Genomic DNA, 56595 nt, shown 5'->3' with positions numbered 1-56595 from the left:
CTGAGGCCGGCCGGCGATGCTGATCGGGCTGTTCCATTCGGTGCGCGCGGCAGGCGTGCCGGTGAGCCTGCGCGAACTGCTCGATCTGCACGCCGCGCTCGACGCACGGCTGGCCTACGCCGACCACGCCGCCTTCTACGAACTGGCGCGCCTGGCCTGGGTCAAGGACGAGCGCCATTACGACCGCTTCGACCAGGCCTTCGCGCAGTGGTGGCGCGGCATGGCCACGACGTCGATCGCACCGGACAAGGCGATCCCGGAAGACTGGCTGCGCCGCGAGTTCATGCGCATGCTCACCGACGAGGAAAAGGCCAACATCGACCGGCTCGGCGGACTGGACGCGCTGATGAAGGCCTTCCGCGAGCGGCTGGCCGAGCAGGACGAACGCCACGCCGGCGGCAACCGCTGGATCGGCACCGGCGGCACCAGTCCGTTCGGCAGCGGCGGCTACCATCCGGAAGGAATGCGCGTGGGCCCGCAGGGCGGCGGACGCAGCGCCGGCAAGGTGTGGGAACGGCGCCGCTTCCGCGAGCTGGCCGACGACGCCGAGCTGGGCGTGCGCAACCTGCAGCTGGCGCTGCGCCGGCTGCGCCGCTTCGCGCGCCAGGGGGCGGCCGAGGAATTCGACCTGGACGGCACCATCGACGCCACCGCGCGCGATGCGGGCCTGCTCAACATCCGCATGCGCCCGGAGCGCCACAACGCGGTCAAGGTGCTGCTGCTGCTCGACATCGGCGGCTCGATGGACGACCACGTGCACCTGTGCGAGCAGCTGTTCACCGCCGCGCGCGGCGAGTTCAAGCGCCTGACCCACTACTACTTCCACAACTGCGTCTACGAGCGCCTGTGGCACAACAGCCGCTATTACGACAGCGACGGCATCGGCACGCTGGAGGTGCTGCGCACCCATCCGCCGGACACCAAGCTGATCTTCGTCGGCGATGCGGCGATGGCGCCGCACGAGGTGCTGCAGCCCGGCGGCAGCATCGAGCACCACAACGAGGAGGCCGGCGCGGTCTGGCTGCAGCGCCTGGCGGCGAAATTCCCCAAGCTGGCCTGGCTCAACCCGATGCCGGCGCGCACCTGGCACTACACCGCGTCCAACCGCGTGATCGCGGGACTGCTCGACCAGCGCATGTACGAACTGACGCCGCAGGGCATCGACCAGGCCGTACGCGCACTGCTGCGCTGATTCCGCCAGTCAGGCCCGCCGAGCGCGGCGGGCCTTGCTCAGATCGCCGCCACGCCGATCATCGCGCCCGCGATCGCCAGCAGTCCGGCGACGGCGAAGACCGTCGCGGCCTTGAGGCAGAACACTTCGAAACGGGACATCGGGGGGCTCCGGCGCCGCGGCCCTGCGCCGCGACAGAAGTCTGTGGCGCGCCCGCGTAAAGGCGCCATGCCCTTGCGGGCATTGGCGCGCAAATTCACCGTCAATCCGCGCGAGGCAGACGGCACCGGGCCAGCCGTTCCACGAAAAACGGCCCGGTTTCCCGGGCCGTTGCGTTTTCCTCGTCGATGTCGCTCGCCTCAGGCGGCGAACAGCGCCTTCATCTTCTTCAGCGCGTTGGCCTCGACCTGGCGGATGCGCTCGGCGGAGACGCCGTACTCGTCGGCCAGTTCCTGCAAGGTGACCTTGCTGTCCTGGTCCAGCCAGCGGCGCTTGACGATGTCGCGCGAGCGGGCGTCCAGGCGCTTGAGGCCTTCGCGCAGCAGGTCGAGCTGGTGGTCTTCGCTGTCGGCGCGCTCGTAGGCCTGCGAGGGATCCTCGTTATCGGCCATCAGGTAAGCGGCCGGCGACGGAGGGGCGTGCTCGTCGTCCTCGTCGGCGGGCGCGTCGAAGCCGATGTCGCGTCCGGACAGGCGCGACTCCATCTCCAGCACTTCGCGCTCGGACACGTTCAGGTCGCGCGCCACCGTGCGCACTTCCTCGGCATTCATCCAGCCCAGGCGCGTCTTGCTCTTGCGCAGGTTGAAGAACAGCTTGCGCTGCGCCTTGGTGGTGGCGACCTTGACGATGCGCCAGTTCTTGAGGATGAACTCGTGCATCTCGGCACGGATCCAATGCACGGCGAAGCTGACCAGCCGCACGCCGATCTCGGGATCGAAGCGCTTGACGGCCTTCATCAGGCCGATGTTGCCTTCCTGGATCAGGTCGCCCAGCTGCAGGCCGTAGCCGTTGTAGCCGCGGGCCACGTGCACGACGAAGCGCAGGTGCGAATGCACCAGCTCGCGGGCGGCGTCGAGGTCGCTCTCGTCGCGGAAGCGGTGCGCAAGCTCCTGCTCTTCCTCGACGGAAAGGACGGGGATCTGGTGCACCGCGCCGATGTAGGCGTCCAGCGAGCCGAGCGCGCTCGGCACCGGCAGGTTGTTGGCGACCAGGGGATAGCGGATCGTGGTCTCGGTCATGGCAGGCATTTTAGCAGTGAGCACCTATGACTGCTAAGGCGAGGGAAAGTTCCCCAGCGTTCTGTTCATGGAACAAAAAGCCAGGACCTGGGCAGAGTCCTCCTTCTATGGCGTCAACGGCGCCGAAAACAATGGCTGCCCGCCAGGCTTTCCCGATGCCCATCGATGCGTAGGTCCAGGATCAATAAAATCAATAGTTTATCTGCACAGATCACTCCCTGATCCAGGTAGCCCGCAGCAGGCGCCCCGCCAGCTCGGGCCCCCGGATCCGCCAAACGGCTTCCTCGACGCCCGGGCGCCCGGCTCGCGTCGCGACCGGGCGCCGGCGCGCGGCGGCTACCTGACCTCGAATTCGTAGATGCGCGCCGCCGGGTCGCCGTTCTGGCTCGGGGTGGCGATGTTGAGCCTGACATAGCGGGCCGACTGCGCCGTCACCGCATGGGTGCTGACGTTGGCGGTATTGGCGGCGACGCTGGCGACGGTGGTCCAGCTGCTGCCGTTGGCCGAGAGCTGGATGTCGAAGGCCCTGGTGTTCCAGGACGCCGACTCGCCGCCCGCGCCGGCATGCTTGACCGTGAAGCTGCTGACCGTCTGCGCCGAGCCGAGATCGACCTGCAGCCACTTGCTCGCCGCCAGCGTGCAGAACTTGTCGGCATTGCCGCCGCTCACGGTGCCGTTGACGGCCTTGGCGGGGGATTCGTTGCCGTTGCAGGCCGCCGAGCCGGTAGCCGCCTTGTTGAGGGCGAGGTTGGGGCTGCCGAGCGACACCGTCTGCGTGCTGGTGGCGGTGGCGCCGCCGTTGTCGGTGACCGTCAGCGAGACGGTGTAGCTGCCGGCCGCGGCGTAGGTGTGGCTGGGATTGGCGGTGGCGGCCGTGCCGCCGTCGCCGAAGTTCCAGCTGCGCGAGGCGATGCTGCCGTCGCTGTCGCTGGAAGCGTCGGTGAAGCTGGCGGTCAGGCCCGAGACGCTGGAGGAGAAATGCGCGACGGGCGAGGCGTTGCCGCCGACGGCGTTGTTGATGGCCGCCGCGTACTGGGCGCTGGTGCCTTGCGACCAGCATTTCTGGATGTCGTCGTAGAGCCAGAGGAAGCCGCCGACGATGCCCACCGCGTTCTTCCACGCCGTCATCCGCGTCTGCACGCTGGAAGGGCTGTCGCCGCTGCCGCAGCCGCTGCCGTGGCGGGTCCACAGGCCCGGATCGACGGTCATGCCCATCGCCGTCGACCAGGCCCCGGGGTCGTTGCCGGCGCCGCCGTCGTAGACCTGCAGGTAGATGCCGTCGACGCTGCTGCCCAGGTTGTTCTTGAGGTTCTTCCAGAAGGTCTGCTGGGTATACGGCGCGAAGGTGATCTTGTAGCCCAGGCCGGCGAGCATCTGCCCGAACTGCGTGGTCGGCGAGAGGTCGTAGGCGCTCTCGTCGTCGAAGTTCACCGCGTCGGCGCCGGTGGCAGCCTTCAGCGCCTGGAAGTTGCGGTAGAGGATGCCGTTGCTGCCGGTGCCGCACACGATCGTGGTGCCGCAGCCGGCCGCGGTGCCGTTGACCAGCTTGGCCATGCGCTCGAAATCCGGAACGCTCCAGGCGCCGATCGACACCTCGATGCGATTGACCGAGGTCGGCGCGGTCTTGAGCGTGGCCAACCGTGCCGGCCAGCCGGCATCGCCCATGTAGGCGCCGTTCCTGACCACGGGAATGTCGTTGTAGACCAGGTCGCCGTTGTCCTCGATGTGGAAGCTCCACAGGATCACCGTGGTGAAGCCCGAGCCGCGCAGGTCGTCCATGACGGCCTGGCCGCCGCTGTAGAACGGGCCGCCGCCGTAGATCGCCGATTCCGCGGCGGCCTGGCCGCAGGCCAGGGCCAGTCCCGTGAACAGCAGGGCGTGGGGGAGCACGGATCGTCGGTTGCGGGCACTGCGGATCTTCATGGACGCCTCCATCAGTACTGCGATCTGTCGCATTGCAGGAATCCGGGACGGCGACATCGCCGTCCCCGGGGTGGACTGCCCGCCGGCGCTCGCGCCGGTCGCGGCCGCTACTTGTTCCCGGCGCCCGGCGCCGGGCGCAGCGGATGCGCCTCGGTGTTGAAGGTGACGGCGTCGAAGTCGAGCGCGCCCTTGGGCGAGAACAGCAGGTAGAAATACTTGAAGGTCTCGGCGAAGACGAAGCTCTCCATCGAGTCCTTCTTCTCCTTGCTGCGCACGTCGCTCAGCGCGGCGAAGCCGCTGCGGGTGCGGGTATGGCGCACGAAGTCCTCGAAGAACTCGCGGCCCATCGCGCGATAGCGCGCATCGCCCGTGTAGTGGTGCAGGTAGTAGGCCGACTCGACGATTTCCGGGCGCAGCGCGTAGCCGGGCGAGAGCACCTCCATCTTCGCGTAATCCAGCGACTCGGGCTCGATGCCGTGCAGGCGCCACATCTTCAGGCCGGAATCCTGCAGGCGGCGCGCGCGCTCGAGGTCGCCGCCGAGCGCCAGCAGGGCCGGCATGAAGGCGTCGAGCGCGCCGTAGCGCGTGCGCGTGCGCCGGCCGTCGCGCATGTCGGCGTGCCCGTACCACAGCTCGCCCTGGCGGACTTCGTCGGCCAGGTAGCGGTTGACGCCGCCGATGCTGCCCTCCCACATGCGCTTGCAGTCGGCGTCGCCGAACAGGCGCCAGCACTTGTAGAGGTATTCGTAGTAGGAATCGATGCCGCCGCCGATGTGCGCGTCGGTGTCGGTCCATTGCCCGGTTTCGACGTCGATGGCGGCGCCCACCAGCCCGGTGTCCCTGGCGCGGCGCTCATAGGTCTCGACCAGGGCGCGCTTGGCCTTGTCGTAGAACTCCGGCTTGCCGGTGAGCTTGCCCAGCATGCCGAACTCGAGCAGCAGCGTGCCGGTCTCGGCCGGATTGCTGACCTTGCCGCTGGTCTTGCCGGTGCGCAGGTTGACGTGGGTGTAGGGCAGGCCGGTCGGCGAATCGAACACCGGCAGCAGGCGCCGGCCGAGGTCCTCGGCCAGCTCGAGCAGGCGGGCGTCGCCGCTGAGCTGGTAGCCCGAGAGCAGGCCGCCGAGCAGACGGATGGTGATCTCGAAGTTCTGCACGTCGAGATCGCGATCGAAGGACAGCCGGCTGACGATCAGCTCGCGCGCCTGCGCCGCCTCCTTGTCCAGCCCCATCAGCAGCAGCGTGTCGAGCGCGTCGACCGGGGTCATCAGCAGCGATTGCGCGTACCAGTCGCGGCCGGCGTTGCTGAGCGGCTTTAGGTCGTCGTGGCCGCGCGCGTAGCGCCAGTAGCCGCGCCAGGCGTGGCGGGTCTCGGCCTTCACGCGGGCGGCGAGCCTGGCCGCCTCGGCATCGGTGACCGGGGCGGCTTCGTTCTTCGCCGGCGGGGATGCCGATGTGGCGGTCGCGGCCGTCGCGGCATGCGGCGCCAGCCACAGCGAGAACGCCAGGCACAGCGCGGCCAGCGGCTTCATGGTCATGGTCAAGGCGTCCCCTCGCCGCGTGCGGGCATGGTGTCGGAAGGCGTGGCGGCGGAGACGGCGGCTTGCGCCGAGGCGTCCCAGCCGGGTTCGGGCGAACCGGACAGCGAGCGCAGGCGCAGCGCGCGCTGCACGGCCTGCTGCGTTTCCGCCGTGCGCAGGTGCAGGTACACCGGCTCGCCGGGCAACAGCGTCAGCGCGTTGTCGGACGGGACGACGTCGCGGTCGCCGAAGTCGAGCCACACCCCGCGCATCAGGCTGCGCGCGCGCAGTTCGAGCGCCAGGCCCTCGCCATCCGGGCGCAGCGTGGCGCGCACGTTCGGCGCCGGCCAGCGCAGCTCCTTGGCGGGACGGAAGTACACCGTGCCGCGCGAGACCGCGCGGCCCTGCACCCACAGTTCGAACACGGCGGCGGTGCGCCGCGGATCGGCGCCGCGCAGCAGGCTCTTGTCGCCAAGCACCGCCTCCTCCTGCGCGCCGAGCGGCCGCAAGGTCACCGTCTTGCGCTCCTCGCGCAGGAGCCGGCCGCCGAAGTCCAGGACCCGCAGCCGCCACTCGGCCTCGGTCGGCACGGTCAGGTCGGAGATCAGCGAGACCCGCGTCTTGCCGTCCTTGCGCAGCGGCGCGATCGCCAGCGGCGCGAAGAAGCGGCGGGCATGGAAGTGCAGCGGCTTCCAGCGGCCGAAGTAATCCAGGCTCGACCAGGACGCGCCCGGCCAGACGTCGTTGAGCTGCCAGTACAGCGAGCCCATCGTGCGCGGCCTCGAGGCGCGGTGGTGCAGGGCGGCCAGCTCGATGCCTTCGGCCTGCACCTGCTGGCTGAGGTAGACGAAATCGGGGAAGTCGCGCGGCTCGCCGTATTCGCGGCGGATGTACAGCAGCAGGCGCTGGTTGCCGTCGCCGGCGAGGAACTTCTGGTGCGCGCGGATCACCGGCGCGTCGATGCCCTGCTCGCCCGGTTCGGCGAAGGCGTCCACCGTGCGCAGCGACGGCCAGGCCTGCAGGCCGTACTCGGACATGAAGCGCGGCGTCACGTCCAGGTAGGCGGTCGGCGGTTTGGCCGGATTGCCCCAGACTTCCCAGTAGTGCTTGTCGCCGCGGTCGCTGTCGTTGGCCTTCTCGTCCAGGTCGTTGCTGGGCGAGCTCGACCAGTACGGGATGCCGCCGCCCTCCTCGGCCACCACCTGGCGCAGGTCGCGGCCGAACAGCTGCACGTAGCCCTCCCACACGGTCTTGGCGAAGGCCGGATCGGCCTCGGTCAGGGTCTTGCCGTGGCCCCAATCCTTCCAGGCGGTCTCCTCCTCGTTGTTGCCGCACCACAGCACCACGCTCGGGTGGTGGCGGATGCGGCGCACGTTGTCGCGCGCCTCGGCCACGACGTTGGCGCGGAACTCGGCGTCGAAGGCGGGCGGCATGCCGCCGCCGAACATGAAGTCCTGCCAGACCAGCAGGCCGAGCTCGTCGGCGATGTCGAAGAACGCGTCGCTTTCGTAATAGCCGCCGCCCCAGTTGCGCAGCATGTTCATGTTGGCATCGCGCGCCGCGGTCAGGTCGCGGCGCAAACGCTCGTCGGTGACGCGCGCGGGAAAGGCGTCGAAGGGAATGGCGTTGGCGCCCTTGGCGAAGATCGGCACGCCGTTGATGACGAAGGCGAAGCCCTGGCCGCCCTGCGCGTCCTGCTCGCGGCGCAGCTCCACGGTGCGCAGGCCGGTGCGCTTGCGCGCTGCGCCCTGCACGCCCCTGCGGTCGACCAGCTGCGCCTGGACGGTGTACAGCGCCTGCTCGCCGTAGCCCGCCGGCCACCAGCGCCGCGGCTGCGGTATCTGCACGGCCACGTCCACGCGGTTCTCGCCGCGCTGCAACGCCACCTCCTGGCGGATCGGCGCCAGGGCGGCGCCGTCGGGACCGGTCACCGCGATCTCCAGCGTGGCCTTCTGCGCCTTGTCGCTGTCCACCTGCACGCGCGCCTGCAGATCGGCGCGCTGCGCGTCCAGGTGCTGCTGCACGAGTTGCAGGTCGACCAGGCGCAGCGCATCCCAGGCTTCCAGGCGCACCGGGCGCCACACGCCGGCAGTGACGTAGCGCGGCCCCCAGTCCCAGCCGTAGTGGTAGCCCGGCTTGCGCGCGAAGTTGCCGGTCATCGCGTCCTTCGGCTCGTCGCCGTAGGGCGAGGGATAGTTGCCGGCGATCTTGTGCGGCATCGCCTGCACCCTGGGCAGCAGGCGCCGGATCGGCGAATCGAAGACCACGGTCAGTTCGTTGCCGCGCGCGCGCAGCTTGCCCTCGACCGGGATGCGCCAGGTGCGGAAGCTATTGTCGGTGCTGGCCAGGCGTTCGCCGTTGAGGAAGACCTCGGCGAAGGTGTCCAGCCCCTCGAACACCAGGGCCGCGTGCGCGCGCTTGCGCAGCTCCGCGCCCGCGTCGAAGCGGGTGCGGTATTCCCAGCGCGACAAGCCGATCCATTGCAGCTCGGCTTCCGCCGCGCCGACGTAGGGATCGCGGATCAGTCCGGCCGCGAGCAGGTCGATGTGCACGTTGCCTGGCACGCGCGCGGCATGCCAGCGGGCGGCCTGCGGCTGTTTCGCGACCGCCGCATCGTCGGTCGCCAGGCGGAACTCCCAGCCGTCGCGCAGCGGCACCGACGCGGGCGGCGCCGCCTGCGCCCAGGCCATCCACGCCGCCGACACCAGCAGCACCACCGTCGCGGACCATCCGCGTCGCCGTCCACCCGCCTGCCGCATCCGCCTTCTCCCCGCCCGTGCCGGCGCGATCAGCCCCCATCCCATCGGCAACAGTCCGACCGGCATCAATCGAACTTGTAGACCAGTTCCGCGGACACCTCGCGGCCCACCCGCGAGAACACCCGCTCGTTGGCGTAGATGAAGAACATCTTGTAGGGGTCCTTGTACTCGGCCTCGTCGAACAGATTGTCGATGTACAGGTTGACCCGCGCCTTGTCGGTCATCTGGTATCCGGCGGTCAGGTTGAAATAAATCGGGGCCTTGAGCTTGTCCACGTGCCCGCACACGCTCGGGTCCTCGCCCGGCAGGCGCGGCGCGCATCTGCCGTAGGAGTCGCCGTTGACGTGGCCGATGCGGTTGGCGAACAGGGTAGCCGTCCACGGGCCGCGTTCCCAGCTGGCGCTGGCGCGGATGAAGCTGCGGATCTCGTCGTCGCGCTGCTCCAGCAGCGGCGAGCCCTTGTCGCGGCGCGTATTGGTCTTGAGCTGGTTGGTGTAGTTGAAGGCGAAGCTGAAATCGCCCCAGGACGTGGTCGGAATCCGATAGCGCGCGGACACGTCGACGCCGGCGACCTCACGGTAGGAGAGGTTGATCGGTCCGCTGAACACGGAGCGCACCTGCCCCAGGGGATAGTTGGCATCGGGCAGGCCGGAGGCGTTCGTGCCCGGCGCGCTTCGCGACACGCGCGAGACGATGCTGTCGCATTCGGCCGAACCCGGCGTCACGCGCAGCGGATTGCCGGCCTCCTTGGGCACGCCGTTGATGCACTCGCTTTCCAGGTCGAGGATGTCGGTGATGCTGAAGTCCTGGACCTGGTTGTCGATGTTCATGCGCCAGTAGTCCGCGCTCAGCGACAGGTTGTCGGTCGCGTCCCAGACGAAGCCGGCGCTCCACGACTTGCCGGTCTCGCTCTCCAGCTTCAGGTTGCCCGTGCGGCTGATGTCATGGCGGTAGTACAGGTCCTGGGAGCCGCAGCTGGGCTGCAGGTCGCGGCGCACGCAGTTGGCGATGTCCGAATCCTCCTGCGTGCCGGTGCCGCTGGTGGCGAACAGGTAATGCATGTCGGGCGCGCGGAAGGTGGTGTTGTAGGACGCGCGCAGCAGCAGCCTGTCGACCGGACGCCATTCCAGGCCGGTGTTCCAGGTGAAGTTGCCCTCCTTGCGGCTGTCGTCCTTGTAGCGGTCGTAGCGGCCGGCCGCGGTCAGGTTCAGCGATTCCAGCAGCGGCACCTTGAACTCGACGCCGGCCGCGTAGCGCTTGCGGTCGCCGCCGCCCTGGTTGACGCCGCCGGGCTGGTCGTACTGCTTGCCCGGGCCGAAGGTCAGCGGATCGGGGTGCAGGCGATAGCCCTGCGAGCCGGCCTCCAGCACGGCGGCGAACCCCACCGGGCCCGCCGGCAGATGGAACAGCTCGCCGTTGACCGCGAACTGCGCCTGGTTCATCCACGACTCGGCGCTGCTGTGGCCGCGCGTGGTCATGGAGCGGAAGGCATCGCCCGACATCGGATTCCAGAAGCGGTTCTGGTCCAGCGTATAGATCGGCGTGCCGTCGTCGGTCACGCCCTGCTGCGGCCCCAGGAAGTAGTCGTCGATCGCCGACTGCAGAATGGCCGGGAAGCTGAACTTGACCTCGTACTCGGTGCGGCCGACGGTGGCGTCCCAGTCGAACTTCTCGCCGAAGTGCCCGCGCAGGCCGCCGGCCACGTCCCAGGAACGCTCGTTGGTGCGGAACAGGAAGGGCTTGCGCTGGCCGGCCTCGGCCACGGTGAAGGCGCGGCGCCCCTGTATGCGCTGGCCCAGCTGCGGGTCGTACCAGCTGCCGCCGCGGCCGTCGAGCAGGGTGAAGCGCAAGGCCTCGTCCTGGCGCGACTCGCCTTCGCTGTCCCACAGCGAGGCGCTGATCCAGGCCTGCATGCCGTTGTCGAACTCGTACTGGAAGTTGCCGAACGCCGACTTGTTGTCCGAACCGTTGCGCAGGCTCCACAGCGCGTTGCCCTTGCCCTGGGTGCAGCTGTAGCCGGGGAACTCGGGCGGGTTGCCCTCGTTGCCGATGAAGTCGTGCAGCGGCAGGTCCTGGAAGCGCTCGCAGGCGCCGTCGGGCGGCGTCACGCGTCGCTTGTTGCCCAGGTCGATCAGCTCCACGCCCCAGATCCACGGCCAGGCGTCGTTGACCAACGGCTTGACCCGCGAGCCGGGCTCGTAGTCGGAATCGACGAACGGCCGGTCACCCGCGAACAGCGTCTCGCGGCCGCTCCACTGCAGGCCGTAGGTGGCGCTCCACTTCTCGCCGGTGCGTCCGCCGACCCAGGACAGGTCGAAGGAATCGCCGCCGCCGCGCGTGGTGGTGCCGCCCTTGATGCGCACTTCGTCGCCGTTGTAGTTCTTCTTCAGAATCACGTTGATCACGCCAGCCATCGCGTCGGAGCCATAGATGGCCGAACCGCCGCTGGCCAGCACCTCGATCCGCTCCACCATCGCCATCGGGATGTTGTTGAAGTTGGCGAAGTTGCCGCGGCCCTCGTAGGGCAAGGGGTAGTCCGCGACGCGGCGGCCGTCGATCAGCAGCAGCGTGCGGCCCGGGCCCAGGTTGCGCAGGTTCAGGGGGCTGGCGTTGGGCGTGGGGCCCTTGTTGACGTCGGCCTGCACCGTGCCGGTGACCTCGGTCAGCGTGGACAGCGCCTCGTAGACGTTGGCGAAGCCTTCGCGCTTGATCTGCTCGGCGCCGATGATCGTCACCGGCGCCGGACCCTCGACCTGGGCGCGCTTGATGCGCGAACCGGTCACCGCGACCTTCTCCAGGTCGGTGGCGGCCGGCGCGGCGGCGGGCTGCGGCTGCGACGACTGCGCATGGGCCGCGTGCGGCAGCGACAGGGCCGTCAGCAGCGCGGCGGCCAGCGTGGATGTCTGGATATTCCCCTTCATGCCGCTCCTCCCGAAGAGCCAAATGCGGAAATAGGTTTGATGACGTGATCCATCGATTTTGAACGATCTAAATCAAGAGCCGGAAGCACCCGCCATGGCCGCAGAACGGCTCAGGCGACTGGACGCCGTTCGGCTCCCTTTTGCCCGGAACCGGCGCGCCGGCGCGTTGCCGCCCGGCTCACGATCCCGCCCCCTTGGGTTTGCAACTGCTGCCGCGCACCACCAGGCGCACCGGCGCGGTGGTCTGCTGCTCCTGCCCGCCGCGCGTGCGGATGCGCTGCAGCAGCAGCTCGGCGGCCTGGCGGCCGCGCTCGCGCGGATCGACCGCCAATGTGGTCAGCGGCGGCGCGGCGAAGGCGGCTTCGGGAACGTCGTCGAAGCCGGTCACCGCGAAATCCTCGCCGGGCTTGCGGCCGTGGCGCACCAGGCCGAGCATCAGGCCGAGCGCGACCGCGTCGTTGTAGCAGACCGCGGCGGTCGGCGCCTCGGCGGCGCCCACGCCGGCGAACAGCGCATCGACGCCGGTGGCCGCGTCCAGGCGCGTAGGCGCGGTCTCGACGAACCATTGCGGCCGCGGCTCGATGCCCGCCGCGCGCAGCGCGTCGGCGTAGCCGGCCCGGCGCTCGCGGCAGGAGCTGGAGTCGGCGTGGCCGCCGAAGAAGGCGATGCGCCGATGGCCGAGCTCGAGCAGGTGCTCGGTGGCCATGCGCGCGCCGTTGCGGTTGTCCAGCACCAGGAAATCCCAGTGCGCGCCGGCCAGCTCGCGGTTGAACACCACCACCGGCGAGCGCTGCCCGAGCACGCGCTCCAGCCGCTCGCCGTCGCTGTGCTCGGCCGGCGAGAGGATCACGCCCGCGGGCTGGTGCTCCATCAGCGACGCCAGCACCGCTTCCTCGCGATGCGGGGACTCGCTGGTGTTGCCGAGCAGGGTGACGTAGCCCTGGGCGGCGACCGCCTCGTCCACGCCGGTGGCGAACTCGGCGAAGAACGGGTTGCTCAGGTCGTTGACCACCAGGGCGATGGAGGAGGACGTGCGCCGGCGCAGGTTGGCGGCGCTGCGGTTGTAGATGTAGCCCTGGCGCTTGAGCTCGGCCTCCACGCGCGCGCGCGTGTCGGCGTGCACCAGCGGGCTCTCGCGCAGCACCAGCGACACGGTCGCGCGCGAGACGCCGGCGGCCTTGGCGATGTCGTTGACGGTGATGGCCTGGTGCCGCGGCGCGCGCTTGCCCGCCGCCGTCCCTGCCTTCTGCTTCGTTCCCTGCTTGCCTGTCACCGCATCGCTCCTCGCGTCGAACATGGCGAAGCCGGCAGCGCCTCCGGTTGCGTTCCCCAGCCTTGCGTGGGGGGCGCCCGGGTCAGGTCGAAGCGGAGCGTGCCGCCCTGCTGCAGGCGCGCCCAGTCGATCCAGACCTTGTGCTGCGGCTGATCGTCGAAGCGGACATTCTCCACATACTGCACCTGGCCCGCATCCGTGCCCGGGGCCTGGATGCGCAGGGTCTTGCCGTTGCCCAGGTCGATGGCCACCTCTTCGAAGCGCGGCGGGTGCAGCAGGAACTGCCCGGTCCCCGGCACCGCCGGATACAGGCCGACGGCGCTGAACAGGTACCAGGCCGACATCGTGCCCAGGTCGTCGTTGCCGGTGACGCCGTTGGGCGCGTTGGTAAACAGGTGCTGCGCCGCGCGCAGCACCGTGGCGGTCTTCCACGGCGCGCCGATCAGGGTGTACATCCAGGGCGAATGCAGATCGGGCTCGTTGTTGGGGTTGTAGCGGTACTGGTTGTAGTAGCTGTACGGCCCCACCACCCAGTGCTTGCGCGCGCCCTGCTGCGGATCGGCCAGCAGGTCGTCGTAGGCGAAGAACAGGTCCAGCCGCTGCAGCGCCTTGTCCTTGCCCTGCATGGCCTCGACCAGGCCGTCGACGTCCTGCTGCGCCAGCCACTGGTATTGCCAGGCGGTGCCTTCGTGGAAGCCGTGCTGCGAGCGCGGGCTGTAGTCGCCCCGCGGCGGGCTGTACCAGGCGCCGCCGTCCACGCGCGGGCGCGGGAAGCCGACGAAGCCGCTCTCGTCGCGCGCCTGCGCATCCCAGACGCGGTGCCAGTTGCCGCCGCGCGTCTTGAGCAGCGCGGCATCCTCGCCGTGGCCGAGCGCGCCGGCCATCTGCGAGAGCGAGCAGTCGGCCAACGCGTATTCCAGCGTGGCCGAGCCGCCGTGGTGCGGATCCACGTCCATACCCTTGGAAGGGAAGGCGCGGTCGTACTGCACGAAGCCGTCCTTCAGGTAGCTGGCGTTGCCGGAGCGGCCGGCATGGCGCGAGGACAGCGGCGGCATGCCGAAGGCGTTGCGGCGCAGCGCAGCGTAAGCGTCCTGTTCGCGCCCCTGCAACGCGCCGAAGCGCCACAGGTCGACCAGGAACGGCGTCACCGGATCGCCGGTCATGATATTGGTGTCGTAGTTGGCGTAGCCCCAGCGCGGCAGCCAGCCGCCCTGGGCGTCGATGGCCAGCAGCGAGCGGGCGATGTCGCGCGCGCGCTGCGGACGGATCAGCGCCAGCCACTGGTTCTGCGAGCGGTAGGTGTCCCAGAGCGAGAAGTACTCGTAGTAGGTCCAGCCCTCGGCGCGATGGATCTGCTCGTCGTAGCCGCGGTAGCGGCCGTCGGCGTCGCTGCCGGTCAAGGGCTGCAGCAGCGCGTGGTAGAGCGCGGTGTAGAACACGGTGCGGTCGTCGGCGCCGCCGCCGCGTACCTGCACGGAGGCGAGTTCCTGGCGCCACGCCGCCTGCGCCTGCGCGCGCATGGCGTCGAAGCCGAGCAGCTTGCCGCCGCGCATACCCTGGCTGCGCAGGTTGTTGCGCGCGCCCTCGGCGTCGACGTGGGAAATGGCGCTGACCGCGGTGACCGCGCGGCTCCTGCCCAGGTCGAAGCTGAGCCAAGCGCCGCTGGGCTTGGCCTCGCCCTCCATGCCGTGGCGCGCGCCGGGGTTGGCGCCGTCGCCGTCCCAGGTGCCGAAGGCCTGGAAGGGCCGGTCGAACTCGATGCGGTACCAGGTGGTGTATTGCTGCCCGCCGCAGAAGCTCTTGCTGACCAGCTTGCCTTCAACCGCGCGATCGCCGACCACGGCGATGGTGTTGCCGATGATGGCGTGGCGCTCGTCGGCCTGGCCGACGTTGACCAGCACGTGGCCGACGCCGGCCTTGCCGTCGAAGGTATAGCGCTCGGCGGCCGCATGGGTGAGCGCGGTGGCCTCGGCGGTGATGCCGCCGTAGTCGGTCAGGCGCACCTTGTAGTAGCCGGCCTGGCCGACCTCGCCCTCGTGCGCGTAGGCGCTGCCGTAGCGCTTGTGATCGAAGGTCTTGGTGTCGCCGGTGTCGAAATCCCCGCCCGCGGCGATCGTGCCGGTGACCGGCAGCACCGAGACCAGGCCGCCCTGCTCCCAGCAGCCGGCGCCGGAGAGGAAGGAGTGGCCGAAGCCGCGGATCTTGGGATCGTCGTACCGCCAGCCCGAATAGTGCGCGCCGATCGGGCTGACCTGGATCTGGCCGAACGGCGCCGATGCGCCGGGGAAGGTATTGCCGTCGTCCTTGGTGCCGATGAAGGTATTGACCGCCGCGGCGAGATCCTCGCCCGGCGCAGCCACCACAGGCAGGGCCAGCGCGGCCAAGGCCAGCAGCGTCAACGCCCCGCGACGCACGGACGACGGTTGCGGACGGGCGACGGCGGCCGCGCAAGGAAGGTGGGGCTTGACATGCATCGCTTAGATCGATCCAAACGGTCGGAAAATTTTTTTGGAACGATTCAATGTGCAATGTTCCGCGAGGCAATGCATCTTGCACTGCATCAAAACCCGCACCGGCCCTGCGGCCCGGCCCGCCATGCGGCCTAGGATGCGCCCTGCGCGGTGCCGCAGCCGTTCTTCGCTGCGCCGATCGCCCGGCGCGCCCATTGCCAGTCCCGGTCGCCGATCTCCAGACGTTCCACCTGCGGCGCGGCCTTGTCGAGCAGGGCCTGGGCGCGATGCGCCTGGTTGCGGCGCATCGCGATCTCCGCGGCCAGCACCTGCACCCGCGCCAGTTCCACGGCATTGATCACCGGATCGCGCCCGCCGAGGCGCAGCGCCTCCTCCGCCCGCGCCTGGGCCGCGTCGAGATCGCCGCGCGCCCGCGCGAGCATCGCGCCGCTGCAGGCGACCCACATCCGCAACGCGACGCCGGCGTCGGCCGGGTGCGCGTCCAGGATCGCGCGCACCCGGTCCAGCGTGCGTTCGGCCTCGGCGTAGCGCCCGCGATCGACCAGCAGCAGGACATAGGCATTGAGCGCTTCGGCGTAGGCGGGCGAATCGCCGCCATGCTCGCCCGCGATCATCCGCATCGCGGTGCGGTAGTCGCGTTCGGATTCGGCATAGCGCTGCAGTTGGCGCAGCGAGGACGCGCGCCGCAGATAGGCCCGGCGCAGGACCGCCCGGTCGATGTCGCGCGGGCCGTCGGGCAGGTGCGGAATGGCCGCATCCAGCAGCGCCACGATGCGCGGATGGTCGCGCAGCACGTCGTAGGCGGCCGCAGTGGCGCTGTCGAGGCGGGCAAGGTGGACCGCGCCCAGCCCCAGCCGCGTCGAGATCGCCCGCGACTGCCGGTAATGCGCGATCGCCTCCGGCAGGCGGCCGACGTCGCGCAGCAGCGCGGCCAGCAGGTTCTCGGCATCGGCGGTGGTCTTGCTGTCCTGGCCGTACAGCCGGTAGGACAGCGCCAGCGCGCGTTCGGCATAGGCCAGCCCCTGCCGCGAACCGGGTCCGCCGGTGCGGCGCGAGCGCGCCGCGTCCATCAGCAGCGCGACCCAGAGCGGGTCCTCCGGCGGCAGCGCGGCCGCGCGCGCCGCGTCCTCGGCGCGTCCGGCATCGCGCAGCGCGAGCGCCTTGTCCTGCTTCCAGGACGACAGGCTCGAGCGGCCGGACAGCAGCGACGCGCGCTCCGGCGAATCGCCGATCCCGGCGCGGTCGAGCACGCGCAGTCCGCGGCGCACGGCGCGGTCCGCCTCGGCCTCGTCCCCCGCGGCGGCGGCCACCATCGCGTAGTCCTGGTAGGACCGCGCCATGCCGGCCGGATCGTCGGGGCCGCGTGCGCGCAGGTCGAGCATCTTGCGCATCGCCGACCGCGCCTGGCCATGACGATTGAGCTGGCCGAGCAGCAGGCCGCGCACGCGCAAGGCGCGGATGCGCAGTTCGTCCTCGCGCGCGCCCTGCCGCGCATCGAGCAGGGCCATCGCCGCATCGGCGGCGCGCAGGCCCGGTTGCGGATCGTTGAGGCTGGCGTAGACCTCGGCCACCGTCAGCCAGGCGATGACGCGCATGGCGCGATCGGGCGGCGGATGGCGGGCCAGCCTCTGCGTGGCGGCGGCCAGCAGCGAGGCCGTGGTGAGCGGGCTGCCGCGCGCTACCGCCGGATCGCTGGAGGCCAGCACGGAGGCGAGGAAATTGCGCGAGGCGCGCGCGTACTCGGCCTCGCGCTCGGCGGCCGCCTCGGCGGCGCGGGCGCGCTGGCGTTCCACGTCCAGGCGCCAGACGAAGGCGCCGGCCGCCACGAACGCCGCGCATGCGGCCAGGCATGCCCAGCGATGGCGCAACACGAACCTGCGCGCCCGGTGGAGCGTTCCCGACGCGGCCGCGAGCGGGCGACCCGCCAGATGCGCGGCGACGTCGTCGGCCAGCGCGAGCACGGTGGCGTAGCGGTCCTCGGGTGCCTCGGCGCAGGCCTTGAGCACGATCCGGTCCAGGTCGCCGGAGAGCAGGCGCCGCCGTCCCGGCGCGTGCGCGCCGGGCGCGGGCACCGGCGCGGCGCCCTTTCTCACCGCCGACAGCTTGGTGTCGGCGAGCAGGTCGAACAGCACCGCGCCCAGCCCGAACACGTCGGTTGCGGTGGTGGCCGCGTCGCCGCGCCGCTGTTCGGGCGCGCCGTAGCCGGGCGTGAAGGCGATGGTCACGGTCGCGCCGTTGTCGGCTTCCTCGATCAGCTTGCCGACGCCGAAATCCAGCAGTACCGGCGTGCCGTCCTCGCGCACGATCACGTTGGACGGCTTGATGTCGCGGTGCAGGATCAGGCGCTGGTGCGCGTGCTGCACCGCCGCGCACAGCGCCAGGAACAGTTCCAGGCGCTGGCGCCGCGACGGCGCCCGCGCGGCCACGTATTCCGGCAGCGGCAGCCCCTCGACGTAGTCCATCACCAGGAACGGCTGTCCCTGTTCGGTATCGCCGCCGTCCAGGTGCTTGGCGATCTGCGGATGGTTCAGCCCGGCGAGCAAGGCGCGCTCGCGCGCCATGCGGCGCTTGCCGGCTTCCGTCGCGATGCCGTGCAGCAGCTTGAGCGCGACGCGCTGCGGCATGCCGTCGACGTCGCGCTCGGCCAGGAACACGCTGCCCATGCCGCCGGCGCCGATCTCGCGCAGCAGGCGATAGCGTCCGATGCGCCGCGCCGGCGCTTCCTGCGCCAGCAGCCGCTGCAGGCGTCGCGCGAGCGGGTCTTCCGGCATCGCATCCTCGCCCGTCTCGTCGTCGGCGCAGCGCAGCAGCCTCGCCGCCTCGGTGCGGACCTCGGCGTCCGCCTCCATGGCGGCCAGGAACGCGGCGCGGCGCTCGGGCGGCTGCCGCACGGCGGCATGGAAGCAGGCCTCGACGCGTTCGAGCTGCCCGGGCGTCATGCGCTGAGCCGTCCGCGCAGCCAGGCCTTGGCGAAGCGCAGGTCGCGCTCGACGGTGCGCAGCGTGACGCCGGTCGCCTCGGCGATCTCGTGCTGCTTCATCCCGACCAGGAACGCCAGCTCCAGCGCCCGGCATTGGCGCGGGTAGGCCTGCTCGAACACGCGCAGGGCCTGCTCGACCTCGGACCATTGCTCGGCGGGCGTCGGCGCCGGCAGCGTCTGCGACAAGGCCGCGTCGAAGGTCACCGCGAGCATGCCGCCGCCGCGCTTTTCCGCCTGCTGCCGGCGCACGATGTCGATCAGGGTATAGCGGATCGCCGCCGCCGCGATGCCGAAGAAATGCTGCCGGTTCTGCGCGCCCATCGACTCGCCCAGCAGCCGCAGCGAGGCCTCGTGCACCAGCTCGGTCGGATCGATCGACGGCCGCCGCAGGTTCGCCAGCCGCCGAGTGGCGATCGCCTTCAGCTCGCCGTAGACGCGATCGAACAGCGCCCGGTGCGCGTCGGCCGATCCGGCGCGGCAGGCCTCCAGCAGGAGGGTCACCTCCCCTTTGGGTTCGCCGTGCGCGGCCGCTTCCATGTTGTCCCCCGTGGCGTGTCCGATGGATCGTCTATCGATCCCCGTCGGCCGACGCAGTTCCCCGCATCTCGCCATTGGTCGCCGTCCGGGGCCTTTCGGATCGCCCCGCGGCAGGCGTGGCGGCTCCTGGCGCGATCTTACGAATTGCTGCTTAAGGATTTGTCTTCACGGAATTCCTCGCCCTGCGGCGGGCGGCGGCGCTTCGCGTTCGCGTCGCATGTCGGGATCGCGCGCCCATTCGCGAATGGGAAAGACGGCAGGCCCGCGGCGACACGCGCCCGGAGGTTCCGGCCCGCCGGCCGCGGCCGCCCGCTCGCCGCCGCGCGCGGCGCCCTTCCCGTTGCCGCACCCATGGAGAGAACGATGTCCAAGACACTGCTCGCGCTGGCACTTTCGCTGCTCGCCGCCTCGGCCCAGGCCACGCCGGCCATGCCCGCCTGCCTTCCGGGCCAGACCGCGATCCCGATCTACGCCAACGGCCCGGACGGCCCGATCCTGGTGGGCTGGCGCTGCGTCGGCACGCCCGATCCGCAATGGCGGCCGTAGCCGCGCCACGCCGCGCGGGCCGCGAAAAAAAACGGGGCGCCGATGGCGCCCCGTCTGTCCTGCCGGGAAGCGGAAACGCTTAGAAGCGGTACTGCGCGGACAGGCCGAGCACCTGCGCCTTGCCCTTGTACTCGCCCTGCAGCAGCGAGCCGCTGGAGGACACCGCGCTGATCTTCGGATCGTCGATCTTCACGTACATGTAGGACGCGTCCAGGCTCAGGTTCTCCGAGGCGTTCCAGGTGAAGCCGAGCGCGTACAGCATGCGGTTGTCGTCGGGAAGACGCGGCGTGCGGGTGTCGTTGTGGGTCGGCGTCTCGTCGCGCGCGACGCCGGCGCGCAGCGTGAAGCTGTCGTTCAAGTCGTACTCGCCGCCCAGCGAGTACATCATGGTGTTGTCCCACTTGAACGCTTCGCTGGTCACCAGCGTGCCGTTGGCGCGCTTGATGTCGATCGACTCCAGCGAACTCCAGCCGGTGGCCTGGATGTCGGCCATCAGGCGGAACTGCTCGGTGAAGTCGTACTGCAGGCTCAGCGTGTCCACGCTCGGCGTGGTCAGCACCGCGCCGCCCGGGCCGCTGTTGTACTGGGTGATGCCGGCGCCCTGGAACAGCGCGTCGACGTTGCCCGGCTTGGTGAACTTCACCGTGCCCTCGAGCTCGTGCTTGATTTCCGAGCGGTGCGAGTAGCCGACCCAGAACTGGTCGGTCGGACGCCACTGGAAGCCGAGCACCCAGCCGATCCCGTAGTCGTCGCCCTCGACCTTGGCGAAGCCGTCGTTCTTCTGCGGGCCGAAGGGGGCCGCCGCCGGGCTCGGGGTGACGCACAGCGCGACGTTGACGCGGCAGATCGCCGAGCCGAAGTCGACCGCGTTCGACAGCGTGGCGTCGGCACGCTCGTAGATCAGGCCGGCGCCGACCGAGAAGCGGTCGCTCAGCTCGATGGCCGCCGACAGGGTCAGGTCGATGGTGCGCAGCTTGGACTCGACGGCGTTGTAGCGGCCGATCCAGTTGCGGTCGTACTTGGTGGTCAGGCCGAAGGGCGCGCTGAGGCTGGCGCCGAGGGTGACGTAGTCGAAGGAGCCCGACAGCGGGACCACGACGGCGAAGGCCGGGACGGCCTCGACGTCGCCCGGGTCCCCGCCGTCGCCGCCGCGCAGCGGGCTGGCGAGCGGGCTACCGGCGGCGGCCTGGCCGCCTCCGCGGAAATCGGCGGTCAGGTCGATCGCGTGCAGGTCGCCCTGGAGGGTGGTCTGCTTCAGGTTGACCATGGCGGCGGGGTTGTTGGACACCACCGAGGCATCGTTCTGGGCAACGGCGCTGCCGGCGAGGGCGCGGCCAAGGTTCTTGGCGCTGTTCTCTCGGATCTGGAAGCCCGAGGCGCTGGCCTGGCCGAAGGCCAGAACGCCGGCGATGCCCAGCGCGAGGGCGGACATCTGGGTAAGGCGGGAGTGCATTTGCATTACGGTTCTCTCCGTGGGACAGGGTCTCGTTTGCGATCACGCCGTGCGTCGCGGGCGATGTCTCCCGCCCTGCGTCGGTCCTGCCGGAAACCCTCCCGACATACGGCGCCGCACGCACTATACCTTGATATGTGAAATTTTCGCTCATGCCGGAGGTTGGGTTCCGGCCCGAAGCGGGTATCTTGACCGTCCCCCTGCGACCCGCCCGCATGTTCGTCCCGATCCCCACCCGCCGCCATTCCTCCTTGCGCTGGGCCACCCCGATGCTGGTGGCCCTGCTGTGGATGGCGTTCCTGTGGGCGAGCACCCGGCCGGACGCGGCCCAGCGCGCGCTGCTGCTGGACTGGGGGGCGCTGAGCGGCGGCCAGCTGCCGGCCGACATGCTGCGCTCCTGGTCGGACGGCGGGCACTGGCTGCGGCTGATCTCGGCGCTGTTCCTGCACGCCGACTGGGCGCATCTGCTCGGCAACCTGGTGTTCCTGCTGATTTTCGGCCTGCCGGCCGAGCGCATGATGGGATCGTGGCGGTTCCTGCTGCTGTTCCTGCTCGGCGGCGCCTTCGCCAACCTGGTGGCGGTGCTGGTGATCGGCGTGCCGGACCGGCTCATCATCGGCGCCAGCGGCGCGGTCTCGGCGGTGATCGGCGCCTATCTGGCGCTGTTCCCCGGCGCGCGGCTGGGCGTGGTGCTGCCGCTGGGCGTGTTCCTGGAGTTCGTGCGCGCCCCCGCCTCGCTGCTGATCGGCATCTGGGCCCTGCTGCAGGTGGTGTTCGCCTACATCGGCCCGGCCTTCGGCGCCGTGGCCTGGGCCGCGCACGTGGCCGGCTTCCTGTTCGGCGTCGGTTTCGCGCTGCTGGCGCGCGCCGGCATCGCGCGGCGCCTGCGCAAGCAGCGCGGCTACTAGCGGCCCGCACCCACCGTCCTCTGCCTTGCCGATCGCGCGTCTACAATGCCGCGCATGACCCGAGCCAAGACCGTCCTCTACAAGATCGTCTTCCACAACCACGGCAAGGTGTACGAGCTGTACGCGCGCCGGGTGGCGGCCAGCGACATCTGGGGCTTCACCCAGATCGGCGAGCTGGTGTTCGACGTGCACGAGGGCGTGGTGGTCGATCCGACCGAGGAGCGGCTGCGCGAGGAGTTCGGCCATACCCGCGTCCTGCACGTGCCGATGCACAGCATCGTGCGCATCGAGGAAGTGGAGAAGAAGGGCCAGTCGGCGATCCGCGACCCGGAATCCGGCGAGAAGGTGGTCACGCCGTTCTTGCCGAAGCAGGGCCCGTTGCCGGCCAAGCCGCGATAGGCCGATGCCCGCGCCGTCAACGGCGCGGGCATCGCCGGATCCCTTGCGGCCCGATCGCGGAGAAGCCGCGGCTACTTGCGCGCCGGCGGCGCCGCCGGCGTGGCCTTGGCCGTCGCCGAGGGGTTCTTCAGCTCGGCCAGCGCGGCGGTGATCGGCCCGTCGCCCTCGAGCACCGCGCCGGCGTTGCTGCCGGCGATCTCCTCGTCGCCGCGCAGGTGCCCGGGCAGCATCGACTCGGAATAGTCCACGGGCTTGGCGTCGGCCTTGTCGGGCTTGAGCACCACGTCCGGATCGATGCCGCGCGCCTGGATCGACTTGCCGCTGGGCGTGTAGTAGCGCGCGGTGGTGAGCTTCACCGAGTCGCCGTTGTCCAGCGGCAGCAGGGTCTGCACCGAGCCCTTGCCGAAGGTGCGGCTGCCGATCACGCGGGCGCGCTTGTTGTCGTGCAGCGCGCCGGCCAGCACCTCGGCGGCGCTGGCCGAGCCGGCATCGACGATCACCACCACCGGCGCGCCGTTCATCAGGTCGCCGGGCACGGCGGCGAATTCCGCGTCGCTGATCGGGATGCGCCCGCGGGTGCTGACGATCTTGCCGCGCTCGAGCAGGTCGTCGGCGATCTGTACCGCCGAGGTGAGCAGGCCGCCGGGGTTGCTGCGCAGGTCCAGCACCAGCCCGCGCAGGCCGCGCCTGGGCGCGGCGGCGCCCCCGGCCGCCTCCTGCAGCTTGCGCAGCTGGCGTTCGAATTCGGCGGCGGTGTCGGCCTGGAAGGCGCTGACGCGCACGTAGGCATAGCCGGGCTCGAGCATGCGCGAGCGCACGCTGACCACGCGGATGGTCTCGCGCTTGACGGTGATCTCCACCGGCTTGGCCACGCCTTCGCGCGCGATGGTCAGCTTGACGCTGGTGCCGGGCGCGCCGCGCAGCGGTCCCTGCCCGTCCTCGTCGCTGGTCGGGGTCAGCGCCTTGCCGTCGACGGCGGTGATCAGGTCGCCGGCCTTGATGCCGGCACGCGCGGCCGGCGTGTCGTCGATCGGCGCGATCACGCGCACGGTGCCGTCGGGCTGCTGCTGCACCTCCACGCCGATGCCGTCGTAGGCGCCGCTGGTGTCCTCGTCGAACTCCTTGGCGTCGCGCTTCTCCAGGTAGGCGCTGTGCGGATCCAGGTCCAGCAGCAGGCCGCGGATCGCCGAGGACATCAGCTTCTTGTCGTCGACCGGATCCACGTAGGCCTGCTTCACGGCGTTGTAGACGCCGACGTAGCGGCGGATCTCGTCCAGCGGCACCTTGCTGGCGGCGCTTTCGGCCGCGTCGGGATTGTCTCCGGCGAGCGCCGCGTCGTCGGGCGATGCCGGATCTTCCTGCGCCGGGCTCGGCTGCGGCTGCGGTTGCGGCGGCTGCGGTTGCGACGGCTGCGGTTGCGGCGGCTGCGGTTGCGGCGGCTGCGGTTGCGGGGACTGCGTCTGCGCGGGCCGATCCGCATCCACGGGCGCTTCCTGCGCGAGCGCCGGCCCCAGCGCCAGCGCGAGAACGAGGATCGAAAGCGGTCGACGCATGGAATGGCTCCGGAAAGACGGGGATTCGACCGCGACGCGGCGGCCGGGTTCAGCCGATTATGCGGGGCGATGCGCGGGTAACGTTAAACGATGCTGACGCGCGGCGGCGCCGGCGTGATCGCCGGCACGGCCTAGCGGCGCTGCAGCCAGGTCCCCGGATCGACCGGCTGGCCGTTGCGGCGCAGCTCGAAATACAGCGCCGGACGGCCCTGGCCGCCGGAGCTGCCGACGCTGGCGACCGCATCGCCGCGCTTGACCTGGACGCCGGCGTCCTTGAGCAGGGCGTCGTTGTGCGCGTACAGGCTCATGTAGCCGTTGCCGTGATCGATGATCAGGATCATGCCGTAGCCGGTCATCCATTCGGAAAACACCACGGTACCGTCGGCGACGGCCTTCACCGCCGTGCCGGCGGGTGCGGCGATCAGCACGCCCGCGCTGCGCCGCCCGTCCGGCATGGTGCCGCCGTAGCCGGCCAGCAGCGCGCCCGACAGCGGCCATCCCAGGCCGCCGACCTGGATCGGCGCGGTCTTGGCCACCGCCACCGGCGGCTTCAGCGGCTTGTGCGGGCGGCCCTCGGCGCGCTCGCGCTCGCGTTCGCGTTCGCGCGCGGCGGCCGCGGCGGCGGCGCGGCGTTCGGCCTCGGCCCGCGCGGCGGCGGCGCGCAACTGCGCCAGCAGCTTCTGCAGCGCCTTGGCGTCCTGGCCCAGCGCCTTCTCGCGCGAGCTGCGGTCCTGGTAGCGCTTGTCGAGCTCGGCCACGGTGCGGGCGCGCTCGCGGCGATCGCTCTCCAGCGCGGAGAGCTGGGTTTTCTGCTGCTTGCGCGCAACGTTCAACGCCGTCTGCTTCTGCGCGATCTCGCGCTCCACGCGCTCCAAGTCGGCCAGCTCGGCGGTCAGCACGCCGATGCGCCTGGCGCGATCGCGCTGCAGATAGCCGTGATAGGCCAGGGTGCGGTTGGCGTCGGCGGCGGTGTCCTGCGACAGCATCAGCTTCAGCGGCGCCTCGCCGCCGACGGTGTAGGCCGCGCGCAGCAGCCGCTCCAGTTCGGCGCGCTGCGCGCCCAGGCGCGTGCGCATGGCATCGCGCTTGCCGCGCAGCGCGGACAGCGAGGCCTGCTGCCGCTCCAGCTGCGTCTCGGTATCGTGCAGCGCGCGCGTGGAGGTGCCGACCTTTTCGTCGACGGTGCGCAGCTGGCGGCTGGCGTCGCCGCGCTGGCCTTCCAGCTTGCGCCGTTCGCTGGCGACGTCCTTGAGCTCGCGATTGATCTTGTCGAGCTTGCGCTGGGCCTCGCGCGTGCTCTTCTGCGCCAGCGCGTCGCCCGCGGCCAGCATCGCCAGCAAGGCCGCGGCCAGCAGCAAGCCGCGGCGCATCGGGCCGAGCGCCCGCCGCCCGGAGCATGCCGGCAGGGCGAGGAGCTTGCAGCGCTGCCGATCTCGGGGCACGACGTTGGGGCCAGTGACTTAGGACAGATGCGATTGTAGCGAAGCAGGTGCAGGCTCACGCACCTGGACGGGCCGATGCCCTATCCTCAAGACGCAGCCCGCTGGAGTCCATGCCATGCCCGCCCCCGCCCCCGCCCCGATCCGCCGCCGCTTTTCCCCTTTCGCGCTCGCCCTCGCGCTGGCCCTGGCCGGCCCGGCCGCCTTCGCACAGGACGGCGGCGACATCGACAAGGTGAACGGCGGCATCACGGCGGAGGCCGGCAAGGCCTATGGCAGCCTGAACACCGTCAACGGCGGCATCACCCTCGAGGACGGCGCCCGCGCCGACGATGCCGAAACGGTCAACGGCAGCATCCACGCCGGCAACGACATCACCGCCGGCAGCCTGAGCACGGTCAACGGCAACATCCGCGTCGGCACCGGCGCGCGCGTGGACGGCGGCATCGAGACCGTCAACGGCAGCATCTTCGTCGACCGCCGCGGCCACATCGCCAAGGGCGTGGAAACGGTCAACGGCGCGATCGGCCTGGTCGCCACGGAACTGGGCGGAAGCGTCGAGACCTCCAACGGCGACATCACCGTCGGCGTCGGTTCGCACGTGCGCGGCGACGTCCGCGTCAAGAAGCCCAGCTCCAACTGGCTGCCGATCAATCTCGGCAGCAAGCACAAGCCGCGCATCATCATCGGCCCGAACGCCGTGGTCGAGGGCGCGCTGGTGTTCGAGCGCGAGGTGACGCTCTACGTGCACAAGAGCGCGCGCATCGGCCAGGTGACCGGGGCCACGCCCGTGCCTTACGACACTGCCCGGGCGCCGCAGAGCGAGTAACCGCGCCTAGCCGATGCCCTATCGGCATCGGCTGCGGTTGCGAGCGCGCGGCCATGGAAGGCCGGGCCGGACGTTCCGAAGCCCGCCAAGCCGCGCCACGGACGGCAACATCCGACACACCGAAAGAAGAATCGATGCCCTATCGGCATCGGCCGCAATCCCCGGCGCCATGGCCAGGCCGGGCGCACCGCCGCGAACAAGGCCGCCATGACCTTCCGCATGGATGCCCGCGCCGTTCTCCCACTAGAATCCGGAGTTTCCCGCCCGACGGAGTCTCCCGGATGCGCCATCGTCCCCTGTTGCTGTGCCTGGCCATCGCGGCCGCCCTGACCGCCTGCCAGCGCGAGCAGGCCGCCGCTCCCGACGCCGCACCGCCGCCTGCCGTCGCGCCGGAAGCGGGCGCCGCGCACGCCTTCGCCGACGACATCAACGCCGGCGATTTCGCCGAGCTGGTGAAGACGCTGGCCTCCGACGCCTTCGAGGGCCGCGGCCCCGGCACGACCGGCGAGGAGAAGTCGGTGGAGTACATCAAGGCGCAGTTCGAGCGCGCCGGCCTCAAGCCGGGCCTGGACGGCGGCTGGTTCCAGAACGTGCCGATGGTGGAAACCACCGCCGACGAGTCCACCGATCTCAAGCTCGAGGTCAACGGCAAGCCGGAGACGCTGAAGTTCGGCGCCGACATGGTGATCGGCACGCGCAGCGGCGAACCCGAGGTGAAGATCGACGGCAGCGAACTGGTGTTCGTCGGCTACGGCGTGGACGCGCCCGAGCGCAAGTGGAACGACTACGCCGGCATCGACGTGAAGGGCAAGACGGTGGTGATGTTCGTCAACGACCCGGGCTTCCACAGCGGCGACGCCTCGCTGTTCGAAGGCAAGCGCATGACCTACTACGGGCGCTGGACCTACAAGTTCGAGGAAGCCGCGCGCAAGGGCGCGGCCGCCGCGCTGATCGTGCACGACACGCCCGGCGCCTCCTACGGCTGGGACGTGGTGAAGAACTCCTGGTCCGGCGCGCAGTACGACCTGCGCGCCTCCGACGATCCGGCGCCGCGCCTGCCGGCGCAGGGCTGGCTCACCGCCGAAGCCGCCAAGAAGCTGTTCGCCGAGTCCGGCCTCGACCTGGGCGAGCTGTACAAGAGCGCCAACAAGCCCGGCTTCAAGGCGATCCCGCTCAAGGCCAAGCTGTCGCTGGACCTGAAGAGCAAGATCGCCGAGAAGCAGTCGCGCAACGTGATCGGCATCCTGCCCGGCAGCGAGAAACCCGACGAGGCGGTGGTGTACATGGCGCACTGGGACCACCTGGGCAAGCACGAGGGCGAGCCGGACGACAACATCTACAACGGCGCGGTCGACAACGCCACCGGCGTGGCCGGCATCATCGAGATCGCCGAGAAGTTCGCCAAGACCCAGCCCGCGCCCAAGCGCTCGCTGGTGTTCGCGGCGGTGACGCTGGAGGAATCGGGCCTGCTCGGCTCCAAGTACTACGTCGCCCACCCCGCGATCCCGCTGGAGAAGACGGTCGGGGTGATCAACATCGACGCGATGGGCGTGGCCGGACGCTCGCGCGACTTCGTGGTGGTGGGCAAGGGCAATTCGGAGCTGGAGGACATCCTCAAGCCGATCGCCCAGCAGCAGGGCCGCACGCTGGTGGAGGAGAGCGCGCCGCAGAGCGGCTCCTACTTCCGCTCCGACCACTTCAACTTCGCCAAGGCCGGCGTGCCGGCGCTGTACGCCGAGGGCGGCGACGACCTGGTCGAGGGCGGCAAGGCCGCCGGCAAGGCCGCGGCCGAGGACTACAACCGGCAGCGCTACCACAAGCCGGCCGACCAGTTCGACGGCACCTGGAAGCTCGACGGCGCCATCGAGGACCTGCAGGCGCTGTACGGCGTCGGCCGCGTGCTGGTCGACGGCAACCAGTGGCCGAACTGGTATCCGGGCAACGCCTTCCGCGCCGCCCGCGACAAGATGCTGTCCGCCAAGCCGGCGGCCGAGGCGCCGGCGCACTGAGCCGGCGAATGCGGCGCACGGTCCGCCCGCGGCAGGGGCGGGCCGGCGTCGGTCCGCCATTCTCCCGGGCGCGCCGCGGCGCGCCTCGCGGCATGGCTGTTCAAGCCCCTGGGGTTCCGGCAAGCTGCGCGCTACCGCCCTAGCGAGGACTCCGCCGATGGCCACCGCCTACTGGTGCATCGTGATCGCCGCCGTGCTGCCCTACCTATGGGTCTTCGTCGCCAAGTCCGGCGGACCGCGCTACGACAACCGCGATCCGCGCGGCTGGATCAGCAAGCAGGAGAACCCGCGCGTCAAGCGCGCCGACGCCGCACACCTGAACAGCTTCGAGGCCTTCGCCCCGTTCGCCGCGGGCGTGCTGATGGCGCAGTTCAGCGGACTCGACCCGCAGCGCATCAACGTGATCGCGGTGGTCTTCGTCGTCGCGCGGCTGCTGCACGGCGTGCTCTACCTGACCAACAAGCCGCCGCTGCGCAGCCTGGCCTGGCTGGTCGGCTACGTCTGCATCCTGGCCCTGATGGTGCAGTCGGCGATCGCGATCGCCGACTGATCGCGTCGATCGCGGCGCGGGCGCGAAGCGCTCGCGCCCGCCCTCACCCCGCGACGAGCTTCACCCGCGCGAAGTTGCGCTTGCCCACCTGCAGCATGCCCTCGAAGCCGGGCGCGAACGTCGTCGCGCCGTCCTCCACCACCGCGCCGTCCACGCGCACCGCGCCTTCCTTGAGCTTGCGCGCGGCCTCGGAATTGCTCGGCGTGATGCCCGCCGCGGTGAGCAGGGCGCCGATGCGGATGCCCTCGGCGGGGATCGCCACTTCCTGCAGCGGCAGCAAGGCGATGTCGCCCTCGCCGCGCACGGCGGCATGCCAGCCGGCGACGGCGGTGTCGGCGGCGGCGGCATCGTGGAAGCGCGCGGCCAGCTCGCGCGCCAGGCGCAGCTTGACGTCGCGCGGATTGCGCTGTCCGGCCGCCACCTCGGCGCGCAGGCGCTGCGCCTCCTCCACGCCGATCTCGAAGCTCAGCAGCTCGATCCAGCGCCACATCAATTCGTCGCCGATCTTCATGGTCTTGTTGACGATGTCGATCGCCGGCTCGGAGATGCCGATGTAGTTGCCCAGCGACTTGCTCATCTTCTGCACGCCGTCCAGGCCTTCCAGCAGCGGCATGGTCAGCACGATCTGCGGCGGCTGGCCGAAGTGCTCCTGCAGGCCGCGCCCCATCAGCAGGTTGAACTTCTGGTCGGTGCCGCCGAGCTCGACGTCGCACTGCAGCGCCACCGAGTCGTAGCCCTGCACCAGCGGATAGAGGAACTCGTGGATGGCGATCGGCTGCTGGCCGGCGTAGCGCTTGGCGAAGTCGTCGCGCTCGAGCATGCGCGCCACGGTGTGCTGGGCCGCGAGCTTGATCATGTCGGCCGCGCCCATCTTGCCGAACCATTCGGAATTGAAGCGCACCTCGGTGCGGGCCTTGTCGAGCACCTTGAACACCTGCTCGGCGTAGGTCTCGGCGTTGGCCAGCACATCCTCGCGGCTGAGCGGCTTGCGGGTGACGTTCTTGCCGGTCGGATCGCCGATCATCCCGGTGAAGTCGCCGATCAGGAAGATCACCTGGTGGCCGAGGTCCTGGAACTGGCGCATCTTGTTCAGCAGCACGGTATGACCCAGGTGCAGGTCCGGCGCGGTCGGGTCGAAGCCGGCCTTGATCCGCAGCGGCCGGCCGCTCTTGAGGGACGCGGCCAGGCGCGCCTCCAGCTCCTCCCGCTTGAGGATTTCGTCGGCGCCGCGGGCGATGGTGTTCATGATTTCTGGGGCGAGGGCTGGGGGGAGGTCGGTCGTTTCAGGCACTTGGGGCAATCCGGATGATGAAAATCGCAAAGAAAATGTGAAGGACATTGTAAAGGACGGGTTAAAGTGGCGTTAAGGCCATTTGCTGAAAACCCCCTGTTACATCAATGACTTGACGCACCCTTTTAGCGTGTCTATGGTACCCCCCTTACGCGCCCTTCACGTCAGGGCCGGGACACCGAGATGACCGAGCCGCCCCCGTCGCGCGACGCCGCCCACCGCCGCGTCCTGAACAACAATTTGCGCGACGCGGCCCGTAACAGTCCCGAACTCGGCTCCAGCAACCTCCGGCAGCACCTGGCCCGCGGCTTCAGCGGCCGCTGGACGCGCCGCGACTGGGCCCACGTCAGCCTGTTCGCCACGCTCGGCGCCCTGGTGGCGGCGATCGTGCCCGGTTTTTCCAACACTCTACAGTCCCCGGCGCACCCGCAGCGCACCACCATGTCGCTGAGCCTGCCGCCGCTGTCGCTGACCAAGCAGCAGGGGCAGTCGGGCGACAGCTGGCAGATCGTCAGCGTCAACCGTGGCGAGACCTTCAGCCACCTGCTCGACCGCCTGGACGTGCCCGAGGACGACCAGCAGCGCCTGCTCGAGCATCCGGGCCTGAAGAAATCGCTGGCCAAGCTCAAGCCTGGCGCCGAGATGGCCTTCGACATGCCGGTCGGCAGCGACGGCAAGCCGGCCGCGCTGCGCAACTTCCGCTACGACCGCGACGACAGCCACCGCGTGGAACTGTCGCTGGCCGGGGACAAGGTCGCCGAGAAGGTGATCACCCGCCCCACCGAGTCGCGCACCGTGGTGATCAGCGGCAAGGTCGGCAACTCGCTGTACCGCTCCGCGCGCAAGCTCGGGCTGTCGGGCGGCGCCATCGACACGCTCACCGACGACATCTTCAAGTACGACATCGACTTCAACTCCGACGTCGGCGCCAACGACCGCTTCAGCGTGGTGGTCGAGCAGCTCTGGCGCGAGGGCGAGCTGATCAAGACCGGCCCGGTGCTGGCGGCGACCTTCACCTCCGGCGGCAAGCTCTACTCCGGCTTCCGCGCCATCCGCGACGGCAAGGCCGAGTACTTCACCGCCGACGGCCGCCCGCTCAAGCGCAGCTTCATCCGCATGCCGATCCCGTACGCGCGCATCAGCTCCGGCTTCGGCATGCGCCGTCATCCGGTGCTCGGCCGCATGCGCGGGCACATGGGCGTGGACTACGCCGCCTCCAGCGGCACGCCGATCATGGCCGCGGGCGACGCCCGCGTCTCCTTCGTCGGCTGGAAGGGCGGCTACGGCCGCACCGTGATCCTCGACCACGGCCGCGGCTATTCCACGCTCTACGGCCACATGTCCGCCTTCGGCGGCATCCGCGCCGGCCAGCGCATCGCCCAGGGCACGGTGATCGGCCGCGTCGGCAGCACCGGCCTGGCCACCGGCCCGCACCTGCACTACGAATTCCGCATCAACGGCGTGCACCGCAATCCGCTCTCGATCACCATGCCGCCGCCCGAGCCCCTGTCGGGGGTGCAGCTGGCCGCGTTCCGCGCGCAAGTGGGCCCGGCGCTGGCGCGCATCGCCAAGGTCGAGCACATCATCTACGCCGGCGACGACGGCACGCGCGTGGCCTCCGTGCCGACCAAGCGCCGCAACAAGAAAGGCTGAGGGCGGGCGCGCGCGGCGCGCCTGCTCGCGGCACGGCCGACGGTGGCGCTCGCGCCGAAGGCAACGACCGAACCCCGATCCGTCTTCCAGCGCGCCCGCGCGCCGCGCGGAAAGCGGCTACGCTTCGCGTTTCCGTTCCCGGGCGTGTCCATGCTCTATCTGGGTCTGATCTCCGGCACCAGCGCCGACGGCATCGACGCCGCCCTGGCCCGCTTCGATAGCGAAGCCGCGGGCAAGCCCGAGCTCGTATTCGGACGCACCTACGCCTGGGACACGGCGCTGCGCGAACGCCTGGTCGCGCTCGGCCAGCAATCGGCCACGCTGACGCTGGACGAGATCGCCGAACTGGACGTGCGCATTGGCCACGCCTTCGCCGAGGCGGCGCTGCGCGCGCTGGCCGACAGCGGCACGCCGGCGGCCGAGGTGGCGGCGATCGGCTCGCACGGGCAGACCCTGCGCCATCGGCCGCAAGGCCGGCCACAGGACGGCCTGCCGCAAGAGAGCCGGCCACAAGAAGGCATGGTCCCCTACACCCTGCAGCTCGGCGATCCGAACACCATTGCCGAGCGCACCGGCGTGCGCGTCGTGGCCGACTTCCGCCGCCGCGACGTCGCCGCAGGCGGGCACGGCGCTCCCCTGCTGCCGGCGCTGCACGCGGCATTGCTGAGCGCGCCCGGGGAGGATCGCGCGGTCCTCAACCTCGGCGGCATCGCCAACTTCACCCTGCTGCCGAAACAGGCCGCCGGCGACCGCGGCCAGGTGCGCGGCTTCGACACCGGCCCGGCCAACGGCCTGATGGACGCCTGGTGCCTGCGCCACACCGGGCACGGCTTCGATCGCGACGGCGCCTTCGCCGCCGCCGGCCGCGTCGACGACGCGCTGCTGGCGCGCCTGCTCGACGAGCCGTGGTTCGCGCTGCCGCCGCCCAAGTCGACCGGGCGCGACCAGTTCCATCTCGGCTGGGTCGAATCCAGGCTCGGCGGGCACGAGGCGCCGCAGGACGTGCAGGCGACCCTGCTTGCGCTCAGCGCGCGCAGCATCGCCGACGCCTTGCGCGCGGCGCAGCCCGGCACCGCGCGCGTGATCGCCTGCGGCGGCGGCGTGCACAACGGCGCGCTGATGCAGGCGCTGGCCCGGGCGCTGCCCGGCTGCATCGTCGAATCCAGCGCCGCCCACGGCATCGACCCGGACTTCGTCGAGGCGATGGGGTTCGCCTGGCTGGCGCACGCCACCGTGCACGGGCTGCCGGGCAACCTGCCCAGCGTCAGCGGCGCGCGCGGGCCGCGCATCCTGGGCGGCGTCTACGCCGCCTGATCCCGCGCCGCGGCGCCGGACTCGCGGATCCTCGGCCAAAGCCAGGCGAGCAGCGCCAGCGCCGGGATCACCGTCGCTGCGCTGAGGATGAAGAAGGTGCTGTACGAGGTCGCTTCCACGATGTAGCCGGAGGCGCCGCCGACGAACTTGCCCGGCAGGTTGGCCAGCGACACCAGCAGCGCGAACTGCGTGGCGGTGAAGTTGCGGTCGGTCAGCGAGGACATGAAGGCGATCGACACCGTGCCGGCGAACCCCTGGCAGAGGTTGTCGGCCAGCAGCGCCGCGTAGAAGGCCCAGATCTGCGAGGGATAGTGCGCCATCAGCAGGAAGGCGAGGTTCGACAGCGCCACGCCGAGCACGGCCACCAGCAGCATGCGCCGGAAGCCGAACGCCGCCACCGCCAGGCCGCCGGCAAAGGCGCCGAGGATGCCCACCCACACGCCGAACAGTTTCGACACCGTGGCGATGTCCGCCTTGGTGTAGCCCGAGTCGAGGTAGAACGGCCCGGCCATCACGCCAATCACCTGGTCGGGGAACTTGTACATGCCCACGAACAGCAGCAGCGCGATGCCGAACGCCAGGCCGTGGCGGGAGAAGAAGCTGGTGAAGGGCTGCCAGAACGCGCCGGCCAGATCGATGCGGCGCGCCACCGCCGCCTCCGGTGCCGCCGAGGGTTCGCGCGAGAGCAGCGTGGCCAGCAGCGGCAGCAGCATCAGCGAGGACATCGCGACATAGGCCATGGTCCAGCTGCCGTACTCGGCGATGTACAGCGCGCCGGCGCCGCCGACGATCAGGCCGACCCGGTAGCCCAGGGTGTAGGTCGCCGCCAGCGCGGCCTGCGCGTTGGCCGGCGCGATCTCGATGCGATAGGCATCCACCACCGAGTCCTGGGTGGCGCCGGCGAAGGACGCGATCAGCACCCAGACCACCAGCCCGGTCACGCTCAGCTCCGGGCGCATGTAGGCCAGCCCGAACAGGCTGACGGCCACTACCGCCTGCGCGACCAGCAGCCAGGAACGCCGGCGCCCCAGGAAGGCGGTCAGCGGGAACGCATAGCGGTCCAGCAGCGGCGCCCACAGGAACTTCAGCAGGTAGAAAAAGCTCGCCAGGCTGATCAGGCCGATGCTGCCGAGGTCCAGGCCGACGTCGCGCAGGCGCGTGGACAGCGTCTGCGAGGCGATCAGCAGGAACGGCAGGCCGCTGCCGAAGCCGAACAGGGCCATCGTCAGCGCCGACGGCGTGCCGAAGGCGCGCCGGATCCCGGTCCAGCCCTTGTACGAGGCGGGCGCCGCCTCGGCCGCCTCGCTCACAGCGCGTAGTCCACGACGTAGGGCGCGTGGTCGGAGAAGCGCGGCTCGGCGTGGATCGCGCAGCTCTTCACCTTCTTGGCCAGCGATGGGGTGATCAGCTGGTAGTCGATGCGCCAACCAACGTTGTTGGCGCGCGCCGCGCCGCGCTGGCTCCACCAGGTGTATTCGACCGCGTCGGGCTTGGCCACGCGGAAGCTGTCGCGCCATCCGGTCTTCGGCGGCGGCGTGTCGTCGCCGCAGGCGTCGGCGATCATGCCGTTGAGCCAGGCGCGCTCGACCGGCAGGCAGCCGGAGTTCTTCTGGTTGGAGGCCCAGTTCTTGATGTCGTTCCTGGCGCGCACGATGTTCCAGTCGCCGCACAGCACGTAGTCGCGGCCGCTGGCCAGCCACTCGTCCAGGACCGGCTTGAGCCACTCCATCACTTCGTACTTGAAGCCCTGGCGCAATTCGCCCGAGGAGCCGGACGGGATGTAGAACGACACCACGCTCAGGTTGCCGAAGCGCGCCTCCAGGTAGCGCCCCTCGTCGTCGAACGGCGCCCAGCCGAGCGCGGTGCGCACCTCGTCCGGCTCGCGCTTGCTGTAGATGGCCACGCCGCTGTAGCCCTTCTTGGTGATCGCATCCTTGAACCAGGCCTTGTAGCCCTTGGGCAGGAAGGCGGGACCGGCGAGCTGGTGCTCCTGCGCCTTGGTCTCCTGCACGCACAGCACGTCGGTCTTGTGCTGCGCGAACCAGTCGAAGAAGCCTTTGCTGGCGGCCGAACGCAGGCCGTTGGCGTTGAAGCTCATGATGCGCATCTTGCTACCTTTTCGTGTCGATGGCCGTCTTCCGGGCCGCGCGCCATCGCCGCCCGCCGGATCACACATTCTGCACGAACCCGAGGGACTGCAGACAGCCATCGGCGGCGACCGCCGAGTCCTCCTGCCTGCCGCACCGGGCAGTCGTCCAGCCGGGCGGCACCTCGAGCGATGCCCGGACCCGCGCCGACCGAGCAAGCACAGACGGCCAGCATGGAGGGTCGACGCGGCGCAAGAGCCCCTCGTTCTTCTCGCCAGGCTCCTGTGCATGCAATGACGCCGGCGGCCCGCGATCGCTGCGGAAATACCGGAATCTCGCGCGCGTGCTATGGCGATCAGGACCATCGACGACGCATGAGCGCGCGTCATGTAGATGCGCGGTCGTGATGACAGCGTGAACACATGCGCGCGTGCTCGAGCATGAAGGGTCCCGGCATGCATTTTCGATAGAGAAAGCGGGCGATCGAAAGCATTTCTGTCGCCCGCCTCATTCAACCGACCAAGGACAAGGACAACTTATGAAGCACCTCAAGAAACTCTCCGTTATCGCCTGCCTGTGCCTGGCCTCGACGATGGCCCATGCCGGCTCGTACCAGGGATACGTCACGCAGATCATTCCCAGCACCTCGAACGGCATGGCGCACATCATCCTGAGCAATGGCGCCTTCCAGCCGGGATTCCCGAGCAGCTGTCCGCACGAGAACAACCAGATGATCTACTCCATCGATCTGTCCACGGCCACCGGAAAGGCGCTGTTCGACGCCGCGCTTTCGGCCAAGGAGAACGGGACGCTCACCTACGTCTACGGCAACGGCAGCTGCGCGCCGCGGGCGCCGGTCCCGCCCACCGGGAATACCGAAGTCGTGGTCTATCTGGGCATCAAGTAGCGCGCCAAGGCGGCCCGGGAGCGGGCGAATCCGCCTCCGGGCCGCACGCGATGGACCTGCGGACGAAACGCCAGCGCGCTCGTGCAGCGTCGATCTCGACGATGCTTTGCCTCGCCGGCCGGGCAAAGGCTCTCTATCATGCCCGCCATGATCGCCGTCCCCGACCTGCACGTTGCCCGCGTCACGCCTGCGCTCGCCGAGGCGGTGCGCGGCCTGCGCGTGGCGGCCGACCAGTACCCGTTCGTCGGCGATGTCGCCTTCAATCTCGCCGAGGCCGAGGCCGACCCCAACAGCGACGCCATGGCGATCCTGGTCGGCGAGGCCGTGGTCGGCTTCTACCGGCTCGACTACGTCTCGACCATCGTCTCCTGGAATCCGCTCGGCCGCGCCGGCGTCGGCCTGCGCGCCTTCATGCTCGACCGCGACTGGCAGGGCCGCGGCCTGGGCACGCGCGCGGTCAATGCCTGCTGCGCCGACATCGAACGGCGCCATCCCGAACGCCTGCTGCTCGCCCTGAACGTGAACTGCCGCAACCTCGGCGCCATCCGCGCCTACCGCAAGGCCGGCTTCGTGGATACCGGCGAGCTGTACTTCGGCGGCCGGGCCGGGCCGCAACACCTGATGGTGCGCGCGCTGAACAGGCGCGCGCCCGAGCACGCCGCCTGAACCAAAATCCTCGTCCCCCGCCCCAGGATTCCTTCCGCATGTCCGACCACCGCACCCGCTTCCTGCAGCTGGCCCTGCACGCCGAAGCATTGCGCTTTGGCGAGTTCACGCTCAAGTCCGGCCGCACCAGCCCCTATTTCTTCAACGCCGGCCGCTTCGATTCGGGCCAGGCGCTGGCCACGCTGGCGGCCTGCTACGCCGATGCCATCGAGGCCGCCGGTGCGCAGTTCGACCTGCTGTTCGGCCCGGCCTACAAGGGCATCCCGCTCGCCGCGGCGCTGGCCTGCGAGTACGCGCGCCGCGGCCGCGACCTGCCGCTGGCCTTCAACCGCAAGGAGGCCAAGACCCACGGCGAGGGCGGCACGCTGATCGGCGCGCCGCTGGCCGGCCGGCGCGTGCTGATCGTCGACGACGTGATCACCGCCGGCACCGCGATCCGCGAGGCGCTGGCGCTGATCCGCGACGGCGGCGGCACGCCCGCGGCCATCGCCATCGCCCTCGACCGCCAGGAGCGCGTCTCCGAACAGGACGATCGCTCGGCCGCGCAGACCGTCGCCGCCGAACAGCAGGTTCCCGTGATCGCCATCGCAACTCTGTCCGATCTGCTTGCGTTCGCCGGCGAAACCACCACACTGGCCGGCGAACGCGACCGTCTGCTCGCCTATCGCGCGCGCTACGGAAGCCGGGTTTCGTCGTAATCTCGCCGGCCGGGGGGCGGCATCGATGAACGCAGTGCCGATCAAAGCGGCGATCGCATGCCTGGCCGGCGCGCTGTGGCTGCTGCCCGCCGCAACGCACGCGCAGAAGAAGCCCGCCGCGAGCGGCGCGGCGAAGAAGCTCTATTGCTGGGACGAGAACGGCCACCGCGTCTGCGGCGACACGCTGCCGCCGGAGGCCACCGACCGCGCGCGCACCGAACTCAACGCCAGCGGCAAGACCGTCAAGACGCTGCAGCGCACGCAGACCGAAGAGGAGCGCGCCGCCGCCGCCATCGCCGAGAAGCAGGCCAGGCTCGCCGCCGAGGACGAGGCCGCCGCCAAGCGGCGCGATCTGGCGATGGCCGAGTCCTACGCCAGCGAGGCCGATCTGCGCCGCGCCTACGGCGACCGCATCGTGCTGCTCGACGAATCCCTCAAGGGCTCGCGCCTGGCGGTGCTCAACCTGCGCCAGAGCCTGCTCGGCCTGCTGCGCCAGGCGGCCGACCTGGAGCTGCAGTCCAAGCCGGTCGGCAAGCCGCTGACCGAGAAGATCCTGCGCCAGCACGCCGACCTGCTGCGCCTGCAGGAGACCCTGCACCACCAGACCGCCGACCGCGCGCTGCTGGGCAGCGACCTGGAACAGACGCTGGAGCGCTACCGGGCGCTCAAGGGCGCCAAGGGCCTGATTCGCGAATAGGTTGCTCGGGGGAGGCCGTCGCACGGTCCCGCCCGCACGCGATGCTGCGCTGCAGCATGCCCTGCTGCGCTCAGGCCCGCGCTAGCGAGCCGCCGCTATACTCGCGGCCCTTTCCGGAAAAAGGTGTCCTGGTGCCGTCATCGCAATCGTCGCATCCGCCCCCGGTGCTGGCGGTCCGGGCCTATACGGCCACGACCGCGCTCGGACGCGGACGCGCGGCCCAGGCGCTGGCGCTGCGCGAGCGACGCGGCGGCCTGCGGCCTAACGACTTCGGCGAAGGCGCCACCGCGCGCGAGCGCCTGGATTGCTGGATCGGCCGCGTCGATGGCCTGGAGACCGCGGCCCTGCCGGCCGAGTTCGCCCGCTGGGAATGCCGCAACAACCGCCTGGCCTGGCTGGCGCTGCAGCAGGACGGCCTGCTCGAGGCGGTGGCCGCGCTGCGCGAGCGTCACGGCGCCGCGCGCGTGGCGGTGGTGCTGGGCACTTCCACGGCCAGCATCGGCGCCACCGAGGAGGCCTATACCCGGCTGACGGCCCAGGAACGCTTTCCCGACGACCTCGCCCGGCCGATCGTGCACACCCCGCACTCGCTCGGCGACTTCGTGCAACACGCCACCGGCCTGCGCGGGCCCTGCATCACCGTGGCCACGGCCTGCTCCTCCAGCGCCAAGGTCTTCGCCCAGGCCGCGCGCCTGATCCGCGCCGGCGTCGTCGACGCGGCCCTGGTCGGCGGCGTCGACACCCTGTGCGGCAGCATCCTGTTCGGCTTCAATTCGCTGGGCCTGGTGTCCTCGCAGCCGTGCCGTCCCTTCGATGCCGAGCGCGACGGCCTCTCGCTCGGCGAGGCCGGCGGCTTCGCCCTGCTCGAGCGCGACGACGGGGGCGAGGCGGCGCTGCGGCTGTGCGGCTACGGCGAATCCAGCGACGCCCACCACATGTCCTCGCCGCATCCCGAGGGCGTCGGCGTGCTGGCGGCGATGCGCGAGGCGCTGGCGCGCGCCGGCGTCGCGGCGGACGAGATCGGCTACCTCAACCTGCACGGCACCGCCACCCCGGCCAACGACGCGGTGGAGGCGCGCGCCGTGGACGCGCTGTTCCCGGGCAGCGTGCACGCCAGTTCCACCAAGGGCTGGACCGGGCACACGCTGGGCGCGGCGGGCATCGTCGAATCGGCGTTCGCGCTGATCGCCCTGGAGGACGGCCTGCTGCCCGGCATGCTCAACAGCACGCGGCCCGATGCCGCCTGCGGGGCGCAGGTGCGCCTGGAGAACGACGCGCGCGCGATCGCCTATGCCATGAACAACTCCTTCGGCTTCGGCGGCAACAACTGCTCGCTGGTGTTCGGGAAGGCGGCGTGAGTTCGTTGTTCTGCGTGGTCGAGGGCGTCGGCTTCTGGGCGCCGGGGCTGCCGTCCTGGCAGGCCGCGCGCGACTACGTCGGCGGCGGCGCCCTCGCGGCCGACGCGCCGCGCAAGCCCTCGCCCGAGCTGCTGCCGCCCAACGAACGCAGGCGCGCTTCCGAATCGGTGAGCATCGCGCTGCAAGTGGCGGCCGACGCGTGCCGGCACGCCGGCCGCGACCCGGCCACGCTGCCCTCGGTGTTCGCCTCCACCCACGGCGACATGGCCATCACCGACTACATCTGCGCCACGCTCGCCGGCGAGCCGCGCGCGATGTCGCCGACCCGCTTCCACAACTCCGTGCACAATGCCGCCGCCGGCTACTGGACCATCGGCAACGGCTGCCGCCTGGCGACCACCGCGATCAGCGCGCTCGACGCCAGCTTCGCGCAAGGCCTGCTCGAGGCGCTGGCGCAACTGCACGACGGCGCCGAGGCGATCCTGCTGGCCGCCTACGACACCGCCGCCAGCGGTCCGCTGGGCACGGTCACGCGGAGCGAGGGCGTGCTCGGCGGCGCGCTGGTGCTGTCGCGGCGCGATCCCGACCGGCCGGACGCGCGCGCGATCGCCACCCTGCGCGCCACCCTCGTCGACGGCGAGCCGCCCGCGGCGCCTGCCGGCGCACTGGCGCGCCTGGGCGCCGGCAACGCCATGGCGCCGATGCTGCCGCTGTTCGACGCGCTGGCCGGCGGCGACGACGTGGTCCCGCTGAAGGCCGGCCCGGGCCGCGTGCTGCGCGTGGAAATCGCCCATGGCTGAACCCGCCTTGCCCGCATTGCACAGAGGCAACGTCGCCGTGGTGATCCCGGCGCTCAACGAATCGCTGCGCATCCGCGAGGTGGTGCAGGGCGCGCTGGCGCAATGCGACCTGGTGATCGTGGTCGACGACGGCTCCGACGACGGCACCGCCGATCGCATCGCCGACCTGCCGGCCGTGCTGGTGCGGCATGCGCAGCGCCGCGGCAAGGGCGCCGCGCTGCGCGCCGGTTTCGCCGAGGCCGGGCGCCGCGGCGCCGAGGGCGTGCTGACCATGGACGGCGACGGCCAGCACAGCGCCGCCGACATCCCGCGCCTGCTCGCCGCCGCCAACCGCCACCCGGCTTGCGTGATCATCGGCGCGCGCCTGCGCAAGCGCGCCGCGCAACCGCTGTACCGGCGCATCGGCAACGAGTTCGGCGACTGGGGCGTGGGCTGGGGCTGCGGTTTCCGCATCGTCGACAGCCAGAGCGGACAACGCCTCTACCCGCGCACGGTCTACACCCTGGACGACGTGCCGGGCGAGGGCTTCGTGTTCGAGGCGCAACTGCTCATCTCGGCCGCGCGGCGCGCCGGCGCCGGCATCGTCGCGCTGCCGATCGACACGCGCTATGCCAGCGCGCACGCGCCGGACGCCTTCCGCAAGAGCCATTTCCGCCTGGTGCGCGACCTGTGGAAGATCGTCTCCCACGTCGCCGCGCAGATCCTCGATCGCGGCGACCTGCTGCGGGAATACCGCCGGACCCGCGCGCGCCCGCCGCGCATCGACGATTTCGACGAGGACGGCGGCCAGACGCTCCCGACCGCAACGCAGCAGCCGCGGCGCGGCTAGGCGTCAGCCGGGTATTGCTTGCGGATCGCCGCGACGGCAGTGCCGATCAAGGTTTTCAGCGTCGCCGTATCGATGTCCGCCAGGCGTTTGACGTACAGGCAGCCCTTGCCGGTGCTGTGCTTGCCCAGCTTCTGCAGCAGCGGCTCGTAGGGCGCGAGGTCGGAGGCGAGATAGAGCGCGAGCGCCTGCTTGCGCGGGGCGAAGCCGACCACCGGCCAGTCGCCCTCGCGGCCGTTCTCGTACCTGTAGTGGTACTGGTCGAAGCCGACGATGCCCGAGCCCCACAGCTTCGGCGCGCAGCCGGTGGCCTCGCGCATCATCGCCGCGACCGCCTCGGCGTCGGCGCGCCTGCCGGGATCGGCGATGGCGGCGATGAACGCCGAGACCGAGGCGGCACCGGGCATGGTCTTCTGCGTCGCCATGGCAGGCTGCGCGCGCTCAGCGCGCGGGCGGCGCGCTCGGCGGCGGCGGGTTGGCGACGTAGATGGCGATGCCGCGCGCGAATTTCTGCCGCGGGGTGATGTCGATGCCGACACCGGCGCCGCCGTAGCCATGCCCGCCGATGCGGCCGCCGCCACCGCCGACGCTGACGCCGCCACCGCCGTAGCCGTCGGCGGTGCCGCGGAACAGCACGCCGTTGGCGCCGAGCTTGGCGGCTTCCTTGCGCAGCTTGCCGACCACCGAATCCATCTTGTTCTGCTCGCCGTAGGTGAAGGCGCCGCTCTTGCTTTCGAGCATGGCGATCTCCTCGTACTGCCCGGGCGGCGGCGAGAAATACACCTGCACCTGCGCCGGATCGATGGGCGGGCGCGGCCGGCCGGTGACCAGCGCCGAACTGGCGCAGGCGGCCAGGCCGAGGGCGAGCAACGCAACGATGGATCGGCGCAATGCCGTGCGGAACATAGTCGACTCCCCTGTCCAGGCTGAACGGGGACGATGCTACGCCAGCCGGGCGCACCGGGGCTGAATGACCAGGCGCGGCGCGCGGCCGGCGCCGATGCCGTTCAGGCCATGCCGCCGTTGACGCCGATCACCTGGCCGTTGACGTAGCCGGCCTGCGCCGAGCACAGGAAGGCGACCAGCGCCGCCACCTCCTCGGGCGTGCCGGCGCGTCCGGCCGGCACCATCTGCCTGATCGCCTCCGGCGGGAACGCGGCTTCGGACATCTGCCCGGCGATCACGCCGGGCGCGACCACGTTCACGGTGATGCCGCGGCTGGCCATCTCGCGCGCCAGCGATTTCGAGGCGCCGTGCAGCGCGGCCTTGGCGGCGGCGTAGTTGCTCTGGCCGCGGTTGCCGAGCACCGCCGAGACGCTGGAGACGCTGACGATGCGGCCCCAGCGGGTGCGCGCCATCGGCAGCAGCAGCGGCTGGGTGACGTGGAAGAAGCCGTGCAGCGACACGTCGATCACGCGCGTCCATTGCGCGGCGTTCATGCCGGCCATGGGCGCGTCGTCATGGATGCCGGCGTTGTTGACCAGCACCTGCACCGGCCCGTCGGCGAGCAGGGCTTCGACGGCCCGGCGCGCGGCCTCGCCGTCGGCGACGTCGAAGGCGACCGCGGAGGCCGCGCCGCCCCCGGCGCGGATCTCGTCGGCGAGCGCCTCGGCGCGCGCCAGGTTGGCGTGGGCGTGCACGATCACGTGCAGGCCGTCGGCGGCCAGGCGCCGGCAGATCGCGCCGCCGAGGTCGCCGCTGCCGCCGGTGACCAGGGCGCGCCGTGGGGAGGAATCGGAAGTCATGGCGGAATTATCATCCCGCATCCGTCGGCGCGGCGAGGCCGTCGCGGAACATCACCGCGGCGCGTCCCTCGGCCAGCAGCGCACCGGCATGCACGATGCGGAAGGCGTACTGCTGGCTGTGGCCGGCATCGGCCAGCACGTCGGCCTCGCCCTCCAGCGCGCCGGGCAGGTCGTCCGCGCGCGCCACGTGCAGGCGCACCTCGCGCAGCGCCACCAGCAGGCCCTGGCGCGCGGGCGCGTCCGCGCGCAGTCCGCCATGCACCGCCATGGCCTGGGCGCCGTACTCGCACAGGTGCACGGCGCGCAGGCGGCCGTCCGAACGCAGCGGATGGGCGGGATCGCGATGGCCGTGCGCGCGCAGGCGGATGCTCGCCGCGTCCCAGGCCATCACCTCGTCCCAGAGGCACATCGCGCCCTGGTGCGGGATCAGCGCCTGGATGGCTTCGCGCGCCAGGATCAACGCGCCGCTCCCGCGTCCCGCCGGGCGGGCTGGCGCGAGACGAGCAGCGCCAGCACGAAGTTGCCGAACACGCCGAGGGCCACCGTGGTGCCGATGGCGCGCAGCACCGGGATCGAGGACAGCGCCAGCATCGCGAACACCAGCAGCGTGGTCAGGCTGCAGACGATCAGCGCGTGCAGGGTGCGCAGCTGGTCGGCGCGATCCTCGCCGGCGTGGTCGAAGAACAGGGCGTAGTCGAGGCCGAGGCCGGCGGCGAGGATCAGCGCGACCAGGTGGAACAGGGTCAGCTCGACGCCGCACAGCCGCAGCACGGCCAGGATGGCCAGCGTGGTCAGCGCCATCGGCAGCAGCACGCGCAGCACGCGGCGCGGCGCGCGCAGCGCGACCCATACCGCCGCGGCGAGCAGCAGCGCGGCCACGCCGAGCGCGGCCAGCACGCGGCCACGGTAGGCGGCGACCAGCGATTCGGAGGCCGCCTTCATGTCGAGCAGCTGCGCGCCGTGCGCCGCCGCCGCGCGCTCGAGCGCCGGCAGGTCGCGCAGCCCGCTCAGCGAGACCAGGGCGGTGGCATGGCCGCCGCCCTCGATCAGCAGGCCGGACACCGAGGCCGCCAGCGGCGTGCCGGCCAGGTCGCGGCGCTGCAGCGGCGGCGCGCGGCGCGCGGCTTCCACGTCGGCGGCGAACGGTTCGAAGGCGTCGGCACGGAACGGGCTGTCGGCCAGCGCGGCGGCGAGCGCGCTGCGCAGGGCGGCCGGGTCCGGCAGCCGCTGCTGGCGGGCGCGCTGCAGCGCGGCGCTGGGCAGCAGGCGCGCGGCCATGTCGTAGCCGGACAGGGCCTTGTCCGCGACCAGGCGATCGAGCGCCGGGCGCAGGCGCTCGCTGGCCGCCAGCGCGGCCTCGGCATCGTCGCCGCGCACGGTCAGCACGTAGCGCACGTCCGGCGCGCCCAGCTCGGCGCGCAGGTCGGCGTCGCGGGCGAGCGCGTCCGGCGGCACCGGGGTGAGCTTGGCCAGGTCGTTCTGCCAGAACGCGCCCGGCGCCAGCGCGATCGCCGCCACCGCGAGGGCCGCGAACGGCGCCAGCGACCAGCGCGGCCGCGGCGCGCGCTCGATCCACGCCCACAACACGGCCAGGCGCCGCGAATCGGCCAGGTCGCGTGGCGCCGGATCGATCAGGTGCGGCAGCAGGAAGCGCGTGGTCAGCGCGGCGGTCGCCAGGCCGGCGATGGTGAAGGCGGCCAGCTGGCTCAGGCCGTCGACGCCGGCGAAGAAGAAGGTCAGGTAGGCGATGCAGGTGGAGACCACGCCGGTGGCGAGCGTGGGCCAGAGCGCGCGCGCGTTGTGCAGCGGCGATTCCCCCGGGCGCTGATGGCTGAACAGGTGGATCGGATAGTCCTGCACCACGCCGATCAGCGTGAAGCCGAAGGCCACGGTGATGCCGTGCACGCCGTCGAACAGCAGGGCCACCGCGGCCAGCCCCGCCAGTCCCGCGCTGGCCAGCGGCAGCACGCCGAGCACCGGGATCTTCCAGCTGCGGTAGGCCAGGATCAGCAGCACGATCAGGCCGACGGTGTCGAAGCTGCCGATCCATTGCGCCTCGGCCTGCGTGCGGCCGCCGATCTCCACCGAGAACGCGCCGGGCCCGCTGAGCGTCATCGCCGTGGACGTGGCGCCGCGCGCCTTGGCGAAGGCGGCGCGGATCGCATCGACCGCCAGCTGCTGGCCGGTCGGGTCGAAGCCGGCCGCCTGCGTCTGCGCCAGCAGCAGGGCGCGCTTGCCGGCGCGATCGAACCAGACGCCGTGCAATCGCTGCGGCGCGTTCGGCGGCTGCAGGGCCTCGGCGATCTTGAGGGTTTCCAGGGTCGGGTCGGCGGGCAGCAGCGGTTCGACCATGCCGCCGACCGGCGAGCCGAGGTCCTGCACGCGCTGGTCGAGCTCCTCGCGCAGGTAGGCCGCGTCCAGACGCTGCACGTCCAGCGCCGCCGAGAGCAGGTAACGATAGGGGCGCAGGCGTTCGGGCACCGCGTCCAGGCCCGCCTCCTCGCCGTTGGCGGCCAGCACGAAACGGCGGTCGCGGGCCAGCGATGCCCGCAACGCCTGCGACTGCGCCGCCAGCGTTGGCGCATCGCCGCCCGACAATGCGATCAACAGCAGGCGCGAGCCCGGCCCCTCGCCCAGTTCGTCCAGCAGCAGCTTCTGCTCGGCCGTGCGCGCCTCGGGCATGAACTTGCGCAGGTCGCCGCTGAGCTGCAAGCGCGGCGCGATCGCCCAGGCCGCCAGGCCGAGCAGCGCCAGCCACAGCAGCGCCAGCGCGATGCGCCGTCGCGGACTCACGCCGCCGGCCCGGGTCGACCGGCGGCAGGCGTCACTGCGCTTCGCCGTGGCACAGGTTGGCGAGCGCGGGACCGGTGCTCAGCCCATCGGCCTCGCGCGCGGCGCCGGCCAGCAGGGTGCGGTGCACGGTCTTGCCCTTGGCGAGCTGCGTCTCGATGCAGCGCAGTTCCACGCCGCGGCCGTAGAGGTTGATCTCGCGCAGCTTGCTGGCCAGGGCCTGCTGCCTGGGCACCAGGGTCATCGACCAGCGCCGCCGCGTGCCCTCGACCTGGACGCGGTAGTTGCGTTCGAGCAGGGCATGGTCGCCGGAGAGCATCGCGCCGAAGCTGGCCGGCAGGCCGGCGATCTCCGGCGCGCGCGCGAGCGAGAACTTGCGCGGACTGCGCCCGGCGCGGGCGATGGTGACCTCGCCGTCGCCGGATTTCCCGGTCCTGATGGTGGTGGTTTCCAGGTACGGCACGCGCACCTCGCGCACCATCGTCTCCGCGTCCGGGCGCTGGTACTCGCCCGACACGCGCAGCGGCGCCTTGAGCAGCGGCGAATCGCGGAACTCGACGAAGTTGGCGCGCATCGGCGCCGGCCGCGCCAGCGTGCGCAGGATCCAGTCGCTGTCGACCGGCGAGCCGGGGTCGCTCGCGGGCGCGGGCGGCGCCTGCTCACCCCGCGGCGCGGCGCACAGCGGCGTCGCGGCGGCCAGCAGCGTCAGCATCAGCGCCAGCGGCCAGCGGCGCGGCGGCGTCCGTCGCGTCTTCATGCAGATTCCAGAAGTCATAGAAGTTGAACCAGTTGTACGGCGCACGGCGCGCATGATGCTCCAAACGCGAGGCGTATCGCTGAACGAGCGAGGCGAGCAGCACGCTGCGGCCGCGGCGCGGCAGGTCGATGCCGGCGTCGCTGAAGGATTCGAAGAGCAGGTCGTAGCGGTTGCCGCCGCGGTACAGGCCGAAGCCGAGCGAGATCGGCAGCTTGAGCACCGAGGCGACCAGCCAGGGCGAGACGGGGAACTCGGCCGGCGCGCCGAGGAACTGCGCCGCCTGCACCGGCGCGCCCGGGTGGGTGCGGTCGACCAGCAGCGAAACGAGCGCGCCTTCGTCGGCGGCCTGCTTGATCGCCAGCATCAGGCTGGGGCCGCCCTGGCTGGCGTCGATCACGCCGGCGGCGATCTCCGGATTGAGCGCGTCCAGCAGCTGCGTCATCGCCGGGTTGTGGGCCTTGTCGAGCACGATGCGGATCTTCACGTCGGGGCGCCGCCGCGCCAGCGCGCGCAGCGCCTCGAAACTGCCCAGGTGCGAGCCGAACAGCAGCACGCCGCGCCCCTGGGCCAGTTGCGCCTCCAACCCCTCCACGCCCTGCACCCGGACATCGAAGCGGCGCAGGTCCTCGCCGAGCAGGAACACGCGGTCGAGGATGGTGCAGGCGAAGGTATGGATATGCCGGGCCACTTCCCGCAGCCCCGCGCGGCGCCCGAACACGCGCGAGAGGTAGTCGCGCGAATCGCGCCGCTCCGCCCCGCGGCGCAGCAGGAAGTACGCGGTGATCGGATACAGGCACAGCCGCGCCAGGCCGCGCCCGCCATGGCGGCCGATCGAACGGATCAGCCACAGCGCGAACCGGCCGCCGCCCTCGCGCCGCTGCTTCCAGGCGTTGCTCACGGCAATGCCACCTCGCCGCTGGCCAGCAGCACGCTCCGGGACGCGTCCTGACGCAGCACGCGGAAACGCCAGCGCGGCGCCTGCCCCTCGATCTCCACGCGCGCCGGCTGGCCGGGCAGCAACGGCTGGGCGAACTTCACCTGCGGCAGCCGCACCGGTCCGAGCGGGCCGTGGCTGGCCTCGATCGCGGCCAGCACGCGGTCCAGCACCACCACGCCGGGCACGATCGGCCGCCCCGGAAAATGCCCGGGCAGGCAGGGATGGTCCGGGGCGATGAGAAAATCCAACGTTCAGGCCGCGGTGCGGCGCTCCTGCAGCAGGTCCAGGACCGCATGATAGGCACGCGCGGCCAGTTCCTGGCGATCCAGCGGCCCTTGCGGCCCGCAAGCGGCCAACGGCGCGCCGAAGCGCACCCGGATCGTGCCCGGGCGTACGCGGAAACCGCCGTCCGGCGGCAAGACCGCGCCCGAGCCGTGCAGCGCCACCGGCACCAGCTGCGCGCCGGCGTCGATCGCGGCCTGGAACGCGCCGCCCTTGAACGGCGCCAGCGCGCCGTCGCGGCTGCGCGTGCCCTCCGGAAACACGCACAGGCTGGCGCCCTCGCGCAGCAGCGCGTCGACCTGGCGCAGGAAGCCGCGCGCGGCGCGGCGCTCGCCGCGCTCCACGAACACCATGCCCATCGCCCGGGCGTATCGGCCCACCAAGGGCACGCGCGCCATCTCCTGCTTGAGCACGAAGCGCAGCGGCACCGGCACCGCGCGGAACAGCGCGCAGATGTCGATCGTGGACTGGTGGTTGGCGACCAGGATGCACGGGCGCGTCCAGTCCACCCGCTCCAGGCCCTCCACCCGCAGCCGCGCGCCGGCGCCCCGGAGCAGTCCCGGCGCCCAGCAGCGCGAGGCCATGCGCAGCGGCAGGCCGCGATCGCGCAGCAGGGCGTACAGCGTCAGCGCCAGGCAGATCCCGCCCGCGGTCCAGGCCAGGGTGAAGGCGAACTGCGCGGCATTGCCCAGCGCCCAGGGCAGCGCGGTCCAATCGCGTTCGCGCGCGGGAGAGTCGGGCATGTCCATCGCCTGGATCGCATACGCCGCGGCGGCGCTAGCGCAGGAAATCCTTCCAGAACGCCGGCCCCAGCCCGGCCATGCGGCGCAGGAAATCGGCGAAGCTGTGGTAGCGCCCCGGGAAGCGCCGCTTGCGCACCTGGTATTCGATGGCGAAGAAACCGCCGAGCACCCCGTAGGTGCCGATGTTGGCCAGCCAGGACCATTGCGCGGCGCTGATTGCCAGCGGCGGATGCCCGCCCAGGCGCGCCACCAGCCCGTCCGGCACCGCGATCAGCGCCAGCAGCAGGTTGAACGCCGCCAGCGCCGCCAGCGCCCAGGCCCAGGCGCGAGTCAGGCCGCGAGCGTAGTCGCCCAGCGCCGGCGCCAGCTGCGGCGGCGTGGTGCCGTCCAGCGCCGCCACGATCCGCGTGATCAGCGGCACCCGCCCCGGGCGCAGGCTGCGCGCGAACCAGGCGGAGATCATCGCCACGAAGGCCACCGGCACCAGCAGCAGCGGCACTTCGGTGAGCCCGGCGCGCGCCAGCCAGGCCGTGCCCAGCAGCAGCAGGACCAGCAGGCCCCAGGCGCGCATCCGCCCCTTGGCCAGCGGCTGCAGCAGCAGCATCAGCCACAGCGCGACCAGCGCGGCCACGCCGAAGCGGGCGTCGCCGTAGGCGCTGGCCAGGTGCGCCAGCAGCGTATAGGCCAGCGCCAGCAGGATCTGTGCGAGGAAGACGGCCGAGCGCGCGTCGCCGGCCACGCTCAGCCGGCCGCTTTGTTCTGCTCGATATGCGCGGACAGGGCGCGCAGCGAAGCGAAGATGCGGCGGTTCTCGTCGTTGTCCGAACGCAGCTGGAAGCCGTAGTGCTTGCTGATCGCCAGCGCCAGCTCCAGCGCGTCGATCGAGTCCAGGCCGAGCCCGGCGTTGAACAGCGGCGCTTCCGGGTCGATCTCGGCCGGCTGCACGTCTTCCAGGTTGAGGCTGTCGACCAGGAGTTCGGCGAGTTCGCGTTCGGCGTCGGTTTGCGCGGGCATGGCGTCCGGAGGGGTTCGGTGCGAAGGGGCGCCACGATCCAGCATCGCGCGCCGGTCTGCAACCCCGGCCGGCCTTGTCCGGCGCGGTCAGGCCATAGAGGCCGTTCAGAGAGCCAGCGGCTATCATGCGCGCCTGTCGCCCTCGCCGGCGGCGGGGTGCCGTTTCGACGCGGCGCCCCGGCGCCCGCAAGCCCGGTGCCGTCCGCCGCGAGCGGCCGCCCGCCGGATCCAGGGCGGCCGCAGACCCGCATTCAGGAACAGATGATCGCGCACCGCCCCACCCCGGACGCTTCCGCCGCCCCCGTCCCGTCCCCGCCGGCCACGCCAGACGTGCTGGTGATTGGCGGCGGCCCGGCCGGCAGCACGGTCTCCACCCTGCTCGCCCGCCGGGGCTGGCGGGTGACCCAGCTGGAAAAGGCGCGCCATCCGCGCTTCCACATCGGCGAATCGCTGCTGCCGATGAACATGCCGATCCTGCAGCGCCTGGGCGCCTTCGAGAAGATCGCGGCGATCGGCGTGCACAAGCGCGGCGCCGACTTCCCCAAGGACGACGGCCACGGCGGCTACAACACCTTCGCCTTCGATCGCGCCTACGACATGAAGTTTCCGCACGCCTTCCAGGTGCGGCGCCAGGACTTCGACCGGGTGCTGTTCGAGCATGCGCGCGAGCACGGCGTGGACGCGCGCGAAGGCGTCAAGGTCGAGCGCGTGGACTTCGACGCCGACGGCAAGCCGGTGGTGTACGCGCGCCCGACCGACGCGCCCCCCGGCACCGGCGAACAGGTGCTGCGCCCGCGCTACCTGATCGACGCCAGCGGCCGCGACACCGTGCTCGGCAACAAGTTCAAGCTCAAGCACAAGAACGCGCGGCACCAGTCGGCGGCGGTGTTCAGCCATTTCCGCGGCGTGGCGCGGCGCCAGGGCGAGGACGTGGGCAACATCAGCATCTATCGCCACGACCACGGCTGGATGTGGCTGATCCCGCTGCCGGACGGGGTGATGAGCGTGGGCGCGGTCTGCTACCCGGACTACATGAAGACCCGCAAGGGCGATACCGAAGGCTTCCTGATGCGCACGCTGGCGCTGGAGCCGGACGTGGCCGAGCGCATGCAGGGCGCCGAGCGCGTGGGCGAGGTGCACGTCACCGGCAACTACGCCTACGAGTGCTCGCGCATGAGCGGCCGCAACTGGGTGCTGGTCGGCGACGCCTACGCCTTCGTCGATCCGATGTTCTCCTCGGGCGTCTATCTGGGCATGCACGGCGCCGAGCGCACGGCGGCGATGGTCGATGCCGCGCTGCGCGAGCCGGCGCGCGAGCGCGAGCTGCAGCGGGCGCTGCAGCGCCACCTCGATGCCGGCATCAACGAATTCAAGTGGTTCATCTACCGCTTCACCTCGCCGACAATGCGCTACATGTTCGCCAACCCGCGCAACTACTTCCAGATCGAGCAGGCCGTGATCGGCATGCTGGCCGGGGACGTGTTCGACACGCCGGCCATCCGCCGCCGCCTGCGCATGTTCCGCTTCTTCTACGCCATGACCGCGCTGGGCATGCTGCCGCGCGCGCTGCGCAACTGGTGGCGCCGCCGGCGCCAGCCGCGCGAGAAGTTCCAGGGCGACACTCTGCAGGCGGGCAACCCGTGAGCCGGCCGCTGTCCTCCCTGCCCGAACACGGCCTGCCGCGGCCGCGGCTGCGCGTGGAATACGCCGAGCTCGACGCGCCCGGGCCCGCGCTGGCGCAGGACGACGTGCTCGCCGTACTCGGCTTCGGCCCGCAGGCGCCCGGCGACGAGGACCCGCGCTACCTGCGCATTCCGCTGCAGCCCTACGGCCGCGCGCCGTTCGAGGTGTGGCATGCCGGCGCGCCGGTCGAGCGCGGACGCGACGGCGACATCCGCTGGGCGAGCGACGGCGCGCTGCAGTTCGGCGTCATCGAGGTCGAGGAGAACGGCGACGTCGAGGCCGCCGCCGCCTACGCCTACGGGCGGCTGTCGGCCTTCGTCGGCGGCAGCGGGCTGCCGCACCTGCTGCGCGTCTGGAACTACATCGACGCCATCACCCTCGGCGAGGGCGACGACGAACGCTATCGCAACTTCTGCGTGGGGCGCGCGCGCGGGCTGGGGCGGATCGACGCGCCGAGCCTGCCCGCGGCCACCGCGATCGGCCGCTGCGACGGCGCGCGCGTGGTGCAGGTGTACTGGCTGGCGGCGCGCGCGCCCGGCACGCCGCTGGAGAATCCGCGCCAGGTCAGCGCCTACCACTACCCGCGCCAGTACGGCCCGCAGTCGCCGAGCTTCGCGCGCGCCATGCTGCCGCCGGCCGGCGCCGCGATGCCGCTGCTGCTGTCCGGCACCGCCAGCGTGGTCGGGCACGCCACGCAGCACCCGGGCGAGCTGATGGCGCAGCTGGAGGAGACCTTCGCCAATTTCGACGCCCTGATCGGCGCGGCGCGCGCGCGCATGCCGTCGCTGCCGGCGCGCTTCGGCGCCGGATCGCGGCTGAAGGTCTATGTGCGCGACCGGGACGACCTGCCGCGGATCGCCGAGGCGCTCGACCGCCGCCTGGGCGCGGACGTGCCGCGCGTGCTGCTGCACGCGGCCATCTGCCGGCGCGAACTGACCGTGGAGATCGACGGCGTCCACGCCTGATCCGGCCGCCCGGCGCATGGGACGGCGGTGGGGGTGACTTCATGCACCTTGATAGCGCCGGCCCGATTCCCCACCTTGGCTGGGCGGGCAATGCCGTCCGCCTGACTGGAGAGCCGTCGATGGGACTGATCAGCCTGCTCTGGGGCATCGCCGCCATGCTGTGGATGATCGTCGCCCTGATTCCGCTGGTCGGATGGGCGAACTGGTTCCTGATCCCCTTCGCCGCCGTCGGCGCCATCATCGCCGCGATCGGCGTGCTGTTCACCTCCAGCGGCAAGCGCGGACGCGCCAAGACCGGCCTGGTGCTCAACGGCCTGGTCATCCTGATCGCGCTGGTCCGCCTCACCCTCGGCGGCGGCATCCTCTAGCGGCACCTCGCCGAGACGGGAAACCACGGCCGCCGCAAGGCGGCCGTGGCGCATCTGCCCCCGCCTGCGAAGCCGCCGACAGCCGGCGCCCGGGTTTGTGCGCTCGCACATCGGTCGTGTGTGGAATGTCCTTGTTTCCGGCCGAAGCGCGGTAGCAGACTAGACCGCACAGGGAGACTCCCCCGCCGCGTCCATTCCGCGCTTCCTGCCTGTGTGTTCCTGAGCCCGGACCGCCGCGCGCGGTGCCGGAAGAGACCGTCTACCGCATTCGTTTCGAGGAGTGAGTGCAATGAAGATGGCAAGACCCGCAATCGTATTCCTGACGCTGGCCTGCGGCGCCGGCTTTTCCGCGCACGCGTCCCCGCCGCAGGCGGCGCCGGACCCGGCGACCGCCGTGCCCGCATCGGCCTCTTCCGCCGCCGACCAGGTGGTGGTCGGCATCGATCCGAAGACGCGCAAGCTGCGTCCGCTCACCGCCGCCGAAATGCGCGACCTGTCCGAACGCGCCGCGGCGATGCCGCGCGCGAGCGTGCAATGGGAGCGCGCGCCGCGCACGGCGGGCGAAGCGCAGACGACACTGCGCAAGCATGCCGGCGGCGGCGTTTCGATGCGCGTGCCGACCTCGGCGATGAGCCAGCTCACCGCGCAGCGCGGTGCGGACGGCGCGCTGCGCTATTCAGAGAACGAGCAGCATTCCGCACACCTGCCTCCGACGCAGGCCCGCCAGGAGATCAGCGAATGAAACGCCATCTCCTCGCCACCTTCGTGGCCGCCGCCCTGTGCGGCAGCGCGGCCCAGGCCGCCGTCATCACGCCGGTGAATCTCGATCCGGCCAACCAGGGCCTCAACGATCCGACGCCGCGCGCGCCGGAAGGCAGCAATCCCGGCACCACCGTCGGCGAACAGCGCAGGATCGCCTACCAGTTCGCCGCCGACCTGTGGGGATCGACGCTGCGCAGCGATGTCGAGATCCGCGTCGGCGCCAGCTTCCAGCCGCTCGCCTGCACCGCCACCGGCGGCACGCTCGGCTCGGCCGGCCCGTGGTGGATCTGGCAATCGCCCGACTTCCCCGTCGCCGGCGCCTGGTACCACATCGCGCTGGCCGACGCGATCGCCGGCAGCAACCTCATGCTGGGCGACCCCGCCTACACCGCGCCGGACGACATCGAGATCAACAGCCGCTTCAACGCCAACCTCGGCAGCCCCGGCTGCCTGGAGAACAGCGGCTGGTACTATGGCCTGGACGGCAACACGCCGGCCGGCCGGATCAGCTTCCTCGACGTGGTGATGCACGAGATCGGACACGGCCTGGGCTTCTCCGGCTTCGTCGGCTACACCAGCGGCGTGCTCGGCGAGCGCGTCGGCACGCCCGGCGTCAACGACGTCTACACCCACAACGCCTTCGACAACTTCAAGGCGCTGCGCTTCGACGACGCGGCGATGAGCAACGCCGACCGCGCGGCCGCCTTGCGCACGCCCGGCCGCACGGTGTGGGACGGCGCCAAGGTCACCGGCAACGTGCCCCTGGTGCTGGACCAGCTCGTCCTGCTGCGCGCCAGCGGCGCGCTCACCGCCGACTACGGCTACGGCACCGCCTCGTTCGGACCGGCCGCGACGCCGGCCAACTTCAGCGGCGCGCTCGCGCTCGCCAACGACGGCGCCGGCCCCGACAGCGCCGACGCCTGCGATCCGCTGCCGACGGGCAGCCTGAGCGGCAAGATCGCCTTCATCAACCGCGGCGGCCCGCCGGCGCCGGCACCGGCCTGCGGCTTCGAGAAGAAGGCGGTCAACGCCGAGAGCGCCGGCGCCATCGCGGTGATCATCGGCAACGTCGCCACCTCCAGCACGCCGGGCACGCCGCCGGGCATGGCCGACGATCCCACACTCACCGCCAACGTGCCGACGCTCAGCCTGAACCTCGCCGACGCCAACGCGGTGCGCGCGGCGCTGGCCGGCGGCGCCGTCAACGTCGCCCTCGGACCGGTGCCCGGACGCCTGGCCGGCGCCGACGTCGCCGGCCGCGCGCAGCTGTACACGCCGACCACCGTCGCCGGCGGCTCGACCTTCTCGCACTTCGATACGGCGCTCACGCCCAACGCCTTGATGGAACCAGCGATCAACGACTCGCTGGCCAGCAACGTAATGGTCGACCTGACGCTGGACCTGTTCGCCGACGAGGGCTGGAGCGTGAACACCGGCAACGCCAGGATCGGCCGCTGCGAGACGGCGCTGCCGCTGTCGCAGGACGGCGGGCTGATCTCCGGGGCCAACATCCGCGCCCACGACCGGCTGTGCCGCGCCACCAGCGCCAACCACGGCCAGTACGTGAACTGCATGAAGACGCAGGCGGACGCGCTGCAATCGCTCGGGCTGATCAACGCCTACCAGCGCGCCAGCGTGGTCAAGTGCGCGGCGCAGAACAGCAAGCCGGGCAACTGAGCCTCCGGCACCACCGTCGTCCCTCCGCCGGCGCCCTCGGGCGCCGGTTTTTTTCACCGCCTGGGACGAAATGTCCCGCCGGGGCCCGCGCGGCAGCGCGTATCATGTCGCCATGAGCTACCCCTACCTGCGCCCGCGCCGCATGCGCCGCGACGAATTCTCGCGCCGGCTGATGCGCGAGTCCGTGCTGACCGCGGACGACCTGATCTATCCCGTGTTCGTGCACGAGGCCGGAGGCCGCGCCGCCGTGGCGTCCATGCCCGGCGTCGAGCGCCTGTCGATCGACGAACTGCTGCGCGCGGCCGAGACCGCCAGCGAGCTGCGCATCCCCGCCATCGCCCTGTTCCCGGTGACCGCGCCGGAGGCCAAGTCGCTCGACGCGGCCGCCGCCTGGGACGAGGACGGCCTGTGCCAGCGCGCGGTGCGCGCGCTGAAGGCGCGCTTCCCCGAGTTGGGCGTGATCACCGACGTCGCGCTCGATCCCTACACCTCGCACGGGCAGGACGGCATCACCGACGATGCCGGCTACGTGGTCAACGACGTCACCGTCGAGGCCCTGGTGCAGCAGGCGCTCTCGCACGCGCGCGCCGGCGCCGACGTGGTCGCGCCCAGCGACATGATGGACGGGCGCATCGGCGCGATCCGCGCCGCGCTGGAGCAGGAAGGTTTTGTGCACACCCGCATCCTCGCCTACGCCGCCAAGTACGCCAGCGCCTTCTACGGCCCGTTCCGCGACGCCGTCGGCTCGGCCGCGGCGCTGGGCAAGGCCGACAAGGCCACCTACCAGATGGACCCGGCCAATGCCGACGAGGCGCTGCGCGAGGTCGCGCTCGACCTGGAGGAAGGCGCGGACATGGTGATGGTCAAGCCGGGCATGCCCTACCTCGACATCGTGCGCCGCGTGAAGGACGAATTCGGCGTGCCCACCTTCGCCTACCAGGTCAGCGGCGAGTACGCGATGCTCAAGGCCGCCTTCGCCAACGGCTGGCTCGACGAGCGCAAGTGCGTGCTCGAGGCCCTGACCGGCTTCAAGCGCGCAGGCGCCGACGGCGTGCTGACCTATTTCGCGCTCGACGCGGCGCGTTATCTGCGCGAAGCGCGGTGAGGATCCGCGCGGCCGTCGTCGCCGACGCCGCGGAGATCGCGCGACTGTCGGCGCAGCTCGGCTATCCGGCCGAGACCGCGGCATTCGCGCGGCGCCTTGCGTTCCTGACCGGTTCGCCGCGCCATGCCGTGCTGGTCGCAGACGGCGGCGACGGGCGGCTGCAGGGCTTCGCCGGCGTCGAGCACCGCGTGATGATCGAGATGGGCGAGCGCGTGGAGATCGTCGGCCTGGTCGTCGACGCGCAGGCGCGACGCGGCGGCGTGGGGCGCGCCCTGATGGCGGCGGCCGAGCAGTGGGCGCGCGAAGCGGGCGTGCACGAGATTTTTCTCGGCTCGAACGTCGTGCGCCCCGAGGCGCACGCCTTCTATCCGAGCCTGGGCTACGCCCGGGTCAAGACGCAGCACTCCTATCTGAAGCGCTTGTGATCCCGCCTCTCCCGCGCGGCGCGAGAGGGCCTTGCGAACGGGAGGCCGCGGCGCTCAGCGCACGCAGCCGTCCTTGCCCGTGACCGCCGGCGTGCGCACGCGATAGATGTCCTGCTTGCCCGCCTTCGGCGCCTTGGCCATGCCGTTGACGAGCATCTCGCCGGGCTTGGACGGGTCCACCGCCGGCCCGTAGGTATTGTCCTCCGGCCCGTTGAACGACAGCGCCCACGGCTGCGGATCGACGTAGGCCTTGCCGTCGCACTGCGCCAGCATCAGGCGCACCGGATCCTTCATGATGTCCTTGGCGTAGGCGAACACGATCGCCTTGCCGTCCTCGATCCAGGCCGCGTCGAACTCGTCGCCGGCGGTGTTGACGCCGGGCACCGGCTGGGGATCGACGAAGGCCTTGCCGTCCCAGCGCGCCATCAGCAGGTCGTGGCCGCCGGCGCCGCCGAAGCTGTCGCTGGCGAAGAGCAAATGCATGCCGTCGCGGGTCAGCGCCGGCGCCCATTCGTTGCCCTTGCCGTTGACGCCGGGGCCGAGGTTTTCCGGCGCGCCGAAATTGCCAT

The 56595-nt window shown here is 71.2% G+C and carries 50 protein-coding genes and 1 pseudogene (2 of these 51 only partly in view); 24 read left to right on the top strand and 27 right to left on the bottom strand.

Going from position 1 to position 56595, the window contains the following annotated elements:
- Both MD221_RS12460 and MD221_RS12455 read left to right on the top strand, forming a co-directional pair.
- Positions 1-4, top strand: the final stretch of a protein-coding gene (locus tag MD221_RS12460) for an AAA family ATPase (protein WP_242112107.1). It extends 842 nt beyond the left edge of the window; 4 of the gene's 846 nt are visible here — the last part of the coding sequence; its start codon lies beyond the left edge, outside the window; its stop codon occupies positions 2-4.
- A 12-nt stretch (positions 5-16) separates the two neighbouring features.
- A complete protein-coding gene (locus MD221_RS12455; protein ID WP_242112106.1) occupies positions 17-1192 on the top strand; it encodes a vWA domain-containing protein in 1176 nt (391 codons plus the stop codon).
- Positions 1193-1530: 338 nt separating this feature from the next.
- Here the strand turns inward: MD221_RS12455 and rpoH are convergent, their stop codons facing one another.
- The 9 genes and pseudogenes from rpoH to MD221_RS12410 form a co-directional block, all read right to left on the bottom strand.
- Complete coding sequence (rpoH, locus tag MD221_RS12450; protein ID WP_425602268.1) at positions 1531-2418, bottom strand: RNA polymerase sigma factor RpoH; 888 nt, start codon at positions 2416-2418, stop codon at positions 1531-1533.
- 327 nt (positions 2419-2745) lie between these two features.
- The gene (locus MD221_RS12445) at positions 2746-4299 is read right to left on the bottom strand and encodes a PKD domain-containing protein (protein ID WP_242112103.1); all 1554 of its coding nucleotides are present in this window, start codon (positions 4297-4299) and stop codon (positions 2746-2748) included.
- Positions 4300-4439: 140 nt separating this feature from the next.
- Positions 4440-5867 carry a glycoside hydrolase family 47 protein gene (locus tag MD221_RS12440; RefSeq protein ID WP_242112102.1) on the bottom strand — a complete coding sequence of 476 codons (1428 nt, stop codon included), beginning with the start codon at positions 5865-5867 and terminating at the stop codon, positions 4440-4442.
- A gap of 65 nt (positions 5868-5932) precedes the next feature.
- Positions 5933-8539, bottom strand: a pseudogene (locus MD221_RS12435) (beta-mannosidase); the annotation flags it as partial.
- Between the two features lie 134 nt (positions 8540-8673).
- Positions 8674-11529, bottom strand: a complete 2856-nt coding sequence (locus MD221_RS12430) for a TonB-dependent receptor plug domain-containing protein (protein ID WP_242112099.1) — start codon at positions 11527-11529, stop codon at positions 8674-8676.
- A gap of 178 nt (positions 11530-11707) precedes the next feature.
- A complete protein-coding gene (locus MD221_RS12425) occupies positions 11708-12826 on the bottom strand; it encodes a LacI family DNA-binding transcriptional regulator (protein WP_425602267.1) in 1119 nt (372 codons plus the stop codon).
- The gene (locus MD221_RS12420; protein ID WP_242112098.1) at positions 12799-15276 is read right to left on the bottom strand and encodes a GH92 family glycosyl hydrolase; all 2478 of its coding nucleotides are present in this window, start codon (positions 15274-15276) and stop codon (positions 12799-12801) included. Before MD221_RS12420 ends, MD221_RS12425 begins: the two co-directional genes overlap by 28 nt.
- Positions 15277-15404: 128 nt before the next feature.
- Positions 15405-18212: a serine/threonine-protein kinase gene (locus MD221_RS12415; protein ID WP_242112097.1), complete on the bottom strand. Its 2808-nt coding sequence runs from the start codon at positions 18210-18212 to the stop codon at positions 15405-15407.
- A complete protein-coding gene (locus MD221_RS12410) occupies positions 18209-18790 on the bottom strand; it encodes an ECF-type sigma factor (RefSeq protein WP_242112095.1) in 582 nt (193 codons plus the stop codon). Before MD221_RS12410 ends, MD221_RS12415 begins: the two co-directional genes overlap by 4 nt.
- Before the next feature lie 363 nt (positions 18791-19153).
- Between MD221_RS12410 and MD221_RS12405 the strand changes: the two genes are divergently transcribed.
- The gene (locus MD221_RS12405) at positions 19154-19336 is read left to right on the top strand and encodes a hypothetical protein (RefSeq protein WP_242112093.1); all 183 of its coding nucleotides are present in this window, start codon (positions 19154-19156) and stop codon (positions 19334-19336) included.
- A 79-nt stretch (positions 19337-19415) separates the two neighbouring features.
- On the opposite strand, the gene MD221_RS12400 is transcribed toward MD221_RS12405, so the two are convergent.
- Positions 19416-20795 carry an OmpP1/FadL family transporter gene (locus MD221_RS12400; protein ID WP_242112092.1) on the bottom strand — a complete coding sequence of 460 codons (1380 nt, stop codon included), beginning with the start codon at positions 20793-20795 and terminating at the stop codon, positions 19416-19418.
- 209 nt (positions 20796-21004) lie between these two features.
- Between MD221_RS12400 and MD221_RS12395 the strand changes: the two genes are divergently transcribed.
- Positions 21005-21697, top strand: coding sequence for a rhomboid family intramembrane serine protease (locus tag MD221_RS12395; RefSeq protein WP_242112091.1), 693 nt, complete (start codon positions 21005-21007; stop codon positions 21695-21697).
- Positions 21698-21751: 54 nt separating this feature from the next.
- Entirely contained in the window at positions 21752-22096 is a 345-nt protein-coding gene (locus MD221_RS12390) for a DUF1820 family protein (protein WP_242112089.1), read from the top strand.
- Positions 22097-22167: 71 nt separating this feature from the next.
- Here MD221_RS12390 and MD221_RS12385 read toward each other — a convergent pair whose 3' ends face one another.
- Both MD221_RS12385 and MD221_RS12380 read right to left on the bottom strand, forming a co-directional pair.
- Positions 22168-23649 carry a S41 family peptidase gene (locus MD221_RS12385; protein ID WP_242112087.1) on the bottom strand — a complete coding sequence of 494 codons (1482 nt, stop codon included), beginning with the start codon at positions 23647-23649 and terminating at the stop codon, positions 22168-22170.
- A gap of 131 nt (positions 23650-23780) precedes the next feature.
- Entirely contained in the window at positions 23781-25019 is a 1239-nt protein-coding gene (locus MD221_RS12380; protein ID WP_425602272.1) for a murein hydrolase activator EnvC family protein, read from the bottom strand.
- 187 nt (positions 25020-25206) lie between these two features.
- Between MD221_RS12380 and MD221_RS12375 the strand changes: the two genes are divergently transcribed.
- The 3 genes from MD221_RS12375 (at position 25207) to MD221_RS12365 (ending at position 28476) form a co-directional block, all read left to right on the top strand.
- Positions 25207-25917: a DUF4097 family beta strand repeat-containing protein gene (locus MD221_RS12375; protein WP_242112085.1), complete on the top strand. Its 711-nt coding sequence runs from the start codon at positions 25207-25209 to the stop codon at positions 25915-25917.
- A 281-nt stretch (positions 25918-26198) separates the two neighbouring features.
- Positions 26199-27926 (top strand): M28 family metallopeptidase, encoded by a 1728-nt coding sequence (locus MD221_RS12370; RefSeq protein WP_242112084.1) that lies wholly within the window; start codon positions 26199-26201, stop codon positions 27924-27926.
- A 157-nt stretch (positions 27927-28083) separates the two neighbouring features.
- Positions 28084-28476, top strand: coding sequence for an MAPEG family protein (locus MD221_RS12365; RefSeq protein ID WP_242112083.1), 393 nt, complete (start codon positions 28084-28086; stop codon positions 28474-28476).
- A 43-nt stretch (positions 28477-28519) separates the two neighbouring features.
- Here MD221_RS12365 and tyrS read toward each other — a convergent pair whose 3' ends face one another.
- Entirely contained in the window at positions 28520-29722 is a 1203-nt protein-coding gene (gene tyrS, locus MD221_RS12360) for a tyrosine--tRNA ligase (protein ID WP_242112082.1), read from the bottom strand.
- A gap of 228 nt (positions 29723-29950) precedes the next feature.
- Between tyrS and MD221_RS12355 the strand changes: the two genes are divergently transcribed.
- Positions 29951-31420 carry a M23 family metallopeptidase gene (locus tag MD221_RS12355; protein ID WP_242112080.1) on the top strand — a complete coding sequence of 490 codons (1470 nt, stop codon included), beginning with the start codon at positions 29951-29953 and terminating at the stop codon, positions 31418-31420.
- 150 nt (positions 31421-31570) lie between these two features.
- Positions 31571-32734 carry an anhydro-N-acetylmuramic acid kinase gene (locus MD221_RS12350; RefSeq protein WP_242112079.1) on the top strand — a complete coding sequence of 388 codons (1164 nt, stop codon included), beginning with the start codon at positions 31571-31573 and terminating at the stop codon, positions 32732-32734.
- Here the strand turns inward: MD221_RS12350 and MD221_RS12345 are convergent.
- Positions 32722-34044 (bottom strand): AmpG family muropeptide MFS transporter, encoded by a 1323-nt coding sequence (locus MD221_RS12345; protein ID WP_242112078.1) that lies wholly within the window; start codon positions 34042-34044, stop codon positions 32722-32724. The two genes, MD221_RS12350 and MD221_RS12345, sit on opposite strands and share 13 nt — an antisense overlap.
- On the bottom strand, positions 34041-34841 hold the full coding sequence (locus MD221_RS12340; RefSeq protein ID WP_242112076.1) for an exodeoxyribonuclease III: 801 nt from the start codon (positions 34839-34841) through the stop codon (positions 34041-34043). The genes MD221_RS12345 and MD221_RS12340 overlap by 4 nt, the downstream gene beginning before the upstream one ends.
- Before the next feature lie 518 nt (positions 34842-35359).
- Between MD221_RS12340 and MD221_RS12335 the strand changes: the two genes are divergently transcribed.
- From MD221_RS12335 to MD221_RS12305, 7 genes are all read left to right on the top strand, one after another.
- The gene (locus tag MD221_RS12335; RefSeq protein ID WP_242112075.1) at positions 35360-35728 is read left to right on the top strand and encodes a hypothetical protein; all 369 of its coding nucleotides are present in this window, start codon (positions 35360-35362) and stop codon (positions 35726-35728) included.
- Positions 35729-35875: 147 nt separating this feature from the next.
- Complete coding sequence (locus MD221_RS12330) at positions 35876-36394, top strand: GNAT family N-acetyltransferase (RefSeq protein ID WP_242112074.1); 519 nt, start codon at positions 35876-35878, stop codon at positions 36392-36394.
- Positions 36395-36432: 38 nt separating this feature from the next.
- The gene (gene pyrE / locus MD221_RS12325; protein WP_242112073.1) at positions 36433-37092 is read left to right on the top strand and encodes an orotate phosphoribosyltransferase; all 660 of its coding nucleotides are present in this window, start codon (positions 36433-36435) and stop codon (positions 37090-37092) included.
- Positions 37093-37117: 25 nt separating this feature from the next.
- Positions 37118-37789, top strand: a complete 672-nt coding sequence (locus MD221_RS12320; protein ID WP_242112072.1) for a hypothetical protein — start codon at positions 37118-37120, stop codon at positions 37787-37789.
- Between the two features lie 56 nt (positions 37790-37845).
- Positions 37846-39147 carry a beta-ketoacyl-[acyl-carrier-protein] synthase family protein gene (locus MD221_RS12315; protein WP_425602266.1) on the top strand — a complete coding sequence of 434 codons (1302 nt, stop codon included), beginning with the start codon at positions 37846-37848 and terminating at the stop codon, positions 39145-39147.
- Positions 39144-39947 (top strand): beta-ketoacyl synthase chain length factor, encoded by an 804-nt coding sequence (locus MD221_RS12310; protein ID WP_425602265.1) that lies wholly within the window; start codon positions 39144-39146, stop codon positions 39945-39947. The genes MD221_RS12315 and MD221_RS12310 overlap by 4 nt, the downstream gene beginning before the upstream one ends.
- Complete coding sequence (locus MD221_RS12305) at positions 39940-40776, top strand: glycosyltransferase family 2 protein (protein WP_242112070.1); 837 nt, start codon at positions 39940-39942, stop codon at positions 40774-40776. The genes MD221_RS12310 and MD221_RS12305 overlap by 8 nt, the downstream gene beginning before the upstream one ends.
- Here MD221_RS12305 and MD221_RS12300 read toward each other — a convergent pair.
- The 11 genes from MD221_RS12300 to MD221_RS12250 all read right to left on the bottom strand — a co-directional run bounded on the left by MD221_RS12300 (position 40773) and on the right by MD221_RS12250 (position 49041).
- Positions 40773-41198, bottom strand: coding sequence for a DUF1801 domain-containing protein (locus MD221_RS12300; protein WP_242112069.1), 426 nt, complete (start codon positions 41196-41198; stop codon positions 40773-40775). The two genes, MD221_RS12305 and MD221_RS12300, sit on opposite strands and share 4 nt — an antisense overlap.
- A gap of 16 nt (positions 41199-41214) precedes the next feature.
- Positions 41215-41679 carry a hypothetical protein gene (locus tag MD221_RS12295; protein WP_242112068.1) on the bottom strand — a complete coding sequence of 155 codons (465 nt, stop codon included), beginning with the start codon at positions 41677-41679 and terminating at the stop codon, positions 41215-41217.
- 101 nt (positions 41680-41780) lie between these two features.
- Positions 41781-42518, bottom strand: coding sequence for a 3-oxoacyl-ACP reductase FabG (gene fabG / locus MD221_RS12290; RefSeq protein WP_242112067.1), 738 nt, complete (start codon positions 42516-42518; stop codon positions 41781-41783).
- 10 nt (positions 42519-42528) lie between these two features.
- Positions 42529-42975 carry a hotdog family protein gene (locus MD221_RS12285; RefSeq protein WP_242112115.1) on the bottom strand — a complete coding sequence of 149 codons (447 nt, stop codon included), beginning with the start codon at positions 42973-42975 and terminating at the stop codon, positions 42529-42531.
- Positions 42975-45311 carry an MMPL family transporter gene (locus tag MD221_RS12280; protein WP_242112065.1) on the bottom strand — a complete coding sequence of 779 codons (2337 nt, stop codon included), beginning with the start codon at positions 45309-45311 and terminating at the stop codon, positions 42975-42977. The genes MD221_RS12285 and MD221_RS12280 overlap by 1 nt, the downstream gene beginning before the upstream one ends.
- Positions 45312-45342: 31 nt before the next feature.
- Entirely contained in the window at positions 45343-46065 is a 723-nt protein-coding gene (locus MD221_RS12275) for a LolA-related protein (RefSeq protein ID WP_339328428.1), read from the bottom strand.
- Positions 45968-46963, bottom strand: a complete 996-nt coding sequence (locus MD221_RS12270) for a lysophospholipid acyltransferase family protein (RefSeq protein WP_242112064.1) — start codon at positions 46961-46963, stop codon at positions 45968-45970. The genes MD221_RS12275 and MD221_RS12270 overlap by 98 nt, the downstream gene beginning before the upstream one ends.
- Positions 46960-47250, bottom strand: a complete 291-nt coding sequence (locus MD221_RS12265) for an ApeI family dehydratase (protein ID WP_242112063.1) — start codon at positions 47248-47250, stop codon at positions 46960-46962. Before MD221_RS12265 ends, MD221_RS12270 begins: the two co-directional genes overlap by 4 nt.
- Positions 47251-47253: 3 nt before the next feature.
- The gene (locus tag MD221_RS12260) at positions 47254-48027 is read right to left on the bottom strand and encodes a lysophospholipid acyltransferase family protein (protein WP_242112061.1); all 774 of its coding nucleotides are present in this window, start codon (positions 48025-48027) and stop codon (positions 47254-47256) included.
- A gap of 34 nt (positions 48028-48061) precedes the next feature.
- The gene (locus MD221_RS12255; protein WP_242112060.1) at positions 48062-48766 is read right to left on the bottom strand and encodes a COG4648 family protein; all 705 of its coding nucleotides are present in this window, start codon (positions 48764-48766) and stop codon (positions 48062-48064) included.
- A gap of 2 nt (positions 48767-48768) precedes the next feature.
- Positions 48769-49041 carry a phosphopantetheine-binding protein gene (locus tag MD221_RS12250; RefSeq protein WP_242112059.1) on the bottom strand — a complete coding sequence of 91 codons (273 nt, stop codon included), beginning with the start codon at positions 49039-49041 and terminating at the stop codon, positions 48769-48771.
- 261 nt (positions 49042-49302) lie between these two features.
- Here MD221_RS12250 and MD221_RS12245 point away from each other — a divergent pair, with 261 nt between their 5' ends.
- The 7 genes from MD221_RS12245 to MD221_RS12215 all read left to right on the top strand — a co-directional run bounded on the left by MD221_RS12245 (position 49303) and on the right by MD221_RS12215 (position 56026).
- Complete coding sequence (locus MD221_RS12245; protein WP_242112058.1) at positions 49303-50685, top strand: NAD(P)/FAD-dependent oxidoreductase; 1383 nt, start codon at positions 49303-49305, stop codon at positions 50683-50685.
- Positions 50682-51689, top strand: coding sequence for a chorismate transformation FkbO/Hyg5 family protein (locus MD221_RS12240; protein ID WP_425602264.1), 1008 nt, complete (start codon positions 50682-50684; stop codon positions 51687-51689). Before MD221_RS12245 ends, MD221_RS12240 begins: the two co-directional genes overlap by 4 nt.
- A gap of 119 nt (positions 51690-51808) precedes the next feature.
- Positions 51809-52057, top strand: a complete 249-nt coding sequence (locus MD221_RS12235; protein WP_242112057.1) for a hypothetical protein — start codon at positions 51809-51811, stop codon at positions 52055-52057.
- A gap of 289 nt (positions 52058-52346) precedes the next feature.
- The gene (locus MD221_RS12230; protein WP_242112056.1) at positions 52347-52799 is read left to right on the top strand and encodes a post-PEP-CTERM-1 domain-containing protein; all 453 of its coding nucleotides are present in this window, start codon (positions 52347-52349) and stop codon (positions 52797-52799) included.
- On the top strand, positions 52796-54496 hold the full coding sequence (locus tag MD221_RS12225; RefSeq protein ID WP_242112055.1) for a PA domain-containing protein: 1701 nt from the start codon (positions 52796-52798) through the stop codon (positions 54494-54496). Before MD221_RS12230 ends, MD221_RS12225 begins: the two co-directional genes overlap by 4 nt.
- Before the next feature lie 112 nt (positions 54497-54608).
- Positions 54609-55601, top strand: coding sequence for a porphobilinogen synthase (gene hemB, locus MD221_RS12220; protein ID WP_242112054.1), 993 nt, complete (start codon positions 54609-54611; stop codon positions 55599-55601).
- The gene (locus tag MD221_RS12215) at positions 55598-56026 is read left to right on the top strand and encodes a GNAT family N-acetyltransferase (protein WP_242112053.1); all 429 of its coding nucleotides are present in this window, start codon (positions 55598-55600) and stop codon (positions 56024-56026) included. Before hemB ends, MD221_RS12215 begins: the two co-directional genes overlap by 4 nt.
- A 54-nt stretch (positions 56027-56080) precedes the next feature.
- Here the strand turns inward: MD221_RS12215 and MD221_RS12210 are convergent, their stop codons facing one another.
- Positions 56081-56595, bottom strand: partial view of a TolB family protein gene (locus MD221_RS12210; protein WP_242112052.1) — the 3' portion only. The gene runs 376 nt beyond the window's last position; 515 of the gene's 891 nt are visible here — the last part of the coding sequence; the start codon falls outside the window, past its right edge; it ends in the stop codon at positions 56081-56083.

Source organism: Luteimonas aquatica (assembly GCF_022662575.1).
Taxonomy (GTDB): domain Bacteria; phylum Pseudomonadota; class Gammaproteobacteria; order Xanthomonadales; family Xanthomonadaceae; genus Luteimonas; species Luteimonas aquatica.
The sequence above is the reverse complement of the archived record's forward strand: the minus strand, read 5'-3'. Positions and strand labels throughout refer to the sequence as shown.

Excerpts from the sequence above, each read along its gene's own strand:
- MD221_RS12455 (WP_242112106.1), top strand. The coding sequence starts at position 17 with ATGCTGATCGGGCTGTTCCATTCGGTGCGCGCGGCAGGCGTGCCGGTG.
- rpoH (WP_425602268.1), bottom strand. The coding sequence starts at position 2,418 with ATGCCTGCCATGACCGAGACCACGATCCGCTATCCCCTGGTCGCCAAC.
- MD221_RS12440 (WP_242112102.1), bottom strand. The coding sequence starts at position 5,867 with ATGACCATGAAGCCGCTGGCCGCGCTGTGCCTGGCGTTCTCGCTGTGG.
- MD221_RS12430 (WP_242112099.1), bottom strand. The coding sequence starts at position 11,529 with ATGAAGGGGAATATCCAGACATCCACGCTGGCCGCCGCGCTGCTGACG.
- MD221_RS12425 (WP_425602267.1), bottom strand. The coding sequence starts at position 12,826 with ATGTTCGACGCGAGGAGCGATGCGGTGACAGGCAAGCAGGGAACGAAG.
- MD221_RS12420 (WP_242112098.1), bottom strand. The coding sequence starts at position 15,276 with ATGCATGTCAAGCCCCACCTTCCTTGCGCGGCCGCCGTCGCCCGTCCG.
- MD221_RS12415 (WP_242112097.1), bottom strand. The coding sequence starts at position 18,212 with ATGACGCCCGGGCAGCTCGAACGCGTCGAGGCCTGCTTCCATGCCGCC.
- MD221_RS12410 (WP_242112095.1), bottom strand. The coding sequence starts at position 18,790 with ATGGAAGCGGCCGCGCACGGCGAACCCAAAGGGGAGGTGACCCTCCTG.
- MD221_RS12405 (WP_242112093.1), top strand. The coding sequence starts at position 19,154 with ATGTCCAAGACACTGCTCGCGCTGGCACTTTCGCTGCTCGCCGCCTCG.
- MD221_RS12400 (WP_242112092.1), bottom strand. The coding sequence starts at position 20,795 with ATGCAAATGCACTCCCGCCTTACCCAGATGTCCGCCCTCGCGCTGGGC.
- MD221_RS12395 (WP_242112091.1), top strand. The coding sequence starts at position 21,005 with ATGTTCGTCCCGATCCCCACCCGCCGCCATTCCTCCTTGCGCTGGGCC.
- MD221_RS12390 (WP_242112089.1), top strand. The coding sequence starts at position 21,752 with ATGACCCGAGCCAAGACCGTCCTCTACAAGATCGTCTTCCACAACCAC.
- MD221_RS12385 (WP_242112087.1), bottom strand. The coding sequence starts at position 23,649 with ATGCGTCGACCGCTTTCGATCCTCGTTCTCGCGCTGGCGCTGGGGCCG.
- MD221_RS12380 (WP_425602272.1), bottom strand. The coding sequence starts at position 25,019 with ATGCGCCGCGGCTTGCTGCTGGCCGCGGCCTTGCTGGCGATGCTGGCC.
- MD221_RS12375 (WP_242112085.1), top strand. The coding sequence starts at position 25,207 with ATGCCCGCCCCCGCCCCCGCCCCGATCCGCCGCCGCTTTTCCCCTTTC.
- MD221_RS12370 (WP_242112084.1), top strand. The coding sequence starts at position 26,199 with ATGCGCCATCGTCCCCTGTTGCTGTGCCTGGCCATCGCGGCCGCCCTG.
- MD221_RS12365 (WP_242112083.1), top strand. The coding sequence starts at position 28,084 with ATGGCCACCGCCTACTGGTGCATCGTGATCGCCGCCGTGCTGCCCTAC.
- tyrS (WP_242112082.1), bottom strand. The coding sequence starts at position 29,722 with ATGAACACCATCGCCCGCGGCGCCGACGAAATCCTCAAGCGGGAGGAG.
- MD221_RS12355 (WP_242112080.1), top strand. The coding sequence starts at position 29,951 with ATGACCGAGCCGCCCCCGTCGCGCGACGCCGCCCACCGCCGCGTCCTG.
- MD221_RS12350 (WP_242112079.1), top strand. The coding sequence starts at position 31,571 with ATGCTCTATCTGGGTCTGATCTCCGGCACCAGCGCCGACGGCATCGAC.
- MD221_RS12340 (WP_242112076.1), bottom strand. The coding sequence starts at position 34,841 with ATGCGCATCATGAGCTTCAACGCCAACGGCCTGCGTTCGGCCGCCAGC.
- MD221_RS12335 (WP_242112075.1), top strand. The coding sequence starts at position 35,360 with ATGAAGCACCTCAAGAAACTCTCCGTTATCGCCTGCCTGTGCCTGGCC.
- MD221_RS12330 (WP_242112074.1), top strand. The coding sequence starts at position 35,876 with ATGATCGCCGTCCCCGACCTGCACGTTGCCCGCGTCACGCCTGCGCTC.
- pyrE (WP_242112073.1), top strand. The coding sequence starts at position 36,433 with ATGTCCGACCACCGCACCCGCTTCCTGCAGCTGGCCCTGCACGCCGAA.
- MD221_RS12320 (WP_242112072.1), top strand. The coding sequence starts at position 37,118 with ATGAACGCAGTGCCGATCAAAGCGGCGATCGCATGCCTGGCCGGCGCG.
- MD221_RS12315 (WP_425602266.1), top strand. The coding sequence starts at position 37,846 with ATGCCCTGCTGCGCTCAGGCCCGCGCTAGCGAGCCGCCGCTATACTCG.
- MD221_RS12305 (WP_242112070.1), top strand. The coding sequence starts at position 39,940 with ATGGCTGAACCCGCCTTGCCCGCATTGCACAGAGGCAACGTCGCCGTG.
- MD221_RS12300 (WP_242112069.1), bottom strand. The coding sequence starts at position 41,198 with ATGGCGACGCAGAAGACCATGCCCGGTGCCGCCTCGGTCTCGGCGTTC.
- MD221_RS12295 (WP_242112068.1), bottom strand. The coding sequence starts at position 41,679 with ATGTTCCGCACGGCATTGCGCCGATCCATCGTTGCGTTGCTCGCCCTC.
- fabG (WP_242112067.1), bottom strand. The coding sequence starts at position 42,518 with ATGACTTCCGATTCCTCCCCACGGCGCGCCCTGGTCACCGGCGGCAGC.
- MD221_RS12275 (WP_339328428.1), bottom strand. The coding sequence starts at position 46,065 with ATGAAGACGCGACGGACGCCGCCGCGCCGCTGGCCGCTGGCGCTGATG.
- MD221_RS12260 (WP_242112061.1), bottom strand. The coding sequence starts at position 48,027 with ATGCCCGACTCTCCCGCGCGCGAACGCGATTGGACCGCGCTGCCCTGG.
- MD221_RS12250 (WP_242112059.1), bottom strand. The coding sequence starts at position 49,041 with ATGCCCGCGCAAACCGACGCCGAACGCGAACTCGCCGAACTCCTGGTC.
- MD221_RS12245 (WP_242112058.1), top strand. The coding sequence starts at position 49,303 with ATGATCGCGCACCGCCCCACCCCGGACGCTTCCGCCGCCCCCGTCCCG.
- MD221_RS12235 (WP_242112057.1), top strand. The coding sequence starts at position 51,809 with ATGGGACTGATCAGCCTGCTCTGGGGCATCGCCGCCATGCTGTGGATG.
- MD221_RS12230 (WP_242112056.1), top strand. The coding sequence starts at position 52,347 with ATGAAGATGGCAAGACCCGCAATCGTATTCCTGACGCTGGCCTGCGGC.
- MD221_RS12225 (WP_242112055.1), top strand. The coding sequence starts at position 52,796 with ATGAAACGCCATCTCCTCGCCACCTTCGTGGCCGCCGCCCTGTGCGGC.
- hemB (WP_242112054.1), top strand. The coding sequence starts at position 54,609 with ATGAGCTACCCCTACCTGCGCCCGCGCCGCATGCGCCGCGACGAATTC.